This window comes from Stenotrophomonas sp. ISL-67 (genome assembly GCF_018612915.1).
Lineage (GTDB): Bacteria > Pseudomonadota > Gammaproteobacteria > Xanthomonadales > Xanthomonadaceae > Stenotrophomonas.
This window is the reverse complement of the sequence record NZ_JAGGRL010000004.1, coordinates 173,015-227,689: the sequence shown is the minus strand read 5'-3', so window position 1 is coordinate 227,689 and position 54,675 is coordinate 173,015. Positions and strand designations below refer to the sequence as shown.

Here is a 54,675-nt window from a genome sequence, read left to right as displayed (position 1 = left end):
TCCGTCAACACCTTCTTTCGAGGGATGTTGCCGCCGCTTTGGCTTGGTGTTCACCGGGGTGAAGACCGCGTCGCAGCGAGGGAGCGAATACTAAAGACTTCTCAAAATTCGTCAAGCGATTTTTTCAACAGCGTACCGACCAACGGTCGGTACCTACCGCTTGTGTAGACACGCCGTGCGCGAATGCGCAGCACGCGCGTTGCGCGTGCTGCGCAGGGCTGCCAACAATGCAGGTTCTTGTCGTCAGGGAAGCATGCGTCATGTCTGCGGTTGCCAAGCGTTCGTTGTTGCGCGATCTGTCGTTGCCTGCGGTGGTGGCAGGCTTCATTACCGTGTTGGTGGGCTTTGCGAGTTCCGCAGTGATCGTGTTCCAGGCCGCACAGGCCGTTGGTGCAACGCAGGCGCAGATCGCGTCGTGGATGTGGGCGCTGGGCCTTGGCATGGGCGTGACCTGCATCGGCCTGTCGTTGCGCTACCGCGTGCCGGTGGTGACCGCATGGTCGACCCCGGGCGCCGCCATGCTGGTGGTGGGTACGGGCGTTGTGACCTACAGCGATGCCATCGGTGCCTTCGTGCTTGCGGCGGTACTGGGCATGCTGGCCGGCTTCTCGGGTGTGTTCGCCAAGGTGATGCGCCGCGTGCCGATGGCATTGGCCGCCGGCATGCTGGCCGGCGTGCTACTGCGCTTCGGGCTGGATGTGTTCGTCTCCATGGGCACGCAGCTGGGCATGGCGCTGGCGATGTTCGCCACGTGGCTGGTGGGACGACGCCTGTTCCCCCGCTATGCGGTGATTGCCACCCTGCTGGTTGGCGTGGGCGTTGCCGCCGCACAGGGCCTGCTGCATGCCGAGCAGCTGCGGCTGGAACTGGCAGCGCCGGTGTTCACTTGGCCCACCCTGTCGTGGCCGGCGGTGTTCGGCATCGCCCTGCCGTTGTTCGTGGTCACCATGGCGTCGCAGAACATTCCCGGGGTGGCGGTGATCCGCGCCTCTGGATACGACACCCCGATTTCCCCGGTGATCGGCTGGATTGGCGTGGCCAACACGCTGCTGGCCCCCTTTGGCGCCTATGGGCTCAACCTGGCGGCGATCACGGCAGCCATCTGCATGGGCCGGGAGGCACACGAGGATCCGGCACGCCGTTACACCGCTGCGGTGGCCGCCGGTGCCTTCTATATCGTGGTGGGGCTGTTCGGTGCCACGGTGGCGGCGGTGTTCGCCGCGTTCCCGAAGGAGCTGGTGGCGTGCGTGGCCGGCATCGCGCTGTTCGGCACCATCGCCAACAGCCTGGCCATGGCCCTGCGCGAGGAAAGCGACCGCGAGGCCGCGCTGGTCACCTTCCTGGTAACCGCCTCGGGCCTGTCGCTGGCCGGGATCGGCTCGGCGTTCTGGGGTTTGGTCGCCGGTGGCATCTGCCTGGTGGCGCTGCGATCCCGGAGCGGGGGGTGATCGGTTGTTGCCGGCTGTACGTGGAGCCGGCCAACGGCCGGCACTACCGGGGCCGAGCGCCCAACCGTGGCCGACCCGATCCGTCGGCCACGCCGCGCCCCCGGCGTTACAGGGGCTTTACTGACAGAGTCTGCTGCAGCACGTGGCGGGCGCCGGGAGCCAGGGTGACTACATCCGGGCCAGCATTGGCCGCTTCCAGGCAGACATAGTCCTTCCAGCCGGCGCCGACGTCGGCCATCCTGGCGGCCCCGGCTTCGCCCGGGTTCCAGGCCACCAGCGAGCGGCTGCCCTGGGTGGTGATCTCGATGCTGCGCTTCAGCCCCGGGTCCTTCAGCACGTAGCGGCCGCCGGCCTGGGTGTAGATGCGGTCGCTGCGGCCGGGGTCGCGCGGGTCGTTGAGCGACCAGTCGCCCTGCTGGGTGCGCGGGGTGGCGTAGTTCTCGAACTTGTCCAGGTAGACCAGGCCATCCAGCCCGGACACGCTGACCTGCATGGCGTCGCTGACCCGGAAGTAGTTGTGCAGGGCCTGGGTGAAGGTGACCGGCTGGCGGCCGGTGTTCTCGGTGACCAGGCGCTGCTCGAGCGTGCGGCCGATCCGCAACTGCATCGTCAGGCGCAGGTCCAGGGTGTCCAGCGCCGGCGGGGCCAGGCTCAGCACCACGGTGCCGTCGGCCTCGCGCTGCGCGCTCTGCAGGGTCCACGCCAGGTTGCGCACGAAACCGTGCGAGGGCACGTCACTGCCCTGCCCCTGCCTGCCGAAGTATGGCCAGCACACCGGGCTGCCGCCCCGGATCGGGGTCGGCAGGGCCTGTGCGGTGGGCGATAGCCACAGGACGTCCTGGCCGCCCTTGGGGATGAAAGAGAGCAGCTGGCCGCCGAACACGGAGATCGCGGCGCTGGCCAGCGGCGTTTCCACCTTCCATGCCGGGAAGCCCTGGATGTCGACGATGCCCAGCCCATCGAGCTTGGGTAGCGCGGCGCCGGGAGCGGCTGGCGACTGTACGAGGCGGGCATGGTTGGGCGGCAGGGAGAACACGGTGCTGTCGGGCATGGCAGTGGTGGGCTTGGGTAGAGGGGGCGCGGTGCGCAGCGCGGTGAGGATGCGTTGGCCGGCACGGCCATCGGCGTCCGGCCAGCCCAGCGCCTGCTGTTCAACCTGGATGGCGCGCCGGGTGGCGGTGCCGACCATGCCGTCGGCGGCACCGATGTCGTGCCCGCGTGCGAGCAGCAGGGTCTGCAGCTCGCGGCGCTCGGTGCGGCCGATGCCGGGGTCATCGGTGGGCCAGGCAGCGACGATGCCGGGGCCGCCGCGCAGGCGATCGGCCAGGGTGGCGATGGCCAGGGCATAGCTCTCGGCGGCGTTGTAGGCGTAGATCGCGTCGTAGTTGCGGAACACCAGCCAGGCCGGGCCCTTGGCGCCGGTAGGCAGCAGCAGCGCGGCGTTGGCATCCTCAGGCAGGCCCGCAGGCGCGAGCGCACCACCACCGATCGGGGCGATGCCCAATGCACGCCAGGCCGCGAGCGGCTTGCGCTGGGTGCGCCCGGCCAGGCTGGCATTGAAGCCGCCGGGGACCTTTACTTCGATGCCCCAAGGCTGGCCGGTGCGCCAGCCGGCCTGCTTGAGATAGTTGGCGGTGGAGGCCAGTGCATCGGGGATGCTGGCCACCAGGTCGCGACGCCCATCGCCATCACCATCCACGGCGATGCGGGCATAGGTGGAAGGCATGAACTGGGTGTGGCCAAAGGCACCAGCCCAGGAGCCGGTCAGGCCATCGGCGCTCAGGTCGCCGGCGTCGAGCAGTTTGAGCAGGGCCAGCAGCTCGCCACGGAAGAACGGCTGGCGGCGTCCGTTGCAGGACAGCGTGGCCAGCGACTGCAGCAGTGGGCGCTTGCCGAACACGCGGCCGTAATCGCTCTCCACGCCCCAGACCGCGACGATGGTGGCCGGATCAACGCCGTACTGCGCCGACACGCTGGCGAGCAGATCGCGGTGCTGGCCCAGGCGTGCCCGGCCGTCTTCGACGCGCTGGGTATCGACCAGTGCGGCCAGGTAATCCCACAGCGGCGTGGTGAACTCCGGCTGCGCATCCAACAGCGGCAGCACGGTGAGATCCGGGGTCAGGCCGGCGGTAAGCCGGGTGAACCCGGTCGCGCTGACGCCCTGCTTGAGCGCCTGCGGCTGCAACGCGGCCAGGCAGCGATCAACATCGTCCCGTGGCGCGGCGGCAACCGTGGCGCTGGCCAGGCACAGCGCACCCAGCAAGCCGACGGGGGTGAACTTCATTGGCGTGAATCCCTGCAGCCAGGTACCACCGCATCATAGCGGCAAGCCACGCCGATCAGGCCCGTTCCAGCAACCGCAGGCCGAATGCGGGGGCTTCCGCATTCCACTGCATGCGCACGCGCAGGCCGGCTTCGGCGATCAGCGCACCGAACGACGCATCGGTGTACTTGTGGCTGTATTCCACCGTCATGGCCTCACCGTCGGCGAAATCGAACGCGCGGCCGGCCACCTGCACGCGCTGCGCGCAGCGGCTGACCAGCTCGGTTTCAATGCGCAGGCGCGGCACGCTGTAACGGGCGCGGTGCTCAAAGCCGTCCAGGTCGAAGTCGCTGCCGATCTCGCGGTTGAGCCGGCGCAGCAGGTTGAGGGTGAACGCCGCAGTGACCCCGGCTGCATCGTTGTAGGCGGCTTCGATCAGCGCCGGGTCCTTGTGCAGGTCGATGCCGATCAGCGCCAATCCGGTGGGACCCATGGTCTGGCGCATGGCATCGAGCAGCGCCACCGCATCGTCGTGGGCGAAATTGCCGAGCGTGGAGCCGGGGAAGAACAGCAGCCTGCGCGCCGGCTCGCGCTGGGGTTCGGGCAGCGCCACCGGGCGCGTGAAGTCCGCGCAGACCGGCAGCATCTCGATCTCCGGCAGCGCCTCGGCCAGCCGTGCCACGCTGTCGAGCAACGCCGCGCGCGAGATCTCGATCGGGGTGTACGCCACCGGATCGGTCAGCGCGTGCAGCAGCAGTCCGGTCTTGCGGCCACTGCCGCTGCCCAGTTCAACCACGTGCAGGTGCGGCCCGACGGCGCGGGCGATATCGGCGCAGACCTGCTGCAGCAGCTGCAGTTCGGTGCGCGTGGGGTAGTACTCGGGCTGGCGGGTGATCTGTTCGAACAGCTGCGAGCCGCGTGCATCGTAGAAGTACTTGGACGGCAACTGGCGCGGGTGCTGCGACAGGCCGTGCAGGATGTCGGCGGTGATCCGCGCGCGGTCGGGCTGCAGGTCGGTCAACGCATCCAAGGCATCACTGACGGTACTCATGCGGCATCCTTGGCCAGGCGCAGGCCGGCGAACTGCCAGCGCGCCGACGGTGCGAAGAAATTGCGGTAACTGGGACGGATGTGGTCGGCCGGCGTGGCGCAGCTGCCGCCGCGCAGCACCCACTGCCCGCACATGAACTTGCCGTTGTATTCGCCGAGGTTGCCCTCGAAGGTGCGGAAACCGGGATAGGCGCCGTATGCGCTGCTGGTCCATTCCCAGACGTCGCCGAACAGCTGCACGTGGCGGTCCTGCGCGCTGTCCAGATCCGCGGCGGAGGGATGCAGGTGGTCGCTGTCGGCGAAGTTGCCGCGTGGCGTCCGCCCGGCGGCGGCGGTTTCCCATTCGAATTCGGTGGGCAGGCGTGCACCGGCCCAGCGGGCGTAGGCATCGGCTTCGAAGTAGCTGAGGTGGCAGACCGGGGCATCCGGGTCGAGCGCGCGCCAGCCAGCCAGGGTGAATTCGCGCGCCAGTGCGTCATCCCAATACAGCGGATGCTGCCAGTGTTCCTGCTGGCACAGGGTCCAGCCCTCGCTCATCCAATGGCCGGGCTCGCGGTAGCCACCGGCCTCGACGAAACTGCGGAACTCGGCATTGCTGACCGGGCGGTTGGCCAGGGCATGGGCGGGCACCAGCACGCGATGCGCCGGCGATTCGTTGTCGTAGGCGAAGGCTGCGTGCCGTGGCCACGCGGGCGCGCCGATCTCGACGATCTGCTCGGGGCTGTGGATCCACGCCAGCGGCGGGGCGGTGCCGGTACTGCGCGGCAGGTCGTCGCGGTAGGCCGGTTGCAGCGGGTTGCTCCACAGCGCGTGCTTGATGTCGGTGAGCAGCAGCTCCTGGTGCTGCTGCTCGTGGTGCAGACCCAGCATCACCTGCCGGCAGGCCTGTTCATCCAGCGTGTCGGCACGCAGCGCGGCGACTACACGTTGGTCGATCAGGCTGCGGAACCGCAGCACTTCGTCCAGCGATGGCCGCGACAGCAGGCCGCGCTGCGGCCGCGCATGGGCCGGCCCGATGCTCTGGTAATAGCTGTTGAACAGGTAGTGCCAGTCGGCGTCGAACGGCACGTAGCCGGGCTGGGTGGCCAGCACGAAGCGCTCAAAGAACCACGTGGTGTGGGCCAGGTGCCATTTGGCCGGACTGGCATCGGGCATGCTCTGCACCATCGCATCTTCGGCGCTGAGCGGTGCGGCCAGTGCCACGCTGCGCGCGCGTACCCGTGCATAACGTTCGGTGAGTGCCGTGGCAGGCGCCGCGACGGCGGACGGGGGTGGGGCGACGACGGTATTCATTGCAGCGAGGATCGGGCAGCCGCGGTGAGCGCCACGTCATGGCGCGGTGCCTATCCGGTTACATGGTTGAAGTTGAATAGGCACCAGCCGTTACCGCAGAAGGCGTTCGCCCATGCGGCGGGGTCAGGGCAGTGCGTCGAGATAGAACCAGCGGCCATCGACACGGACGAAGCGGCTGTGTTCCTGCATCTTGACCGCGCTGCCGCCGCCAATCCTGTAGCGCGCGGTGAAGCGGACCTGGGCATGATCGGGGCCGGTGGTGATGTGTTCGTGCACGGTCAGGCCCAGCCAGCGGGTGCGCTGCCCAGCCGGTTCGTCCAGCGAGAGCGACTCGGGGCGGGTGTCCGGGTGCCAGGATCCCAGCAGGTAATCGGGCAACTGCAGTACGTACGCGCTGTAGCGCGAGCGCATCAAGGCCTCGGCATCGGGCGCGGCTTCGCCGGCATGGAAGCGGGCGCAGCAGGTGGTGTAGGGTTGCGGACGGCCGCAGGGACAGGGATCTGAAATGGCCATGCGGGCATTATGACCCCGGAACGAAGAGCAGCCGACCAACGGTTGGCGCTACCGGCATACGCTGACGTGGCCGGGCGCCGCCTCGAGGCGTATGCTGGCGCGCTTTCCGCTGTGATGCGCTGCCGTGTTCGAGCTGGTTCCCCCTGAGCTGTTGTGGTTGGTGGCGATCGCCTTCATCGCCGGTCTGGTCGATGCCGCCGTGGGGGGTGGCGGGCTGGTGCAGTTGCCCGGGCTGTTCACGGTGCTGCCGCAGCACACCCCGGCGATGCTGTTGGGTACCAACAAGTTCAGTTCGACGTTCGGCACCGCCGCAGCGGCGTTCCGCTACGCGCGCAATGTGCGCTTCCCGTGGCGGCCCGTGCTCTTCGCCGCCGCCACCGCCTTCGTGTTCTCGTTCGCCGGGGCCACGGCGGTCAGCCTGCTGCCCAAGGATGCGGTGCGCCCGCTGGTGCTGGTACTGCTGGTGGCGATGCTGGGCTATACGCTGTGGAAGAAGGACTTCGGCGCGCTGCACCGGCCGCGCGAGATCGGGCGCAGGGAGCTGGCCATCGCATTGGCGATCGGCGCGGTGATCGGCTTCTACGACGGTTTCTTCGGGCCGGGCACCGGCAGTTTCCTGATTTTCCTGTTCGTGCGCTTCTTCGGGCTGGATTTCCTGCGCGCTTCGGCCGCTTCGAAGGTGGTGAACCTGGCCACCAACGTGGCCGCGATCTCGTTCTTCGTGCCCACCGGCAACATCCTGTGGCTGTTCGCGGTGCCGATGGCCGTGGCCAACATCGTCGGCTCGGTGGTGGGCACCCGGCTGGCGCTGCGCGGCGGCACGCCGTTCATCCGCAAGCTGTTCGTAGGCCTGGTGGTGGTGCTGATCGCCCGGATGGCCTGGGATACCTTCAAGGCGTAGTGACACGCCATGCGTGTCCTCGGGGTCTTTGGCGATTCATTGCACTGGACACGCATGGCGTGTCACTACGTGCGTTCGGGCAATTTCAGGCGCTTTCCTTCCTCGTCGTACTCGATCAACAGTACGCCGGAGTCATGGCGGCCGCTGATTTCGACGAAGCAGGCGCCGCCAATGAACGGCTCCAGCGTCATCACCGATTTCAGCGGGGTTGCCACCACCATCTGGAAACCGAAGTTCTCGAAGATGTTCATTGCCAAGGCGGTGAACTCGTTGTCGGCCTTGTCGAACGCTTCGTCAAGCACGACGGCGGCGTAGCTGGGCAGCTGGCTGTCGGCGCCGCCAAGCTGGTAGCGCAGCGCCGCGGCCAGGCAGGTGGTGGCCAGCTTCTGCCGCTGGCCACCGGACTTGCCGGCGCCGCTGCGGTAGATTTCGACCTGCTGGCGGGTAGCGGCGTCCAGCTCGACACCAATGAACTCCACATGCAGGCGCACGTCGAGCACGTTCTCGCGCCAGCGCTTGTCCTCGCCTTCCTGCGAGCCAAGCCGCTTGACCAGCTCACGCAGCACCGCGAACTGGGTCTCGGCGACGTCGCGCTCTTCGGTCTGGTGGTGGGACAGCACCTCGCGCAGGTGCTGGTGGAACTCGAGCACCTCCGGCAGGCGCCGGTCGCTGAGCTCGATGGTCAGCAGCGTGCCGCGGTTGAACGGCACCTGCTCAAGCGATGCATTGACTTCATCAAGGCGCTGGCCAATCGACTTGCGCGCTTCGGCACTGTGCCGCTGCAGGGCCAACAGGTCGTTCTTGCTCTGGTTCTGCAGCAGGTCGAAGAAGCGTTCCTCGTGCTGCGGCAGGCCATCGCGTTCCAGCCGGGCCAGACGGGCCAGGAAATCCTCGGCGGAGGCCACCGATGCGGTGAAGTCGCCGGACTCCTCCGGCCACGCCTGCGCGAAGCGCCGGAAGCAGGCGACCAGCTGGGACTCGACCCGGTGCATGTCCTGCTGGGACGAAGCCAGGCTTTCGTTGATGCCCTTGCTGATCTCGCGCATGTGCGCTTCGAGCGTCTCCAGGCTGAGCCCACCGAAGACGTCCATGCGCTTCTGAAGCCCGGCTTCCTGGGTTGCGCCAAGCGCCGGCAGCACCAGTGCACGGCTTCGCTGGCGCTGGGCATCGAGCTTGTCGCGCTCGCGCGAGAGCTGGATGAGTTCGACGCGGGTGTCTTCGTAGGTGCGCCGAGCCTGCGCGATATCCGCGCGGGCCTGGTCGATCTGCTGCGCCAGGCGCGCCAGATCAGTATTGCCCTCGCGCAGCTCGCGCAGTGCGGTTTCGATGTCCTGCAGGCGCCGGACGGACGTTGCGACGTCCACCTCCTCCCACACCACGTTCACCAGCTGGTGGCAGGCCAGCCGTCGCTCGTTGTCTAGGTCACGCTGACCGCGCATCCGCGCAACGTCCTCGTCGCATGCGGCAATGCGTTGCGCCAGTTCCTGCGCTTCCCTGCGGAACAGGCCCAGCTTTTCCTGGTTGTTGAAGCCCAGCAGCCAGCGACGACGGTCACCAATGGCGTTGCGGTCATCCTTCTCGAACCGGTCGCCAGGATGCTTGACCTGCCCTTCGCGCGAAATGCCGCGCTCGACATCGCGCAGCTGCTTGGCGTCGACACACTCATAGTCAAAGCGCTTGCCCAGTTCGCGGCGCAGCCACGGCTCGAACACGCTGTCGCGAAGCTCCAGCTTGTGCAGCAACGAACGGGCTGACGGCGAGCGTGCAATCGCGTCGTCGTTCCGGCGGACGCGGTAATAGGTCAGGCGCATGCCAAGCTGGGTACGATTCACCCAGGCGTTGACCTCGTTGTAGTGCTTGTCTTCCACCAGCAGCGACTGTGCGAAGCCGAACAGCACGCGCTCTATCGCCCCCTGCCAGGCAGCCTGGTCCGGGTGGACCTGGATCAGCTCGCCAACGAAGGGTAGCGCGGCCTCGGGCACGCCAGTCTCTTCGGACAGACGGCTGCGCAGCTTCTGCAGCGGCGCGGGAATGCTGGAGGGAGTGCGCTCCATGGCCTCCAGCTCCGCGCGGACATCGGCAAAGCGGCGGGTATCGTCCTGCTTGCCGGCCTGGCGCTCGGCGATGGCGTCATCCAGCGCCGCTGCCGCCTGCTGGCGATTGTCCAGCTCCCCCTGCGCACGTCCGATCAGCGCAGCGAAGGCATGCGCGTCGTCGGGAAGTTCGCTCTGCAGTGTGTCGGCCGCCTGGCGGGCCTGCCCGCGCTTTGACTGCCTGCGATCCTGCTCCGCCTGGGCCCGACCCTGTTCGCGTTCGAGTTCTTCGATGCGCTCGCCGCCCTGCTGGCGCCGCTGCAGCTCCAGTTCGGCCAGGTGCTCCTCATGGTTGGCCAGGGCTTGGCGGCGCTGGGTTTCCTCGCCCTGCAGCCCGCGGTTGCGCAGATCGATTTCCTGCAGCCGCTTCTCCAGCAACTGCCGCAGGCGCGATTCGCGGAAACTGTCCAGCCCGAGCTTCAGCGTCTCCTCGTCGGCCCGCTGCAGGTTCATCGCCTTCAGTTCGGCATGCAGCGCACGCGCGGGCAGCAGGGTCTCCACCTGCAGCCGGGCGGTGACTACCGACTTGTGCGCGCCATCCAGTTCGGCGAAATCGCTGACCAGCCGCTCGGCGGCATCGAAGGTCCTGGGCGTATCCAGCATGAAATCGCGCAGGAAGACGTTCAGGTCGCCCAGGTTCTTGGCCGACTGCGTCTTGTGCAACAGGCGCAGCGCCATGTCATTGTCGATGCCCAGCAGGTGGCGGAACCGCTCGGCGTAGCCGGTGAAGCTGTCGAAATGGTGGACATCGCCCAGGCGCTGCTTGAGCCTGCGCAGGTCCAGATCGAAGCCGCCCAGGTCCTTGGCGATATCGAACGGGCGCTCGGCGATGAGGTAATGCTTGCGGACATCGGCGGCGGCCGCACCGTTACCGGCGATCCAGAACAGCCGTACCAGGCTGACCACGCGACCATCGCCGGCGCGGTACTCCAGCACCACGGCGGTCCAGGTGGCGCCCTTGCGCAGGTACTGGGTCGCGATCTCGCCGGTGCCACGGTCCTGCTGGTCGGCCCATGCGCCACGCACGTAGGACACCAGGTTGCGGTCGCGGCCGCTGCGTTCGGCTTCGCGCGCCGCCGCATTGAAATCGACGATCGACGGCGGCACCAGCATCGCCGACATGGCATCGAGCAGGGTCGACTTGCCCGAGCCGGAACGGCCGACGAACAGGAAGCCGCGCTCGGCGATCGGAACTTCGGTCAGGCCGTTGAAGGTGCCCCAGTTGTGCACCTGCAGCCGGCGCATGCGGAACTGCTGCTGGCGCGGATCAGGCAGCCCTTCGGTGAACAGGGCAGGAGTGTTCTTGGAGATGGCCATGCGTTATCGGTCGTTCCGTTCAGGCTTTGGCAGCTGGGGTTTCGCGCAACTGGCGGTAAACCGACGAGAGCGCGGACACGTCTTCGGCGGAGAACAACAGTTTCAGCGCTGGCGACACTTCGTGCCGGTCTTCCTGGCCTGCCAGGCGGGTCAGGATGTGATTCTCTTTCATCTTCTGCACCGCTGCCGCAACACGGCGATTGAAGCCGGCGCGGTCGGTGGACAGGTTCTTCTCGTAGATCGCCAAGGCTTCGGCCATCTCGGTGTCGGCCACGACGGCGCGATTGCCGCGCGCGTCCGCCTCGGCCAGCTGCTGGCGCAGATACAGCAGCAGCACCGAGTCGATGAAGGTCAACGGCGAGCTGCGCAGCAGCACCGGCGCTTCAACGTCTTCGGTGTCGGCCTGGCGGGTGAAGGCCACGCCACTGTCGCGGTCCAGCACCAGTTCCAGGAACAGGTCGGCGAGCGATGAACGGATGGCCGCCTCGCTGCGGATCAGCGCCGGCCACAGCTTGGGGTGGCGCAGCTGGTCGATGCTGGGGCCGATCAGCAGCTGGCACAGCGCGCGGCGCCCGTCGAGCGGCAGGCGGCCGGTGTCGCCCAGGTAGTACACGTCATTATTGCGTCGTGGCAGCGGCGTCACCACCACCGGCTCTGCGTCGAGGTCGTGTGCGGCGGCGTCGACGAGGGCGACGTCGTTGGAATCTTCATGCCAGTTCATGGCGTTTCTCCTGGGTGAACCAAACCAACGGGATGCGGGCCCGCCGCCACTGTCCATCGCCGCCACGCCAATGCGCGGTTTCCTGTTCGCCTTCAACGACCGTGCCATGGCGCGTGCCCAGCGACAGGTAGCCGATCACGCTGCCCAAGCCCTGGGGTGCTTCGCGTTGCGACAGGGCCTGCCCGATGCTCAGTTTCGGTTGAATGGCCAGCAGGTCGTGCAGGTCGCGGCGCAGGGTGCGGAAGTCGATTTCCGACGACGCCACCAGGTCGCCGACGCTTTCCAGTGAAATGCTGGCGGCATCGTTGCGCTGCACGCTGCCGTCGACCTGCGCGCTGCGCGGGTCGTGCAGTTTCCACTGCGACCACGAACGCAGGCGGCTGGTGGTGAGCTGGAGGTCCCGGCCAATGGGCCGCTGGGCGGTGAATTCATCACGCAGCGCCAGTGCCTCGGATTGCGCCTGCTTGAGCAGCTGGTTGAGCCGGCGCTGTTCCAGGTAGCCACGGCTCTGCACGAAGCCGCGCAGGCTGCGGGCGAAGTGCTGCAGCACATCGTGGACCTGGCCGCCGCGGTCGAGCATGGTGCCGGTGAAGCCGCGCAGGAAGGCGCGCTCGTCGCGGTCCAGTTTCCGGGCGAATCCGCGCGCGAGCACGGTCTCCAGCGCCGCATCCAGCTGGGCGCTCTGTTCGGCATCGTTGAGCAACCGCCAGAAGGCCTGGAAGCTGCGCCCGGCGTCACTGTCGCCGATCACGTCCACGCCCTCGAACAGCCGCGACAGCACATCGCCGCGCTCGCTTTCGTCGTCGATGATGCGTTCGCGGAACTCGCGGTTCAGGCGCTCGAAGTCGTCGCGGACGCGGCGGAAGTCTTCAGTGAGGTCGTCGGCCAGGCCGATGATCTGGCGCGCCCGCTCCAGCGCGCGCTTGCCGTCCAGGGTCACCACGCGGCCCACGCCGACGCGTGCGATCTCCGCATCGATGCGATCGCGCTCGTCGCGCAGCGCCGACAGGCGTGCGTCCGGGTCGGATTCGGTCTGCGCGGCCAGCTGCGAGAGCTGTTCGATCACCAGCGCCAAGCGGCTTTCGGTGGCCGCCACGCGGCTCTGTTCCAGGCTGTCGGCGAAACGGATCGCCTGCAGTGCCTGGGTGGACAGCTCGTACTGCTCCTGGTCCGCACCCTCGGGCAGGCGCCGCTCCAGCCAGCCCTGTGCCAGCCAATGGGCGATGTAGGCCTGGGCGGTGCGCGGCAGGTCGCGCGACAGCTCTTCGCCGTTGAGCTGGTCCAGCGCGCGCTGCAGGCGTTCGTGCAGCGCTGCCGCCGGCAGGGTGCGCTCGCCGTCCATCAGCAGGCTCTGCAGCAGGCCGATGATCTCCGGGGCGTTGGCAGCGGCCAGCAGCTTCCATTGGGGCTGTTCGCGCAGGGCGCGGTAACGGGTGATGCGTTCGCGGTGCTTCATGCAGCCAGGACATCCGGATAGACGCTGCGCGGCCAGGCGCCGCGCAGCGGGAGGGGCACCGGCCCGGCACAGGCGTGCCGGGCGCGCGGGGTACTCAGCGCTTGCCGCCCACTTCAATGAAGCGCAGGAACTCGGCACGGGTGCGGGCGTCTTCGCGGAAGCTGCCCAGCATCTTGGAGGTGACCATGCTGACGCCGCGCTTGTGGATGCCGCGGGTGGTCATGCACTCGTGCGCACCTTCCACCACCACGCCCACGCCGATCGGCTGCAGCACGTCCTGGATGCATTGGGCGATCTGCGCGGTCATCTTTTCCTGGACCTGGAAGCGGCGGGCATAGGCCTCCACCACGCGGGCCAGCTTGCTGATGCCCACCACCTTGCCGGCCGGCAGGTAGCCCACGTGCACGCGGCCGATGATCGGCGCCATGTGGTGTTCGCAGTGGCTTTCGTACTCGATGTCGCGCAGCACGATCAGTTCGTCGTAGCCGGCAACTTCTTCGAAGGTGCGTTCCATGTAGGCGCGCGGGTCGTCGCGGTAGCCGCTGAACCAGTCGCCATAGGCTTCGGCGACGCGCCGCGGGGTGTCCAGCAGGCCTTCACGGGTGGGATCTTCGCCGGCCCAGCGCAGCAGGGTGCGCACGGCCGATTCGGCCTCGTCCTGGGTCACCGGGGTTGCGTCGTTGTCTTGTCTGCTCATTACATACAGCACCCGAAGGGGGGCGAGCATCGTACCCGACAGACCCCCCGGGCGTCGCCCGGCGTTGGGCTGCGGTTGGGTCGGGGGTATTGATAGGACGCGAATTAGTAGTATCCTATCTATCTGCCATGAAACGCTCCCTCGACGAACGCACCCTGCTGCAGATGCAGCTCAGCTCCGGCCTGCTCCATTCAGGGCGGCAATGGCAGCGCCTGGCCGATCAGGCCTTGGGCAGCTATGGCATTTCGGCCGCCTGCACCATGCCGCTGCTGCTGATCGGCCGTGCCGGTGGAGGCATCCGCCAGGTCACCCTGGCCCAGCAGCTCGGCATGGAAGGTCCCTCGCTGGTGCGCCTGCTGGACAAGCTGTCGGCCAGCGAGCTGGTCCGTCGCGAGTCCGACGCCAGCGACCGCCGGGCCAACCTGCTGTGGCTGACCGACAAGGGCGAGGCGCTGGTCAGCGAGCTCGAGACCCAGTTGATCGGCCTGCGCCAGGACGTGTTCGGCGAGCTGTCGACCGAGGAACTGCGCACCGTGCTGAAGCTCTGGAAGCTGCTGGCCGATGCGTCCGAACGTGTGACGTAAGCGCTGCCCCTCGTTTCACCTGCCGGTGTTGCGCTGCGACGCCGTGGCATTCCCCTTTCCGCTTTCCTGCGAACTTCCTGCCCCGATGTACGGTGAATTCAGTCTCTATGGTGTGTTCGTCCCGACCCTGCTCGGGCTGATGCTGCTGGCCTACCTGCTCAAGAGCGGGCTGCGCCTGGGCCTGCAGCGCACCGGCGCCTACCGCCACATCTGGCACCCCGCCCTGTTCAACCTGGCCGTGTACGTGATCGTGCTCGGCGGGTTGTTTTCCCTGATGCGTTGGATGCAATCGTGAACAAGATCCTCAAACACACCCTCCCGGTCGTCCTGACCGTGGTTGCCGTCATCGCCGCCCTGCTGGTGCTGCGCCACCTGTGGTCGTACTACATGGATGAGCCGTGGACGCGCGATGCGCATGTCAGCGCGGATGTGGTCCAGGTCGCGCCGGACGTGTCCGGCCTGGTGGAAGCGGTGAAGGTGGCCGACAACCAACCGGTGAAGCGCGGCGAAGTGCTGTTCGTGGTCGACCGTGCGCGCTACCAGATCGCACTGGAACAGGCCCAGGCCACGCTCGGCGAGCGCCGCGCCACGCTGGAGCAGTTGCGCCGCGAGATCGCGCGCGACCACAGCCTGCAGGACCTGGTGGCGGCCGAGGACGCCGAAGTGCGCCGTGCCAAGCTGCAGGCCGCACAGGCCTCCTCCGCCACCGCGCAGGCCGCAGTCGACCTGGCCAAACTCAACCTGGACCGCACCGAAGTGCGCAGCCCCAGCGACGGCCACGTCAACGACCGCACCGTGCGCGCCGGTGACTACGTCACTGCCGGTCGCCCGGTCATCGCGGTGCTGGATACCGGCTCGTTCCGGGTGGACGGCTACTTCGAGGAAACCCGCCTGCGCGGCGTGCATGCCGGGCAGAAGGTCGACATCCGCCTGATGGGCGAGGCCCAGCCGCTGCAGGGCCACGTGCAGAGCATCGCCGCCGGCATCGAGGACCGTTACCGCAGCGAAGGCTCCAGCCTGCTGCCGAACGTGACCCCGGCCTTCGACTGGGTGCGGCTGGCCCAGCGCATCCCGGTGCGCATCCACATCGACAACGTCCCCGACGGCGTGAACCTCATTGCCGGGCGCACCGCCACGGTCACCATCGAGCCGGACACCACGCCGACCACCCCGGCGCACCCGGCACGGGCGGCACTGTGAACCGCCCGGCCCTGCACCGCATCGCCTTCGCGCTGGCACTGACCAGCAGCCTGGCGGCGTGCCGCACGGTCGGCCCCGATTACGCGGTACCGTCCGGTGCGGCGTTCCAGCGCCCGGCCGCCAATGCCGCCTTCATCGACACCGCCAACCCGCAGGTGGCGCCCGGCGCCGAGCTGCCGGCACGCTGGTGGGAGCTGTACCAGGACGCCACGCTCAACGGGCTGGTGGAACAGGCGCTGCGCGACAACGTCGAACTCAGGGTCGCCGACGCCAACCTGCGCCGCGCGGCTGCCGTGTACGAGCAGGCGCTGGATGCCGGTGGCTTCGAATACGAAGCCGAAGCCGGGGTGAGCCGCGCGCAGCTGTCGGCCGAATCGTTCCTGCTCGAGCACGAACTGCCGCCGATCAACCTGGCCGACGGCAAGTTCGCGGTCTCCTACCAGTTCGACCTGTTCGGCAAGCTCAAGCGCGCGGCCGAGGCCGCACGCGCCGATGAACAGTCGGTTGCCGCCGCCATGGACCTGGCGCGGGTCTCGCTGGTGGCCCAGGTGGCCGGCAGTTACGTGGAGATCTGCCACGCCAACCACGAGCTGCACGTGGCCGAACATTCCCTGCAGCTGCAGCAGCGCAGCCGCGAAGTGACCCAACGCCTGATCAGCGCCGGGCGCGGTACGCCGCCGGAACTGGCCCGCGCCAATGCCCAGGTGGCGATGCTGGAAGCGGCGCTGCCGCCGCTGCACGCCCAGCGCCAGGCCTCCGAGTACCAGCTGGCCGCCCTGCTCGGCCGCACCCCGGGCCAGCTACCCGGGGGCGTGGACGCGTGCGAACACGCCCCGACCCTGGCCCAGCCGCTGCCGGTGGGCGATGGCCGCGCACTGCTGCAGCGCCGCCCCGACATCCGCCAGGCCGAACGCCGGCTGGCCGCCGCCACCGCGCGGATCGGCGTGGCCACGGCCGAGCTCTATCCGGATATCCGTCTGGGCGCGTCGCTCGGCGCGGCCGGGCTGCTGGCCGATTTTGGCGAACCGCTGACCCAGCAGTGGTCGATCGGTCCGCTGATCTCGTGGACGCTGCCATCCTCCGGTACCCACGCGCGTATCCACGCCACCGAAGCCGGTGCGGATGCGGCGCTGGCCGAGTTCGACCACAGCGTGCTGCAGGCACTGCGCGAAACCCAGACCGCGCTCAGCCGCTACGCGCACGACCTGCAACGCCTGCAGTCGCTGCAGCAGGCGCAGGCACAGGCTGCACTGGCCGCCGAGCAGAACCGCCGGCTGTACCAGGGCGGACGCACCCCTTACCTGTCCAGCCTGGATGCGGACCGCACCCTGGTCTCGGCCGATGCCACGCTGGCCCAGCAGCAGGCGCAGGTGTCGCGCGACCAGATCCAGCTGTTCCTGGTACTCGGCGGCGGCTGGAACGCCGACGCGGTAGCCCAGGCACCGGTAGTGCCGACTGTTGGTCGGCATGCTGTTGGTTGGCAGGACTAACCCCGATGCTGCTGCTGGACCGCCAGGCGTGGTTGTTTTCGGTCAAGACCTTCCTGGCCGCGCTCGCCGCGCTGTACATCGGCCTCGCCGGCAACCTGTCGCGCCCCTACTGGGCAATGGCCACCGTGTACATCGTCACCCAGCCGATGCTGGGCCCGACCCGGGCCAAGGGCGTGTACCGCATCGTCGGCACGCTCATCGCCGGTGCGGCCACGCTGTGGATGCTGCCGCACCTGGTGGAAACCCCGCTGCTGCTGAGCGCGGCGATGTCGCTGTGGCTGTCGACGTGCCTGTTCATCGCCCTGCTCAACCGTGGCCCGCGCGGCTATGCCTTCCTGCTGGCCGGCTACACCACCGCCTTCATCGGCTTCCCCGCCGTGACCTCGCCCGACACCATCTTCGACACGGTGGTGGCGCGCAGCGAGGAGATCATCCTGGGCACGGTGGTGGCGGTGCTGTTCGCCTCGCTGTTCTTCCCGACCTCGGCGCGGCCGATGCTGCGCGCGCGGATCGGCAACTGGATGGACGATGCCGCGCAATGGTGCCGGCAGATCCTGCTGCGCGGCCAGGCACATGGCCCGCGCAACCGGCTGGCCGCCGACCTGGTGCAGTTCGAGGCGCTGATCGCGTTCCTGCGCCGCGATGACCCGCGCCATGCCGGTGCAGCGGTGTCGATGGAGCGGCTGCGCGAACGCATGCTGCTGATGCTGCCGGTGCTGTCGTCCATTGCCGACCGGCTGGGCGCGCTTCGCGCCGGCGGCCGCGCGCTGCCGCCGGGGCTGGAGCCGCTGGTGAACGACATCGCGCACTGGCTGGAGCGGCCCGGCCGTTCCACCGCCGACGAATACGCCGCCCTGCGCGAGCGCATCCTGGCCCTGAAGCCAGCGGTGGACGGGGAACTGGACCACCTGCTGCTGGTCACCCTGCTGCTGCGCCTGGAAGAGCTGGTGGACCTGTGGCAGGACTGCGCGACACTCCAGGACGCGATTGAACACGGCAGCGCCCCGCGCGATACCGCCCACTACCGCGTCCACGCCAAGCGCGTGGGCGCCGCGCGCCACGTGGACTACGGCATGGCGCTGTTCTCGGCGGCCAGTGCCGGCGTCGCGCTGATGACGTACTGCGCGCTGTGGATCGGGCTGGGCTGGGAAGGCGGTGGCAACGGCGCGATGATGGCTGCGGTGGCAGCCGCGTTCTTCGCCGCGCAGGACGACCCGGCGCCGAGCATGCTGCAGTTCCTGCTGTGGGCGATCGTGGCCAGCCTGGTGGCCGGCGTGTACCTGTTCGGGGTGTTCCCGGCGGTGCATGACTTCGGCAGCCTGGCGCTGGTACTGGCGGTGATCTTCCTGCCGCTGGGGCTGCTGCTGCACCAGCCCAAGACCGCGCTGATCGGGTTGCCGCTGACGGTCAACCTGGTGGCGCTGCTGAACGTGCAGAACACCTACAGCGCCAACATCCAGAGCTTCATCAATTCGTCGGTGGCGATGTTCATCGGCATTGGCTTTGCCGTGGTGATGACCCGCCTGTTCCGCTCGGTGGGCGCTGAATGGACCGCCCGCCGCCTGGTGCGCCAGGGCTGGACCACGCTGGCCGAAGCCGCCGAAGGCCGTGGCCAGCAGGACCGCCAGCAGTTCGCCGCGCGCATGCTGGACCTGCTGGGCCTGCTGGCCCCGCGCCTGGCGGCCACCCCCGAGGGCAGCGACATCGCCTCGGTGGACATGCTCACCGAGGCCCGCATCGGCCTGAACATTCTGCAACTGCGCCGGGCACGGCATGGGCTGCCGGCGGCGAGCATGCAGGCGATCGAGGCGATCCTGGACGACGTGGCCGTGCATTATCGCGCCCAGGTGGCGTTGCACCGGCCGCAGCCTGCCCCGCTGGCGCTCAAGGCCAAGCTGGAGGCCTCGCTGAAGCGGGTGCAGACGGTGGAGGCCGGCAAGGCGCGTGATGAAGCGCTGATGGGCGTGTTGGGACTGCGCTACGCGCTGTTCCCGGAGCAGCCGGCGGTCACACAGGGCGGAGTATCCTGACGCCCTGCATTCCTGCATGGAACAAGGTGATCCCCAATGAGTTACGACGTGATGGTATTCGACCCGGGCGTGGCGCCACGCGACGCCGAGGCGTTCCTGCAGTGGTACGACGCGCAGACCGAATGGAACGAGAAGCACGAGTACGACGACGCGGCCGTCTCGGTGCCGGCGCTGCAGGCCTTCTTCGCCGAACTCGCCGAAGACTTCCCGCCGATGGACGGCCCGCTGTCCGATGACGAGGATGACCGCCCGCAGGTGACCGACTACAGCATCGGCACCCATGTGATCTATGCCTCGTTCGACGACGACGTGGCCGAAGACGCCCATGGCCAGGTGCAGATCCTGGCCAACAAGCACCAGGTCGGCTTCTTCGATGTCAGCGGCGACGGTGCGATCGTGTACCCAGACGGCACCGTGCTGATCCCCGGGGAAGAAGAAGAAGAAGAAGGCGACGCCTGATTCTGTAAGGGGCGGTAGCGCCTTTCTCTACCAGAGTTCGCCTTGGGCGGGCGCTTCAGGTGCAGCCGGGCAAAGCCCGGCTCTACCATCCAGTCGCTGCGCCAGCCCGGACAACCGGCTGGCGTGCCGCGCCAACGCGGCCTGCAACACGTCCGCGCTGCCCAGTACATGCAGCGCCTGCCGCGCGCGGGTCATGCCGGTATACACCAGCTCGCGCGACAGCACCCGGTTGTCGCGCCGTGGCAGCTGCAACCAGACCTCATCGAACTCCGACCCCTGCGCCTTGTGCACCGTCATGGCGAACGCGCTTTCGTGCGCGGGCAACGCCGCCGGGTGGAACGCGCGCGGCTGCTCCGGGCTGTCGCCGGGGAACCAGGCCAGCACCGCGCCTTCGCGGTTGCGCAGGCACAGGCCGATATCGCCATTGAACAGGCGGTGCCGGTAGCTGTTCTCGGTGATCAGCAGCAGCCGGCCATGGAAGTAGCGCGGGCCACCGCCTGGACGCGCGCTGCCAGCCAGTGCCGCCTCGATCCGCTCGTTGAGACCGCGCGCGCCCTGCGGGCCTTCGCGCAGGGCCGTGAGCAGGCGCAGCCGGCCCGCCTGCGCCAGCGCCTGCACCGGATCGTCGGCCTCGCCCAATCCGCGCCAGTGCGCCAGCAGGGTCTGGCGATGCTGCAGCAGCGGATCAACCTGGTCTTCGTGGAAGGCCACGCCGGCCAACGTACCCGCACGCAGCAGCTGCAGCGCGGTGGCGCTGTCGCCCTCGCGCACGGCGCGCGCCAGCGGAGACAGATCCAGCGCATCGCTCTGCCGGTAGCCACGCTGCAGCTGTACGCGGCGACCGGCGAAGGCCTGCGCGGGGGCCAGCGGCAGCAGTGCGGGCGCGGCCAGCAGCGGGCCCAGCGCGGCCGCATCGTCGGCCTGGGTGCCCAGGCCATCGCCGCTGGCCTGCAGGATCGCGCTGAGCACGTCGCCGGCTTCCACTGACGGCAGCTGGTCCGGGTCGCCCAGCAGCACCAGCCGGGTGCCGCCGGCCACCGCTTCGACCAGCTTGGTCATCAGCGGCAGGTCGATCATCGAGGCCTCGTCCACTACCACGATGTCGTACGGCAGCGGGTTGTCGGCGTGGTGGCGGAAGCGTGGCGAATCGGGAATGACGCCCAGCAACCGGTGCAGGGTCGCCCCGGTGGTCGGCATGGCCTCGGCCAGTTCGGACGCGACACCCACCAGGCGCAGCCGCTGCAGCGCCTGGCGCAGGCTGTCGGCCATGCGCTCGGCGGCGCGGCCGGTGGGGGCGGCCAGTGCCACCCGTGGCAGGGCCGCACCGGCCTGCTGCGCCTGCGCGGCCAGCAGCACCAGCAGGCGCGCGATGGTGGTGGTCTTGCCGGTACCGGGGCCACCGGTGACCAGCACCAGCGGATGGCGCAGCGCCACTGCAGCCGCGCGCGCCTGGTGGTCGATGCCCTCCAGCGCCTGCGGGAACAGCTGGGCGAACAGCGTGGCGAGCCCGCCCGGATCGTGCGCGGGCAAGGAATGCGCGGCAATGCGCTGCAGGCCGAGTGCCAAACGGCGTTCGTATTCGCGGTAACGGCGCAGGTACAACAGGCCGTGTTCGAGCACCAGCGGTGCATCGGCGGCCAACACGTCGTCGCTGGCGGGCGATGCCACCCACGGCGATGCACGCAGCTGCGCCAGCCATGTGTCCGGCGAAGGCCAGTCCAGCTCGGCATCCACCAACCGTCTGGGCGCTGCCGGGTCGACTCCGGCGTGGCCCTGCGCCACCGCGAGCGAGGCCAGTGCGGCGGCGGCCAGCACCGCATCCGGCGTATCCGGGCGCAGCCGGCGCAGGCTCTGCGCCAGCGCATGGTCGAGCGTGCGCAGGGTGCCCTGCTTCAGCAGTGCGTCGAGCAGGCTCATGCCTCACCCCGCGCGCGTGCCACCAGTTCGGCGTGCTTCTCGGGGCCGCCTGCGAACAGTGCATCCATCGCCTCGACCAGGGCCGGGGCAAAGCGCTGCGCGTGCACGCCCGGTGCGTCCGCGCGTCCCGCTTCCAGGCCGCGGCAGAACAGATAGCGGATGCCGCCCAGGTCGCGCTCCTGTGTGTAGTGGCTGCCCAGCCGGAAACGCAGCCAGCGGTGCAGTGCCACGGTGTAGATCAAGGCCTGCAGGTCGTACTCGCTGCCTTGCATGGCGGCCGCCAGGCGCGCGGCGTCGTAGCCGGGCAAGCGGTTGGATTTGTAGTCGAGCACATACCAGCGTCCGTCGCGCACGTAAGTCAGGTCGATCTTGCCGGTCATCAGCCCCTCGAGCTGGCGTCGCGTGCCAAAGCCGCGGCGGTCCGGCACCAGCCCGTGGTGGTGCAGCAGCTGCAGCAGCGCCGGCACCGCGGTGGGCTGCATGGCGAAGTGGAACTCGATTTCGGCCCGCCTGTCGTGCAGCGGCAAGCTGTGCAGCGCGCCGCCTTCGGGCAGCTGCACCGTCAGGGTCTGGCCGACCAGCGGCACCAGCACCGCCACGCCGTCATCCAGGTCGGCATCGGCGTAGCCTTCGCTGCGCAGCGATTCGCGCAGCACCTCGGCCTCATCGCCCGGTGCCGGGTCGCCCGCGCGCCAGTGGGCCCAGCGCGCGAAATCGGTGTTCTCCAGTGCATCGTGCAGCACGTTGCCGAAGCGGCTGCCCATGAAGCGCGGGTCGATCTCCGGCTGCGGCTCACCGGGCGCGGGCGGTTCCACTTCCAGCGGCAGTTCCAGGCCGGCCGGTTCGTCGGCAGCCGGAGCTGGCGCTTCGGTAGCCACCGCGTCGGTGTCGTGGCCGGCATCGGCGTGGGCCAGCTGGGTGAAGCTGTACACCCACCAGTCGTGCGGCACCCGCCGGGTGACCGCGCGCACCGGCGGCAGCTCGCCTTCGCGCTGCACGGGCAGCTGCGCCGGGCGTGGCTCCGCCGGGCCTTCGATCACCGCGATGTCCGGGTGCGCGCGCAGCGCTTCCAGGTCGGACAGCATCGGCGCCAGCCGCGTCTTCGCCAGCCCGGCCAGGTCGCCGGCAGCGATCCACAACGCGTGCTCAGCGCGGGTCAGGCCCACATACAGCAGGCGCGCGTCTTCAGCGCGTTGCTCCTGTGCGCTGCGCTCGCTGGCCGCGCTCCAGGCTTCGTCCTTGTCCAGCTTCCAGTGCAGCTCGCGGCGACCGTCGGCGTACACGGTGCAGTTGGAATCGGTGTTGCCGCCACCGCTGTCGATGCCCACGAACGGCAGGAACACCAGCGGGTATTCCAGGCCCTTGCTCTTGTGCAGGGTGATGATCTGCACCCGGCGCGCATCCGATTCCAGCCGCAGCAGCTGTTGTTCGTCGTCCTGGTCGGCGTGTGCCATCTGCACCTGCAGCCAGTCCAGCAGGCCGTGCATGCCCAGCGCCTGGCCCGCGGCCTGCTGCAGCAGCTCGCCCAGCTGCAGGTAGTTGGTGAGCCGGCGCTCGCCATCCAGCAGGCCCAGCAGGCGCTCGGCGTGTTCGGCGCACAGGTCGGCGATGACCGCGAACGGTCCGCCGCGCAGCCAGCGTTCCCGCCACAGCAGCAGCCGGGTCTGGAACGCGCGCTGCGGGTCGCCGTCGCGCTCCATCGCGTCGATGGAGGCGGCGTTTTCGCCCAGCAGCACGGTCGACAGCGCCGCGCGCAAGCGGCCTTCATCGGCCGGCTGCAGCAGGGCCAGCAGCAGCACACGCAGCTCGCGGGCTTCGGCGGTCGCATACAGGCTCTGCTTGCCGGCAGCCACCGCCGGAATGCCCACCGCGCTCAGCGCGCGCTGGATGCGGGTGGCTTCGTGGTGGCGCCGCACCAGCACCGCGATGTCGCCTGGCTGCACCGGCTGCCCGCGCAGCAGCGCGCGGCCTTCGCGACCCTCCAGCAGCACCTGGTGAATCGCGGCCACGCAGGCTTCGGTGGCCTGCTGGCGCGAGGGGTCTGCCTTGAAGTCAGCACCGTCGTCACTGCGCAGCAGGCGCAGGGTCAACCCGGGTGCGGGCTGGCCATCGCGCAGGAAATCGGTATCGGTGCGGGTGCTGCCCGGCAGCACCGGTTCAAAGGCGATGTCCGCTTCCAGGAACGCGCGCTCGCCTGCGGCTTCGTACAACGCCTGCAGCGCGCGCAGCACGCCGGGGCGCGAGCGGAAGTTGCGGTTCAACGCGGGTGCGGCCACCGCTTCGCGCTTGGCCTTGAGGTAAGTGTGGATATCGCCGCCGCGGAAACCGTAGATGGCCTGCTTGGGGTCGCCGATCAGGAACAGCGCTGGCGCCAGCCCGGCCTCGCGGGTCTCGGCCGAATCGCCGAACACGCGCTGGAAAATGCCCCACTGGCGGTCGTCGGTGTCCTGGAACTCATCCACCAGTGCAATGCGGTACTGCGCGCGCAGCTGCTGCACCAGCGCCGCGCGGTGCGGGCCTTCCAGTGCGGCGGCTACCCCGTCGATCAGGTCGTCATAGGTCTGCACGCGGCCGACCCGCTTGAGCGCGTCCAGCCGCTCGCGCGCCTGTTCCCGCAGCTGGTGCAGCAGCAGCAGCGCCTGCTGGCGCAGCCACTGCTCGCGTGCATCGGCGGCGTGCCACCAGGTCTGCAGCGCATCGAACAATGGCGACACCGGGCACTGGCCCTGCTGGTCCTCTCTGCAGAAATCGAGCAGCGCCACCGGCAGCAGCTTGCCCAGGTGCGATTTCTCGCCGCGTGGCCAGCTGCGTGCCGCACGACCGGCCAGCAGGTCGGCAAAGGCCTTGTCGAAACTGGGGCGGCGCGCACGCCGGCCGTCGAAGATCTTCCGGTCGAAGGCGGTGGCGATGCTTGCCTGCGCGTCTTCGATGTGGCGGTCGACCGCCATGGCTAGGGCGTCGGCGGCCGCCTGCAGCGTGGCACTGGGGTCGTCGAGGCGGTGGCGCGGCAGGGCGGGCAGCAGCGGCAGCGGTTTGATCAGTAACGACAGGTCGCGCGCCAATGCGTCGGGCGCCGACCACAGCCGGGTCAGCGCATCCACCGTGGCTGGGTCGTTGGCATGCACGCGCCACAGGTCGGCGGCAAGCTGGTCATGCAGTTCGCGTTCGCTGGGCAGCAGCGTGGGCGGGTCGAAGGTGTGCCCGCTTTCCAGTGCGTGCTCGCGCAGCACGCGGGTGCAGAAACCATGGATGGTGAAGATCGATGCGAGGTCGATCTCATCGGCGGCGGTCTGCAGGCGCCGCGCCAGCGCGGCGGGCGTTTCCCGGCCCTGTGCCAGTTCGCGTTGCAGCAGGTAGCGGGTCAGCAGCACCTCGGGGGCTTCGTCGATTGCGGGCGCGCGCGCCAGCAACTGCGCAGCCAGCGCCAGCCGCTCGCGGATGCGCTTGCGCAGCTCCTGGGTGGCCGCGTCGGTGAAGGTCACCGCCAGGATCTGGCCGATCCGGTAGCCCTGCTCCACCACCAACCGGGTGAACAGCGTGGCCAGGGTGAAGGTCTTGCCAGTACCGGCGCTGGCCTCGATCAGGCGCACGCCCTCCAGCGGCAGCGCCAGGTACGGGTCGTCGTGCAGCATCACCTCGCTCATGCCACGGCTCCTTCGTCGCTGAAGCCCTGGAACACCCGGCCCTCGCGGACCGCGCTGAACACCACGAAGCTGGTGTGCAGCAGTTGTTGATAGCTGTCGGGGTCGGCGAAGGGATCGCGGCCGCGCAATGCCAACTGCACGGCATCACCACTGGCCTCGCCCCACCGGCGGTCGCCGCCATGCCATTGCGCCCACCCTTCGCCCTCGCGCTTGGCGGCTGGCGCGCGGTAAAGCGTCCACGCGGTGTACGGCCCGTACAGCAACGGCGCGCGCATGCCGTCGCGGCGCAGCTGCAGCAGCGCCTGCAAGGCCGCCGTGGCGGTGGGTGCAGGCAGTGCCGGCAGCACGTGCGGCCCTACCCCGTCGTCGCCCCCGTCGTGGAACTCGACCAGCGGCAAGGCGTCACCGGCGGCGTTGGCCAGCAGCCAGTCCAGCCCGTGCCGGATCGCGGCCGGGCCGTTCAGGCCGCCGGCGCGCAGGCGCGCGATGCCCTGCGGGTGGATATCGTCCACCCGCCCATGCAGGCGCACCCCGTCGATCTCCACCTCATAGCGGCGGCTGTCGGCATCGCGGTCGCCGCGCCATTGCGCCAACGCCAGGGCATAGGGGCGAGTCTGCTCCTGCAGGGCCTGGAACTGGCGTTCGCCCAGTGCGCCGGACGGCAGCAGCGCGCGGGCGCGCAGGCGGGCATACAGGGGGGTGTCATCGCCCTGCAGGGTCGCTTCGATGACCGCCTGCTGCAGCAGGCGTTGTTCCAGCCCCCGGCCAGCCAGCACCAGGGGCTCCAGGTCATCTGCGCTGGTCAGGTCCTCCGGCAGGCGCAGGCCCAGCCGCTGCGACAGGAACTGCCCTGCCGGATCGGTCAGGAAGCGTCGCAGCGCATCCAGCGACAGTTCCGGGGCGCCCTCCTGCTCCAGCGGCGCCAACGCCTGCTCGAACCAGGCCGGCGGCGCGCGGCGCACGCTGCCCAGTGAACCCGCCGCCGGGTGCCACTGCTGGCGGTAGCTGAAACGGCGTGGCTCATCGCCCCCGCCGAACGCGGCCGGCGAGAACGGCTGCAGCGAATGGCGCACGGTCAGCTGCTTTGCAGCGGCCGGGGGATCCTGGTGGTACTCGGCGGCGGCATCGATCAGCTCGCTGACCAGCACCGAGGGCTCGCGCACGCTGCCATCGCGCGGGTCGGCGCCCAGGTAGCTGAGGTAGAACACATCCTGTGCCGAGGCGAACAACTGCAGGAACAGGAAGCGGTCATCCTCGCGCAGTGAACGGTCGCCGTGGCGGCGCTTTTCGGTGCCGAGCTCGGCGGTGAGCTGGTTGAGCCCGGCGGCCGGGTCGCGGCGCGGGAAGTCGCCATCGTTCAGGCCCAGCACGCAGATCACCCGGAACGGCAGCAGCCGCATCGGCACCATCCGCCCGAAGCTGATGCCGCCGGTAAGCAGCGGCGCACGCGTATCGGCCTCGCTCAGCGCACCGGAGAAATGCGCGCGCACCACATCCGGCGGCACTGTGCCGGCGAACCCGGCCCGTTCGGCATCGCGGGCGAACTCATTGATCAGTTTGCGCAGCCGCTCCAGCGCGCGCTGGCTGCTGGCTGCTTCCGGCGCTTCGGGCAGCAGCGCATCGAGCATCGCCAGCAGCCGCTGGCGCCACTGTGCCGGGGTCAGCGCATCGCCCAGCGCGCGCTGGTAACGGGCCAGCACCCGCATCACGCCAAGCAGGCGGTCCAGCGCATCCAGCGCGCTGCCTTCCAGCTCCGGCCACGGCGCCACCCCGGCAATGTCGCCGTCGCTGCCGCTGGCATGGCCAAGCAGCAGGCGGTCCAGCGCGAACTGCCAGGTGTAGGCGTCATCGTCCGGTGCCTGGTGCTGCGCGCGGTGCGCCGCATTCAAGCCCCAACGTACGCCAGCGGCCTGCAGCCAGTCGTGCAGGCGGTCGAACGCGGCCGCATCCAGTCCTGCCGCTTCGGCCAGCGGCGCGCTGGCCAGCAGGTCCAGCACTTCGTTGAGGCCAAAGCGCGACACCGGCAGGCCGAGCAGGTGCACGAACACATCGGCCAGCGGCTCGCCGGTCAGCGGGCTGGTATCGGCCAGGGCATAGGGAATGTGGTCTTCGCCACCGCTGCGGCCACCGAACACCGCTTCCAGGTACGGCACGTACGGATCGATGTCCGGTGCCAGCACCGCGATATCGCGTGCCTGCAGCGGCGGGTCGAAGCGCGGGTCCTGCAGCAGCGCGCGCAGCTGGTCGTGCAGCACCTGCAGTTCGCGCAGTCGGGTGTGACAGGCATGCACCTGCAGGCTGGGGTCGTTGCGCAGCAACACCGGGCGCAGCGCACCGGCCGGCTGCGCGCGGCGGTGGAACAGGTCGCGCTGCAGTCGATGCAGCAGACTGTCGGCCAGGCCGCCATGCGCCATGTCCGGGCGCGCGTCGTCCTCGGGATCGTCGTAGGCCGCGATCTCACCGGTGGGATGCACCACTTCATAACTGCCCAGCACCGCCATGAAGTCGCGGCCGGCCGCGCCCCAGGCCTGCAGCAGGCGGTTCTCATCACTGCCAGTGCCGAACGGATCGGCCGCGCCCGAGCGCAATCGCCCACCGAGGGTCTGCAGGTCGCCCCAGTACGAACGGGTCGGGGTGGGCAGGTAGAAATGCAGGGTGCCGACCCGCGCCTGCGTGGCGACCACGCGCAGCACATCTGGTGAGACGTTCAAGGTGGCAAAGGCGAACAGCCGCGGCGGCAGCCCCGCCGGCAGCGGGCGGTCGGCGCCTTCGAAGCCCTCCAGATAAGCGTGGATGCGCCGCGCGCGGTACTGGTGGCCGCGGCCGATGTGGCGCCACAGGATCGCCTGCGGATCCAGCGGGTCGGCGCCGGCCTCCCAGCGCAGCAGCCAGTCGCGGCGCCAGGCCTGGTACTTCTCGAACACCGCGGCCAGCTCGCCGGCCAGTGCCCACGGCTTGAGCGGGTCCGGCTGGGACAGGTAGGCCTGCAACGCGCGCAGCGGTGGCGGCGCCATCAGGGCCGGGTCGGTCAGGACGGCGTACAGCTTCCAATGCAGCGCGGCGGCGGTCAGGTCGTCATGCTCGCCCGGCACGTTGGCGTTGAGCGCGCGGGCCACGAACTCGCCCGGGGTCAGGAACGCCAGGTTGGCGGCAATGCCATACTCCGCCGCCAGGGTGGACTGCAGCCAGCGCCGCATGGCCACCTGGGGAATCAGCACGACGTCGGGTTCCAGGATCGACTGCCCCGCCACCGGCTCGCGCAGGGTCCGGGCCAGCAGGGCGGCCAGCACGTCGAGCGAATTGGAGTGGTAGAGGCGGAAGTCTGAAGCGGGATCGGTCATCGCGGCAGTGTGCCGCAGCCCGGCGCCAATCTCGACCCTCGCCGATACGCGGATGAAGACCCCTGTCGTCTGTGACCGCCTGCACAGAACGCGGCGGTACGCAGTGTTGCGGGCTTGCGGCCGTGCCCCAGCGGGGCTGGCGGGGCCGGCATGCGACAATACTGCACGGCCCAGTTCGGTTTTGTTCAGCCGCTCACCACGATCTTACAACGTTGGAATTTTGTTAATGGCGCCCATGACGGCTTCCGCAGAATCGCTGGTGCAGTTGAACAACGTGCGTATCGATCGCGGCGGTCGCGCCATCCTGCGCGACGTTTCGCTGTCGGTGCCGCGCGGCAGCATCACTGCCGTGCTCGGCCCATCGGGCAGCGGCAAGTCGACCCTGCTGGCCGCGCTGACCGGCGAACTGCGCCCGGCCGCCGGCAGCGTGACCCTGTTCGGCAAGCCCATCCCCACCGGCAGCAGCGCCCTGCGCGCGATGCGCCGCAGTGTCGGGGTGCTGTTGCAGGGTAATGGCCTGCTCACCGACCTGACCGTCGCCGAGAACGTGGCGCTGCCGTTGCGCACGCATACCAAGCTGCCGGCACCGGTGCTGCGCCGGCTGGTGGACATGAAGCTGCACGCCGTGGGCCTGCTGGCCGCCGCCGATGCGTGGCCGCGCGAGCTGTCCGGCGGCATGGCACGCCGGGTGGCGCTGGCCCGCGCGCTGGCGCTGGACCCGCCGCTGATGATCTACGACGAACCGCTGACCGGGCTGGACCCGATCGCCAGCGGGGTGATCATGAGCCTGATCCAGCGCCTCAACCACAGCCTGGGCCTGACCAGCATCATCGTCAGCCACCACGTGCACGAGACCCTGCCGATCTGCGACCAGGTGATCGCCATCGCCAATGGCGGGGTGGTCTTCCAGGGCAGCCCGGCCGCGCTGGAGTCCAGCCAGGATCCGCTGCTGCGCCAGTTCCTGCACGGGCAGCCGGACGGCCCGATCCCGTTCGATGCCGCGCCGCGCGCGAAGGTGGCCTGATGCCGTTCGTTGAAAGCACCCGTTCGCTGGGCCGGGCCGGCCTGTTCTCGCTGACCGTGCTGCGCGGTTCGCTGCCCACCGCCGATTTCCTGGCCGAACTGACCCGCGAGATCTACAAGGTCGGCGCGCGTTCGCTGCCGATCATCGCCGTGGGCGGCGCGTTCGTGGGCCTGGTGCTGACCCTGCAGGGCTACCGCACGCTGACCACGTTCGGCGCAGCCGATGCGCTGTCCACCCTGCTCGGCCTGTCGCTGTACCGCGAACTGGCGCCGGTGCTGACCGCGCTGCTGTTCATCGGCCGCGCCGGCAGCTCCATTGCCGCCGAACTGGGGCTGATGCGTGCCACCGACCAGATCAAGGCGCTCGAACTGATGGCGATCGATCCGGTGGCCAAGGTTGTGGCGCCGCGCTTCTGGGCGGCGGTGCTGACCGTGCCGCTGCTGACCGGCATCTTCTGTTCGCTGGCAATCAGCGCCAGCTGGTTCGAGGCCGTGCACGTGCTGGGCCTGGACAACGGCGTGTTCTGGTCGGCGCTGAGCAACAGCGTGGACTTCTGGGACGATTTCGGCGTGGCAATGCTGAAGTCGGCCATTTTCGGCGGTACCGCCGCGCTGGTCGCCTCGTACGTGGGGTTCCACGCCGAGCCGACCATCGAAGGCACTTCGGTGGCCACCACCCGCGCAGTGGTGAACGCTTCGCTGCTGGTGCTGATGTTCAACTTCGTGCTGTCGGCAATGATGTTCCGCTGACGCCATAACGCTCTTCAAAATACGGTGAAATGAACATGGCCATCCGCGGTCCCAGACTCGAATTTTCCGTCGGCGCGTTCCTGCTGCTGGCGCTGGCCTCGCTGCTGGTGCTGGCGATGGCGTCGACCAACCAGCGCTGGGGCTTCGGCAGCGAAGGCTACGAACTCAAAGCGCGCTTCAGCCAGATCGGCCAGCTGCGCAAGCAGGCCCCGGTCAAGATCGGCGGCGTGGTGGTGGGCCAGGTCGGCGATATCGAACTCGACCCCACCCGCTTCGACTCGATCGTCACCCTGAAGCTGGACCCGAAGTTCAAGGACCTGCCGGGTGACACCTCCGCCGGCATATTCACCAGCGGTTTGCTCGGCGAAAGCTATATCGGACTGCAGCCGGGCGGTGACCCGGAGGTGCTCAAGTCCGGCGACGAGATCGTCTTCACCCAGCCGGCCGTGGACCTGATCCAGATGGTCGGCAAGTACATGTTCAGCGGCGCGGGCAATACCGGTGCCGCTTCCCAGGATGCTCCCGGCGCGGACGCGCCGGCAACGGAACCGCAGAAATGAAAAAGACCCTGATTCCGGCGCTGCTCGCTTCGGCCCTGCTCGCCACCGTGCCCTCGCTGTCGTTCGCCCAGGCCGCTCCGGCCACCGCCGCCGCCCCGCAGGGGCAGGCCGGCAAGGTCGTGCTGGATGCCAGCTCGCGCATCCTGGCCACGCTGCAGCAGCGCAAACCCGAGTTCGAGAAGAGCCCGGCCGCGCTGCGCGGCTACATCGACAGCGAACTCAACCGCACCTTCGACCGCGAATACGCGGCGCGGCTGGTGCTGGGCGCAAATGCACGCGGCGCCTCCGACGCCGACGTGACACTGTTCGCCGATGCCATGGCCGACAGCCTGATGCAGCGCTACGGTTCGGTACTGCTGTCCATCCAGGGCAAGCCGACCTTCCGTCTCAAGGGCGAGCAGCCGCTGCCGGGCAACCGCGGCGTCAAGGTTTCCACCGAACTGCTGCGCGCCGGCAGTGAGTCGACCCCGGTCGAATACCTGATGCGCAACGTCGGTGGCCAGTGGAAGATCTTCGACGTGAACATCGAAGGCATCTCCTACGTGCAGACCTTCCGCACCCAGTTCGACGCTCCGCTGCGCCAGAAGGGCATCAAGGCCGTGGCTGCGGATCTGCGCAGTGGCTCCATGCAGGCTGGACCAGCCGGCAATGGCAAGTAACGCCACCGTACAGCTCGACGGTCCGCGCGCCCGCTTCGTGGGCGTGCTCGACCGTGAGGCGGTGGTGGCGCTGTGGCCGACGCTGAAGGCGCTGCCCGACGCGGTGACCCAGCTCGACCTGACCGCCGTGGAGCGTGTCGACAGCGCCGGCCTGGCGCTGTTGGCCGAGCTCTCCGCACACGCCCGCGCCAACGGGCATACGCTGGCCCTCAACGGTACGCCGGCCGGTTTCAACGAACTCAGTGCCGCCTACCGGCTGGCACCGTCCCTGGATTTCAATGCCCCTTCTGCCGCGAGCTGACATGAACGTCGTACGCACCGCTTCCCTTCTCCTGCTGGCCATCGCGCTCAGCGCCTGTGCAGCCAAGCCCGCACGCGACAGCGTGCCGACCGCCGTGGCGGTGACGCCCGCTGCCACGGAACCTGCTGCAGCCCGTGACGCAGGCTCCGACGCGCCCGCCACGGCCGCTGCCGGGGCCACCGACGTCGTTGCCGCGCCCGTTGCTTCCGCTGAAGACGTCGAAGGCGCCGCAGCCACAGCCGCCGCTGCCGAAGCGCCGCCGACCGGGGCCGAGGATGACTTCGCCGCGCTGTACGGCGGTCCGGCCCCGACGGCCGACGGCACCGAACCGGGCCGTTCGCCCTACGATCCGTGGGAAGGCTTCAACCGCCGCGTGCACGCGTTCAACAACGTGGTCGACCGCGCCGTGGCCCGTCCGCTGGCCACCGCCTATACCCATGTGGTGCCGCGCTTCGCACGGACCGGCGTGACCAACTTCTTCAGCAACCTGCGCGCGCCGGTGACCATCACCAACCAGCTGCTACAGGGTCGCCCGGGCGATGCCTGGGACAGCCTCGGCCGGTTCCTGATGAACTCCACGGTGGGTATCGGCGGCCTGTTCGATCCGGCCAGCCGCGCGCTGGTGCCGCGCCGCAGCGAGGACTTCGGCCAGACCCTGGGCGCCTGGGGCTGGCGTAGTTCGCGCTACGTGGAGCTGCCGTTCTTCGGCCCGCGTACCGTGCGCGATGTGTTCGGCCTGGCCGGCGACATTCCGCTGTCGCCGATCCGCACCATCGAGGAAGACAGGGTGCGCATTCCGCTGCAGGGCCTGCAGTTGGTGGACATGCGCTCGCAGCTGCTGGCGCTGGACGATATCCGCGACAACGCGGTGGACGAGTACGCGCTGACCCGCGATGCCTGGCTGCAGCGCCGCAATTACCAGATCCAGAACGACCTGCGCGGCCGCCATGCCCGTGGCAAGGACGCCGACGACACCGCGCCGATCCCGGTCGATGCGATGCCGATGCCCGACTGGGGCAACTGAAAGAAGAAGCCCCGCTCGCGCGGGGCTTTTTCTTTTCAGTTGCCCGCGCATTCCACCTGAACCCCGCGCCGTTGGCGCGCCCCCTTCAACACGAAGGGGGCTCCTCGCCGGAAACATCAACGGCAGCGACGGCGTGTGTCAGGCGGCCAGAGCTCCGTCGATCGCGGCCAGCAGGCGGGCGTCATCCGCCGGTACGTCCGGGGCGAAGCGGGCGATGACCTGGCCGTCGCGGCCAATCAGGAACTTCTCGAAGTTCCACAGCACGCCCGGCGCCGGGTTGACCACCAGATCGGGGTACTTGGCGACCGCGCCCTGCAGTTTTTCGCGCATCGGGCCTTCGCCGGTGGCGGCCGGCTGGGCCTGGGTAAGCTGCTGGTACAGCGGGTGGATGTCAGCGCCGGCCACGCTTACCTTGGCGAACATGGGGAAGGCCACGTTGTATTCCAGCTGGCAGAACTGCTGGATCTCCGCGTCGCTTCCCGGCTCCTGGGCCAGGAAATTGTTGGCCGGGAAACCCAGCACTTCCAGGCCGGCGGCATGCTTGTCGGCGTACAGAGCCTGCAGCCCTTCGTACTGCGGGGTCAGGCCGCACTTGGAGGCAACGTTCACCACCAGCAGCACCTTGCCGCGGTAGTCGGCCAGCGAGCTGGCCTGGCCTTCGATGGTGGTGACGGGAATGTCGTAGACGGTCTGGCTCACGGGTGATCCTGTGCGGGTTGAAATGGGCACATGGGATATGCGCCGCGGAAACGGGAAGTCAATCGACGCAGATCGTGCCCTGCGCCACGCCGTTGTCGATGCGCTGGCGGCAGCCGAAGGTCTGGCTGACATCGCGCTGGCAGACGCCGCGCGCGGTGGCGCCCGCGACCAGCTCGGTCTCGCCATCGGCCAGGCATTGCCCGCTGCAGTCGGCCTTGGCGCTGCAGGCTTTGCCGGCGTCGGCAAAGGGCACCACGCACTGCACGCGCTGCAGGCGGCCGAGCGGCTTCAGTTCACCACCGGCGGCGGCGCAACCGGCGGCATCGGTGGGCGCCGGCGTCGTGGCAGCGGGCGCGGCCGCCGATGCTGCGCCGTCAGTGCCGGCAGGGGTACTGCTGCAGGCGGTCAGCGCGAGCAGCAACGACAACATCAGGGTCAGGCGCATCGATTCAATCCGGCTGGGAACAATTGGGCAGGATAACCGCGCTCGGTCACTCCTGCGCGGTACCGGCCTCGTCCTGCCCGGCGTCCTCATCGTCACCGGTGCTGCTGCCCAGCAGCTGCTCGCCCTGCTCGCCACTCAACGACTCCACCCCGCGCAGGCGACGCTCGATGGTGCGCGTCTTGCGGCTGGCCTCGCCCAGGCTCTTGCCCACGGTGCTGATCTGCTTCTCGGCCTTTTCCAGGATGCCGGCGAACTTGCCGAACTCGCTCTTCACCGCGCCCAGCAGGCTCCAGACTTCGCTGGAGCGCTGTTCGATGGCCAAGGTGCGGAAGCCCATCTGCAGGCTGTTGAGCAGCGCGGTGACCGTGGTCGGCCCGGCCACCACCACGCGATGTTCGCGCTGCAGCAGGTCGACCAGCCCCGGGCGCCGGATTACCTCGGCGTACAGGCCTTCGGTGGGCAGGAACATCACCGCGAAGTCGGTGGTGTGCGGCGGCACGATGTACTTGTCGCAGATCGACTTGGCCTGGATCCGGATCGCGCGTTCCAGCTGCGCGCCCTGCAGGCGTACGCCATCCGCATCGCCCTGCTCCTGTGCGTCGAGCAGGCGCTCGTAATCTTCGCGCGGGAACTTGGAATCGATCGGCAGCCACACCGGGGTGTCCTCATGGCCACGCCCGGGCAGGCGTACCGCGATGTCCACCATCTCGCCACTGTCCGGGTGCACTTTGACCCCGCGCGCGTACTGCTCCTGGGTAAGAGTCTGCTCGAGGATGTTGTCCAGCTGCACTTCGCCCCAGCTGCCGCGGTTCTTGACGTTGGTCAGCACGCGCTTGAGGTCGCCCACGCCGGTGGCCAGCTGCTGCATCTCGCCCAGCCCGCGCTGCACCTGCTCCAGGCGGTCGGACACCAGCTGGAAGGACGCGCTCAGGCGCGTTTCCAGCGTGGTCTGCAGCTTTTCGTCCACCGTGACCCGCATCTGGTCCAGCTTCTGCGCATTGTCGGCCTGCAGGTTCTGCAGTTGTTGTTCGAGCGTGGCGCGCATCTCGCCGATGCGCTGCTCGTTGCGCTGGGTCATCTCCTGCAGGCGCAGGCCCAGCGACTCGGCCAGGCGCTGCTGGGCCTGGCCGGCGTCCTCGCGCGCCTTGCGCGCGTCTTCGCCCAGTGCATCGCGCAGCAGGTCCAGGCGCTGGTCGGTGCGGGTGGAGAGATCGGTCAGCGCGCGCGCAAAGGTTTCCAGCCGCGCGTCCTGTTGCCGGCCCAGCCCTTCAAGCTGCTCGCGCAGTTCACTGCGGCCGATCCGCGCTTCCTCGCGCAGGGTCTGCTCAAGGTCGCCATGGCCGGAACGCCGCAGCAGGGCCACCAGCTGCAGGATGAGGACGGCACACAGCAGGCCGCCAAGGATGAGGAATTCGGGTTGCATGCACGAAGTGTAGGCTGAGCCGGTCTCATCCGCTGCGCCTGCCCCTGTGCAGGCCGCTCCGGCACGTCCGGAGCGGCGACGCCCTGCTTCAGAATCCTTCCAGCACCACCTTGCCCATCGCGCGGTGGCTTTCGACGTGGGCATGCGCGCGGCGCAGGGTGGCCGCATCGATCCGGCCGAAATTCTCGCCGAGCGTGGTGCGCAGCACCCCGCCGTCGACCAGGTCGGCCACCCGGTTGAGCAGCACGTGCTGCTGTTGCAGGTCCGGGGTGGTGAAGCTGGAGCGGGTGAACATCGATTCCCAGTGCAGCGACAGGCTTTTGCGCTTGAGCGCCATCACATCGAGCTGGCCGGGGTCGTCGATCAGCGCCAGCTGCCCCTGCGGCGCCAGCGCGGTGACGATCTGCGCGTAATGCTGGTCGGTATGGGTGAGGCTGGCCACGTGGGTGACCGACTCGATGCCGATCCGCGCCAGGCCTTCGGTCAGCGGCTGGCTGTGATCGATCACGTGGTGGGCGCCCAGCGCGTACACCCAGTCCTGGGTATCCGGGCGCGAAGCGGTGCCGATCACCGTCAGCCGGGTCAGCCGGCGCGCCAGCTGTACCAGGATCGAGCCGACCCCGCCGGCCGCACCGATCACCAGCAGGGTCTGGCCTTCGCCACCGCCTTCGACGATGCGCAGGCGGTCGAACAGCAGCTCCCAGGCGGTGATCGCGGTCAGTGGCAGTGCTGCAGCGGCTGCATCGTCCAGGCTGGCCGGCTTACGGCCCACGATGCGCTCATCCACCAGCTGGTATTCGGCATTGCTGCCCGGCCGGTTGATGTCCCCGGCGTAGAAGACCGCATCGCCGGGCTGGAACAGGGTCACTTCGCTGCCCACCGCATCCACGGTGCCCACCGCGTCCCAGCCCAGCACGCGCGGTTCGGTCACCGGCGCACCCCGGCGCACCTTGGTGTCCACCGGGTTCACCGACACCGCGCGGACCTGCACGCGCAGGTCGCGCGGGCCGGGGCTCGGCACCGGCAGGGTGATGTCGACCAGGGCGGCCGGGTCGGTGATCGGCAGGCCGTGCTGGGTGTAGGCGATGGCTTTCATGAGGGAGATCCTTGGGTGAGGTGCTCAGGTTCGCCTGCCCTGCCTCCCTCGGAAAGGCGCAGAATGCAGCAGCACTTTCACTCCTGGAATGAAAATGGTCCGCTTCGAGGATCTGCAGCTGTTCGTCCGTACCGCCGCGCTGGGCAGCTTCTCCAGCGCAGCGCGCGAAGCCGACCTGCTGCCCGGCCAGGTGGCTGCGGCGGTCGCCCGGCTGGAGCGCGAACTGGACCTGCGCCTGTTCGTGCGCTCCACCCGCAGCCTGCGCCTCACTGCCGAAGGCGTGCTCTACCTGCCCTACGCCCAGGACCTGCTGGACACCCTGCAGGAGGGCCAGGCGCGGGTGCGCGGCGAGGATGCCGAACTGTGCGGCGTGCTGCAGGTGGCCGCGCCGTCTGACCTGGGCCGCAACGTGCTGCTGCCCTGGCTCACGGAGTTCCGAGCCGCGCACCCGAAGCTGCAGCTGCGCCTGCTGCTGTCCGATCAGGTGGCCGACGTGTTCCGCGATCCGGTGGATATCGCGTTCCGGCTCGGCCGCTTTGACACCGCCAGCTACGTGGCGCTGCCGCTGCTGCCCGACAACCGCCGCGTGCTGGTCGCCGCGCCGTCCTATCTGGAACGGCATGGCACCCCCGGCGCGCTGGAGGCACTGAAGGACCATCACTGCCTGGTCTACCAGCTCGCTGGGCGCCCTTACGACCGCTGGAGTTTCGAACAGGAGGAGCGGCGCGTGGTGGTGCCGGTGCGCGGGCAGCTGGTGTGCGACGACGCCGATGTGGTGCGGCGCTGGGCAGTGGCCGGCGAGGGCATCGTGTTCAAATCGTGGCTGGACGTGTGCGCCGACGTGCGTGCCGGGCGGCTGCGGGTGCTGATGGGGGGCATAGGCGACAGCCTGCCGTTGAACCTGGTGTGCGCACATCGCAAACAGTTTTCGCCGGCGATCCGCCAGCTGCATGCGCTGTGCGTGCAGCGCCTGCAGCCGTTGCTGGCCGATCTGCCCGGGCGTACGCCATAGCGCTGTTGGCGCGGGTCCGAGGGTAGCCGACAATAGCGTTCCCCCGTATTCGAGTCGCCGCCATGCCGTGGATGGGCATCCAGGACCTGTGGACCTTTGTCGTTGCCGTGCTGGTGTTCCTGGCACTGCCCGGCCCGGGGACCTTCACCCTGCTCACCGCCACCGGGCGCGGTGGCGTGCGCGGAGGCTACACCGCGTTGTTCGGGCTGCTGCTGGGCGACCAGATCCTGATGTGGCTGGCGGTGGCCGGCGTAGCCGCCCTGCTCAGGGCCAACCCGCTGGTGTTCCACGCCGTGCAGTATCTCGGCGCGGCGTATCTGGTGTGGGTGGGCATCGGCCTGTTGCGGCCGGCACCCCCGAGCGGTGAAACCGGTGGCATCCGCCTGCAGCCCGGCCATTACTTCCGCCAGGCCGTGCTGATCAGCCTGCTCAACCCCAAAGCGATCATCTTCTACATGGCGTTCCTGCCGTTGTTCATCGACCCGGCGCGGCACCAGGGCGTGGTGACGTTTGCGACCATGGCGACGCTGATCTTTGTGCTGAGCCTGGCGTATTGCTCGGTGCTGATCGGGGTGGGCAACCTGTTGCGGCGTCGGATCATCCAGCACCCGCGCGTGGGGGTTCTACTGAAACGCGTGGCAGGTGTTTTTCTGATCGGCTTTGGCGTACGCCTGGGGCTGAGTGGCTGAGCCCTTGCGCCGTGGGCGCTGCTGTTGCGGCGGCGGCCTCCGTGGATAGGCCGTCTCTTCGTTTGGTGGCTCAGCGATTGAAAGCGTGAAGTTCTCTTCGGCCGCTGCCAGGTGTCCAATCGCCCCATCGCGGGCCCGGCCCCGCGGCAAGGCGAGAATGCGATGGCAACGTCCGTTTACTTCGTACAACACCTGAGCGGCCACGATGAGCGGTTGCTGGTATTGAGCATCGACCGTGTCGACCTGGCACATGCAGCAGTGCAGCGCATCGTGGCGGGTCTGCAGCCACTGGATCGGATCGAACTCCGGGGCTGTCGCTTCGATTGCGCCGCCAGCCTGCTGTTGGGGCTGCGCCGACGCATCTGCGAGGCCGAGGCCGATGCGTGCGGCTGGCGGGTGTTCGATGAGCGTGGCGTCCTGCGCTGCAAGAAGCTTCCCGACGACGTCGGCGTGATCTATCCACAGGGTGCCGGCGATGTCGCGCGCTGGGGACCGTTGATTGCCGCGAGCCGGGTTGTGCCAAATTCGTCAAACCAGGCAATTTGAAATGATCGTCAAGGGATTCACGACGTCCGGCAGTAGTAATGCTGCGCCGCGTTCGGTCACACTCGGAAAATTGTCGATACCAGTCACTCTGTGAGGTCCCATGTCATCGCTGCTACGGCGCAAGCCGCTCGATTCCGTCACTGTCCATGAGGCCGGCAGAAGCCTGTTGCGCACCCTGAGTTGGCCGCACCTGATCGCCATGGGCATCGGCGCCATCGTCGGTACCGGCATCTACACCCTGATCGGCGTGGGCGCCAACCTGGCCGGCCCGGCGGTGCTGATCTCCTTCGCCATTGCCGGTGCGGTCTGCGCCTGCGCGGCGCTCTCCTACGCCGAGCTCTCCACCATGATGCCGGCCGCGGGCAGCGCGTACACCTACAGCTACACGGCCCTGGGCGAGATCTTCGCCTGGGTGGTGGGGTGGAGCCTGATCCTGGAGTACTCGCTGGTGGTCAGTACCGTGGCGGTGGGATGGTCCGGCTACTTCGTCGGCTTCCTGGAGTGGCTGCATGGCAACTTCGGCATCGACATCCGGCTGCCGCTGGCATTGTCTGCCGGGCCCCATGTGGAAGGCGGCGTGTTCAACCTTCCTGCCGTGGTCATCACCTGGGTGGTGGCAGGCGGCCTGATGCTGGGCACCAAGGAAAGTGCCACGCTCAACGCCATCCTGGTGGTGCTGAAGATCATCGCGCTGGGCGTATTCGTCGCCGTGGCGCTGCCCGCGTTCGATTCGGCGAACCTGCACCCGTTCATGCCGCACGGTTTCGCCAAGACGCTGGGGCCCGATGGCGTGGAGCGTGGCGTGATGGCGGCGGCCGCCATCATCTTCTTCGCCTTCTACGGCTTCGATGCCATCTCCACCGCTGCCGAAGAAACCAAGAATCCCGGCCGTGACCTGTCGATCGGCATCATCGGCTCGATGGTCGGCTGCACCATCATCTACATGCTGGTGGCGTTGGCCGCCATCGGTGCGATGAGCTACGCGGTGTTCGGCCACAGCGCCGAGCCGCTGGCCCTGATCATGCGCGAACTGGGCCAGCCCAAGGCGGCGGCGGTGATCGGCGTGGTGGCCATCATCGCCCTGCCCACGGTGCTGCTGGCCTTCCTGTTCGGCCAGAGCCGCGTGTTCTTCGTCATGGGCCGCGATGGCCTGCTGCCGCGCGGTCTGTCAGCGGTGAACAAACGCACCGGCACCCCGGTGGCCACTACGCTGTTCAGTGCCGCCGTGGTCTCGGCGCTGGCTGGGGTGGCGCGTCTGGACGAGATTGCCGCGCTGGCCAACGCCGGCACGCTGGCGGCCTTCACCGCCGTGGGCATCTGCCTGGTGGTGATGCGTCGTCGTGCACCGGATGCCAAGCGCACCTTCCGCACCCCCATCGCGTGGTTCATCGGCCCGGCCGCAGCGCTGGGCTGCATCTACCTGTTCATCAGCCTGCCGAGCAGCACCCAGCTGTACTTCCTGATCTGGAACGTGATCGGCCTGGCGGTGTATTTCCTCTACAGCCGCCGCAACGCGCTGATCGGCCGCTGAGGTGGCAGGGGTTACCGACCCACGGTCGGTAACCCCCTCGGTAGCGCCGGCCGTTGGCCGGCCTACGCGGTGCGTGTAACGTTCATGAGGGCCGGCCAACGGCCGGCGCTGCCACGGCATGATCCTGCGCCTGCTGCAGCACACGCAGCAGATTGCCCCCCCAGATCCCTGCGATCTGCTTCTCGGTGTAACCCTGGCGCAGCAGCCACGCGGTGATCTTCGGCAGGTCGCTCACGTCCTGCAGGTCAGCCAGGCCACCGCCGCCGTCCCAATCCAGGCCAATGCCCACGTGCTCGGGTCCGACCACGGCCAGGATGTGCTCGAAATGGGCAAAGAAGTCGTCCAGGGTCGCCTTGCGCAGCGGCAGGCGCTGATCGATCTCCGCCAAGCCCTCCTTCAACACCAGGCCCTGGGCCATGCTCAGGTCATCGTATCCGGCGCCGATCCGCTTCATCAGCGCCTCTTCGGCCTGCGTACGCGCCTCATTCTTGCCTGTGTCGATCAGGTAGCCGCCATAGGCGTTCACCTGGATCACGCCACCCGCCTTGGCCAACTGCTTCAGCCGCACATCGTCCAGGTTGCGCGGGTGGTTGTAGATCGCCTTGGCCGAGCTGTGCGACAGCACGAACGGCACCGGCATGCGCTGGATCAGGTCGTCGAACACCGCATCGGAGGCGTGCGACTGGTCGATCACGATGCCAAGCCGAACCGCCTCATCCACCAGCGCCTTGCCGGCAGGGCGGAGCCCCTTCCACTCGGGGCCCTTGCTGTCGGTGGCCGAATCGGCGAACTCGTTGTTGGCGAAGTGCACCGTGCTGAGCAGACGCAACCCGGCCTGGTGGTAGAAGCTGAGCAGCGTGGGGTCGTCGACCAGCGGGCTGGCGTTTTCCATGCTGATGTAGACCACGCGCTTGCCGGCGGCCTTGATCCGCGCCGCATCGGCGGCGGTCAATGCCAGCGCGAAGGTGTCCGGATGCGCGGCGAGCATCTCGCGGATTTCCATCAGGCGCAGCAGGCCGGCATCGCGGTCATGCTGGTGCGCAGCCGGGCTGCGGTCGCCCTGGTCGGTGTAGATGGCCCAGAAGCCGCCGTCGAGTGCACCTTCCTGCATGCGCGGCAGATCCACCTGCGACAGCGCGTTGTGGTCGTGACGCTGCTCGATGTTGAAGCCTTCGCGGTGGAAGTTGGCGGGCGTATCGAGGTGGCTGTCGAGCGTGAGCAGCTGCTTCTGCAGCGTGGCAGCGCGTGCCAGTTCCGGCGCGCTGAACTCGATGGCCTGGGCGGAAAGCGGCGCGGTGAGCGCCAGCGACACCAGCAGGGACAGAACACGCATGGTCATGGCGCCTCACCTTGAGTTGGAAGCGTCAGACCATAACGTATGGGTGTAGGGACACGCCATGCGTGTCCGGTTTTGGGCCGCGCCATTCCACGCCCACGGTAGTGCCGACCGTTGGTCGGCACGTTCGGGTCAATCCAACACGCGGCAGAACACGGCCTTGAGATAACGCGATTCCTGCACGTGGGCCATGAACGGGTGGTCCGGGCCAGCGCCGGACACCTTCAGGATCTGGATGGTGCGGCCGGAGTAGAACGCCGCGCGGCGCAGCATGTCCAGGAACTGGTCCTCGGCCACCAGGCCGGTGCACGAGAACGTGGCGAACAGCCCACCCGGCTTGACCACGCCCAAGGCCAGCTTGTTCATGTCCAGGTACTTCTTCAGCGCGGTGATCACCTGGTCGCGGTCGCGGGTCATCTTGGCCGGGTCCAGAATCACCACGTCGAACTGCTCCCCGCGGTTGGCCGCATCGCGCAGCCAGGGGAAGACGTCGGACTGGATGAACCTGGGGCGCACGTTGTTGAGGCGCGAGTTGCCCTTGGCGATCTCGATCACGTCTTCGTCGATGTCGATACCGACCACCTCCGACGCGCCGCGCACCGCGGCATACACCGCAAAGCCACCGGTGTTGCAGCACAGGTCGAGCACGCTCTTGCCTTCCACTTCCTGGCTCAGCCACTGGCGGTTTTCGCGCTGGTCGGCGAAGAAGCCGGTCTTGTGCGCGCCGGCCGGGTCGGCGCGGAACTTCACGCCGTACTCGGTGATGACCGAGGCTTCGGTGGTGGTGTTGCCGTGGAAGTCGAAGCTCTCCTGCTTCTGCACGTGCTCGTCGGCGAAGCTGTGGAAACGGCACCCCGGGAACTGCTCGCGCAGCGCCTCGTAGACCCACTCGCGGTGGCGGAACATGCCGGCGGCGAAGAACTCCACCACCACCAGGTCGCCGTAGCGGTCCACCACCAGGCCGGACAGGCCATCGCCTTCGCTGTGCACCACGCGCCAGGCATCGGAAATCGCGTCCAGCTTCAGGACGTCACGGCGCAGCGACACCGCCTGCGCGATCTTCCGCGAGAACCAGCCGGCATCGACGGGGACGCGCTGGTCGGTTTCGAGGATACGCACGGCGATGCGCGAATGACCGTTGTAGAAGCCACGCCCGATCCACTCCCCGTCCACGCCGACCACATCGACGATGGCACCGGGCTTGGGCCGCGCAGCGGGCTTTTCGACCAGTTTCTGGAAGATCCAAGGGTGGCTGGAGCGCCAGGCGTTCTTGAGGCGGACTACGGGGGCAGGGGTATTCATGTACGCATTGTATGACGCCCACACCCAGCCCCCCAACGCCTGCGGCGTGACCCCGTGACTCAGGGGACTCCCGCTCCGTTCAGCCATGCAGATCAAAGGAGGATTTGACGCCACCCCGTTCAGCCCGCAGAATCGGCGCCAGAAGGGGAGTAGCTCCCAGACGTTGTCGCCGTCAATTCGAGCCCGCAGGCTCCGGTGCAACGGCAGTCCCACCCGGTGGGACTGCGAGCGAGACCTTCGCCGTATGGCGAAGCTCTGTCCCCGGATCCCCTCTGGTCCTCCGTTGCAGATCCTCGCCGTCCGGCTTGAGGCATTTCATTCATTCAACGGAAAAACCCATGCAGACGATCGGTAATTTATGGTTGTGGGGCGGCTTCGGCGCGGTGGTGATCATCGCGCTGCTGGTCGACCTGGTATTGATGCGCCACGGCGGTCCACACAAGGTGACCTTCAAGGAGGCCCTGTGGTGGTCGATCGGTTGGGTCGCACTGGCGCTGGCCTTCAACGGTGGCCTCTGGTACTACCTGAACGAGACCGCCGGCCAGGTGGTGGCCAACAAGGTCGGCCTGGAGTTCCTGACCGGTTACCTGGTCGAAAAGGCCCTGGCGGTGGACAACATCTTCGTGTTCCTGATGGTCATGGGCTACTTCGCGGTGCCTGAGGAACAGCGTCAGAAGGTACTCATCATCGGCATCCTGGGCGCGATCGTGCTGCGTACGATCATGATCTTTGCTGGCAGCGTGCTGCTGACCAAGTTCCATTGGCTGCTCTACGTGTTCGGCGCCTTCCTGCTCTTCACCGGCTGGAAGATGTGGTTCTCCGCCGGCCAGGAGCCGGACCTGGAGGCCAACCCCGCCCTGCGCTGGATGCGCAGGCACCTGCGCCTGCTGCCCGATTACGCCGGCAATGCCCTGAGCGTCATGCGCGACGGCAAGCGCTGGTACACCCCATTGTTCGTGGTGCTGATCCTGATCGCGGTCACCGACGTGATCTTCGCCGTGGACAGCATCCCGGCCATCTTCGCCATCACCACCGACCCGTTCATCGTGCTCACCTCCAACGTGTTCGCGGTGCTCGGCCTGCGCGCCATGTTCTTCCTGCTGACCGGCATGGCCGATCGCTTCCACCTGCTGCCGTATGGCCTGGCCCTGGTGCTGGCCTTCATCGGCGCCAAGATGATGCTGATCGACATCTTCAAGATCCCCACCCCGATTTCGCTGGGCGTGGTTGCACTGATCATTGCCGCCACCGTGGTGCTGAGCCTGAAGAACCCGCCGAAGATCGGCGACGCGTAACCGTGTGTTCGCCGCCGGCGGGATTGTCCCGTCGGTGGCACTTCTCTCTCCCGCTGCGTTGCCCTTGTGTTCAGGCGGATGCGGCGCAATTCCTATGGGTATGAACGCCAACCTGCCCCTGCCTGCCGGCGAGCCGCCGGTCACTCCCCGTAACGACCGCGGCCGCGTGGTGCGGGCGTTCAACCTGAGCCTGGCCTTCGTGCTGGTGCTGGTGGCGGTGTTCACCGCGCAGGGCCACTTCGACTGGCGTCCCTGGGCCGTAGCCCCGCTGGATAGCGCGGGCCTGCTGGGCATCCTGGGTGCTCCGCTGCTGCATGGTTCGGTCCAGCATCTGGCGGCCAATAGCTTCGCTCTATTAATTCTTGGCACTTTGGCTGGCAGCGTCTATCCCAAGGCCACCCTGCGCGCGTTCCCGCTGCTGTGGATCGGTTCCGGGCTCGGCGCCTGGCTGCTGGGCGACATCGGCAGCCGCCACCTGGGTGCCAGCGGCATTACCCACGGCCTGATGTTCCTGGTGTTCGTGCTTGGCCTGCTGCGTCGCGACCGCCCGGCCATTGCCGCCGGCCTGATCGCCTTCCTGTTCTACGGCAGCATGCTGATCACCATCCTCCCACACGAGCCAGGCGTGTCCTGGCAGTCGCATATGGGCGGTGCGTTCGCCGGCATCATCAGCGCACTGCTGTTCCGCCTGTCCGATCCGATGACCCCGCGCAAGCGGTACAGCTGGGAGGAGGAAGACGAGGACGAGCTGGACGCACCGCGCGACAGCGATCTGGAACCACCCTCCCCGCACCGGGTGCCGGTGTTGTGGCAGCCGCGCGAAGGACGCGATTTCGTCGTATTGCCGTTCCGCCGGCCTGATGAACGTTGACATACCCTCTGGGCCGGCCAACGGCCCGCGCTACCGTGGTTCAGTCTTCCCGTGGAAGGGCCGCGCACGCGTTGTCCGCGCGTAGCGACACGCCACGCGTGTCCCACGTAAACCCAGCCACCGCAAAAAACGTAACCGCCACGTCAGCCCCGTAGCGCCGGCCGTTGGCCGGCCCACGCATCACCGTGCCGCGTTCGACTCCCCATCCACCGCGCGCCGGCCCAATGCCGGGTCATCGGTGAAGAACGCATCGATACCGGTCGCCAGGTAGGCGCGCATTTCCGCTACCGACCCCTCGGGATTGCGTGCATGGGGCTCGCCCTGGCGGAATTCGGCGGCCATGAAGGAGTTTTCCGGCCGGAACGTATACGGCACCACCAGCAACCCCGCCGCATGCGCGTCGCGCACCAAGGTGGTCGGCGTACCCAGCCTGCCAGTGGCGTCCAGCGGAATGACCAGGCGCAGGCTCGGCCCGATCCCATCGGCATAGCCGGCAACCTGCTCCAGGCCGGCCGAGGTGATCATGTCCGCGTACTGCTGGGTGCCCTTGGCGGCCAACACGTCGCCCGGCTGCTGCTTGGGGTCGCCCAGCAGCTGCAGCAGGCGGATGTTGCTGTCGCGGCCGAGCTTGCTGCGCAGGTAACGCAGGTTGCCCACTTCGAACGACTGGATCGTTACCGGCGCCACGCGGGTGTACGGGTTGGCCTGCAGGGTCTTCACCAGCTGGTCCTCCATCGGCAGGCCGATGCCCTTGAAGTAGGTGCCGTGCTTGATCTCCGGCACCAGCCCGATCCCGCGCCCGGCACGGCCGGCCTGCTGCACCAGGAAAGTGACGATCTCGTCCAGCGTGGCGATGCGGAACTGGCCGTCAAAGGCGGTGCTGCGCAGCTGCGGCAAGCGCTCACGGGCATACAGCGTCTTCAGCTCGGCCAGGGTGAAGTCTTCGGTGAACCAGCCTTCGATGCGCTCGCCGTCGATGGTCTTGGTGGTCTTTCGGCTGGCGAACTCGGGGCGGGTGACCACGTCGGTGGTGCCGCTGATCTCGTTCTCGTGCCGCGACACCAGCACCCCGTCCCTGGTCATCACCAGGTCCGGCTCGATGTAGTCAGCGCCATCGGCAATGGCCTGCGCATACGCGGCCAGGGTGTGCTCGGGCAGCAGCGCGCTGGCGCCGCGGTGGCCATAGACCGCCGCCTTGGACGCGGGAGGGGAAGATTCAGCGCTCATGGCCACCGATGGTGCCACGGCCAGCGAGAACAGCAACGCACAACCCCACAACGACTTCGACACTGCAGACCCCTGTTGGTACGGCGGCCCGCGCCGACGCGGCGGGGGCGTGGAATAGATGGGCTACATCCTGCCACTGCGTTGTTACAACGGGAAGAAGAGGGCATATCCGCCAGCTTCGGCAGAAACCGGGTCAAGGACGTCCGCGTGGGTGCCGACTTTGAGCGCTGGTTCTCAGACCCCCATGTACCGCGTTCCGTACATTTTGTGGAACGCATCTTTCAGGAGTGTTTGTACATGGAATTGACCAAGCCCCTTTCCCGCAACCTCAGCCGCCTTCGAGAGGAGCGCGGCCTGACGATTTCAGGACTGTCGGAGCGCTGTGGAATTGCCAGATCAGCACTTGTTTCTCTCGAAGCAAGCGCGTCTCATGAAGCGTCCTGACTTCGATGCCTTGTCAGCGGGCCTGGGGAACAGCCTTTCGGTGGGTGTCGGCTATCTCCCAATCGCTTTTTCATTCGGCGTAGCCGCCGTCTAGGCTGGCTTGTCGCCAGCCGTGGCCATGCTCGTGTCGCTGGTCGTCTACGCAGGCGCGAGCCAGTTCCTTTTGATCTCGCTGCTGACCTCGGGCGCGGGCCTCGTGACAGCCGTTCCCGCCGTCCTGCTGATGAATGCCCGCCATGCGCTGTACGGGCCTGCGCTGGTCGCCCGAGGGTCGCAGCGAAGTTCGAGGCTTTCTTCGCCTTGGCTTGCATTCGGTTTGACGGATGAGGTCTTCGCGACAGCATTGAGCAGGATCTCGAGTATTCCTCCGCAACATCGGGACCATTGGCTGTTGGGTCTCCAGGTCGGTGCCTACGTCGCCTGGGTCGCGGGTACTGCCATAGGCGTTGTGTTCGTGCGTGACGTCGAGAACTGGCCGGCTGCGGTGCGAGAGGGACTGGCATTCGTTCTGCCGGCATTGTTCTTCTCACTGCTATTGGACACGGGACTTCGCCGCTGGCGTTTTTGCCGGTCGTCGTGGCTGCGGGAGTTTCAGCGTTGCTTGGTGTGTTCATGGCAAGCCACCACGCGCTGGCATTGGGCGTGCTGGCGGGCGCACTTTCACACGCTCTGTTCTCGCGTCTTCCCCGATGAGCGAGATGCTTTGGATCATTCTGGTTTGCGCTACCGGCACCTTCCTGCTTCGTTGGGTGCCGCTGTGGCACGCTCGGCGCCACAGGCAGAAGCGTATTGCCGGCTCGACGGCCCAACGATGGCTGGAGGGTGTAGGCCCGTCAGCTATCTCCGCACTGTTCGTCGTCTCCGCCTGGGGACTGCTGCCTACCGATGAGCGGGCAGGCAGAATCGTCATGGTGGTGCTGGCGCTGGCATGCGTCGCGTTGCTGCGGTTGTTGCGCCGCGGAAGTGTTGCATTGCCAACGCTGGCTGGGTCCGTGGCGTACGGGGTGCTCTCCCACTTCCAAGGGTGACTTGAACAGGCTACTTCCCGATACAGAAACTTGAAAATATCCGCCCCAGCAGATCATCCGCGCTCATCCGCCCGGTGATCTCGCCCAGCGCCTCATGGGCCAAGCGCAGCTCTTCGGCGGCCAGCTCCAGGTGCTCATGCACCAGCTGGGCTTCGGCGCGCTCGGCGTGGCCGATGGCCAGGGTGATGGCTTCCACATGGCGGGCACGGGCGGAGAATTCGCCTTCCACGCTGTCGCCGGTGCTGCCGCTGGCCAGTTCACGCAGTCGCGCGTGCAGCCGGTCCAGGCCCTGGCCGGTGGCAGCCGAGACGTGCACTACGTTGGCGTCGATATCGGCCGGCAGGGCCTCGAGCAGGTCGCTCTTGTTGTGGATCCACAGCTGCAGCGGCACCTCGGCTATCGCGTCGGCTACCGCTGCGTAGCCGGCCTGCGGGTCGCGGGCGTCCAGCACGATGATGGCCAGGTCGGTGCGCTGCATTTCGGCCCGCGCACGCCGCATGCCTTCGCGTTCGATCGCGTCGCCGCCCTCGCGCAGGCCGGCTGTGTCGACCAGGGTCAGTTCCAGCCCGTCGATACGGATGGTCTCGCGCAGGGTGTCGCGGGTGGTGCCGGCGATGTCGGTGACGATCGCGCGTTCGCTGCCGGCCAGCGCATTGAGCAGTGAGCTTTTACCGGCGTTCGGCGGGCCGACCAGTACCGCGTGCAGGTCGTCGCGCAGGCGGCGGCCGCGTTCGGCGTCGTCGCGCAGCGTTGCCAGCCCGCGCAGCACTTCACCCAGGCCCAGCCGCACCTGATCGCCGCCCAGCGTATCCAGCGGTTCGTCGGCGAAGTCGATGGCGGCCTCCACGTGGATGCGCAGCCGCACCAGCTGTTCGCCGGTATCGTCCACGCGGCGCGAGAACACGCCATCCAGCGAACGCCGCGCCGCGCGCGCGGCGCGGGTATCGCTGGCCGCGATCAGGTCGGCGATGGCCTCCGCCTGGGCCAGGTCGAGCTTGCCGTTGAGGAAGGCGCGTTCGCTGAACTCACCGGGCCGCGCCTGTCGCGCACCCAGCGCGATGCAGCGGCCGACCAACTGCTGCAGCACTACCGGGCTGCCATGGCCCTGCAGTTCCACCACCTCTTCGCCGGTGAAGCTGCGCGGGCCGGGAAAGTACAGGGCAATGCCGTCATCCAGCACCTCGCCAGCGGCATCGCGGAAGCGTGCGTAGTGCGCATGCCGTGGCTGCAGTGGCGGGCACCCCAGTGCAACCGCAATGGGCAGCGCCTGCGGGCCGGACACCCGCAGCATGCCCACGCCACCGGCACCCGGTGCGGTGGCGATGGCAACGATGGTGTCAGTGGATGCGTTCATGACTCAGAGCTTCTCCAGCTGCGCGCGGGCCTGGGCAGCGCCGCTGCCCTGCGGCTGCAATGCCAGATAGGTGGTGTAAGCCTGCCTGGCCTTGGCCTTGTCGCCGGCGTGGAAGTACGCGTCGCCCAGGTTGAGGTGCGCCACCGCCCGCGACGGGTCGATCTTCAACGTGTTCTCCAGCCAGCGCGCCGCTTCAGCGTAGCGCTGCTGGCGGTAGTAGACGAAGCCAAGATTGTTGGCGGCTTGGGCGAAATCCGGGCGCAGCTTGAGTGCCTCGGTGAACTGGGCCACGGCATCGTCATAACGCTTTTCGCGGTACAGCAGCAGGCCGCGCTCATTGGCCTGCTGCGCGCGTTGGCGGTCGGAGGCCGGTACGGCCGCCGGCACCACCAGCGTGCTCCTGCCACCCTGCAGGTCGGCCACGGTAACGGCCGGGGCCTCACCGTGCGGCTTGGCGTCCTGTGCGGCATCGACGCGGCTGTTGAGCGCGATCGCATCGGCCGAAAGCTGGTGCGTATCGGCATTGAGGTATTCCTGGCTGTCGGGCACCTGGAACACGAACTCGCCCCCCTGTGAGCCCGGCAGGCTGCCGAACGCCGGGGTCTGCCGCGACACCGCCGAGACGGCAGGCGCGACATAGGCAGCCAGTTCGGTACCGGTGATCAGGCCATCGCCATTGAGGTCGCCTTTGCCGGCCAGCGCCTGCAGCAGCACCCAGGTGAACACCGAATGCCCGTTCGGGCCGCTGTCGGCCACTTGCTGGTCGCTGCCGCCGGCGGTGAGCATCTGGCGCGCGCTGCGCTTGGCGTTCTCGCGCAGGAAAGCCGACGAGGACGGCCCGCCGCGGGTCAAGCCAAGACCGCTGTAGCAGGCGTCCATGACGAACATCACGTGCTTGGCCTGCATGCTTTCGGCGATGTTCTGGATGTCGGTCATTGCAATGGCATCGGTGGCGAACTCGTTCGGGTCCGAATCCACCGGGATGATGTAGCCCAGGTCGCGTCCCGACGCCAACCGGCGCGTGGCGCCATGGCCGGCGAAGAATACGAACACCCGGTCGTTGCGGCCGGTGCGCTCATCGGCCAGGCGGTCGTGGAACGCGGCCAGGATGTTGTTGCGGGTCGCCTGCTTGTCCTTGAGCACGATCACCTGCGAGGACGGGAACCTGAACTGCCCGGTGAGCGTATCGGCAATAGCCTGTGCATCGTGGCTGGCGTATTCCAGCCGCGGCCACTTGGCGTACTCGTCGATGCCGATCACGATCGCCCACGACTTCTCATAACCGGTGGTGACCGTGGCTTCGCTGGCAGCGGCGCTGCGCGGGCGGCTTACGGTGAATTCGCGGCCATTCCAGCCGGCGAACTGGTAGCCGTCGGCAATCAGCCGGTCCAGGATCTGCGGCAGCGCCTTCACCGCACGGTCGTGAATGTCATGGAACAGGATGATGCCGCGCTGCTCTTTCTGCACCTGGCCCAGCACACGCTGCACGATCGATTCGGGTACCGGGTCGGCCCAGTCCATCGAATCGATGTTCCACATGATCGACTTCAGGCCCGCTTCGGTGAGCAGCTGCAGGCCTTCGGCGTTGCGCGCGCCATAGGGGAAGCGGAACAGCGGGGCGCGGCGCTTGTCCACGTCCTTGAGCAGGGTGTCGGTGGCCAGCACCTGCTCGCGCAACGCATCGCCGGTGGTACGCGAGAGCTGCGCGTGGGTCAGGCTGTGGTTACCCACCGCATAGCCCTGCTCCATCAGGTTGCGGCTGATGCTGGCCATGGGGCCCAGCGTGACGCCGCCATCGGCATGCACCTGGCCCAGGTTGCGGCCCACTTCGAAGAACACGCCCGGCACGTCATAATGCTTGAGGATCGCGACCACTTCATCGGTGTAGGCCTTGTGCGGGCCGTCGTCGAAGGTCAGCACCACGGTCTTGGGTGGCAGGTCACGACCGAAGATCTCGCGGTCGCTGTCCTTCATCGACATCGGGTACGGCTCGATCACGCCGTAGTCGCGCAGGATCGCTTCGCGGCTGTACTGTTTGTGCAGGTGTGCGATGTAGTCGTCCCATTTCTCGCGCTTGAGGGTGATCGCACGGGTGCGGTCGAAGCGGCTGAAGATGTTGGTGATTTCCTGGTTGTAGTTGCGCTCGATCTCATCGAGCGCGTCCAGGTCTTCGCCTATGCGCTGGTGCAGCTTTACCGCCGGCAGCGAGGAGTCCGCGCCGACGCGCTCATGCAGGTCGCGCAGGATCTCGCGGAACGCCAGGCGGTCGGCGTCGTACAGCTCGGGTGCCGATTCGATGTAATCCAGCACCGTGCCCAGCGTGCTGAAGCGTTGTGGGCTGGTCCCGCGCAGGAGCGTGTCGAACTGCGCGGCGATGGCCTGGCGTTGTTCCAGCCCGTCGTGGAACAACTGCTGGCCGATGCGGCTGGAAGTATCGCGGTCGCGCGCCGACTGCTGCGCCTCATCGGCGAGCAACACGATGATGCGGCGGTGGCCATCGAGCTGTTTCTGCAGGGCGGCCAGCAACGGCGCGGTGGCCGGGTCTGCGGATGCGGCGGCTTCGGTACTGGCCTGGGTCTGCGTGGGCGTCGTGGCTGCGGCGGGGTCGTTGCTGCCGCAGCTGGCGATGGCCAGGGTCAGCAGCAGGGTGGACGACAGGCGGAACAACGACGACGCACAGGACATGGCGAACCCGGTGGGGTGAGGCGTGGGAGGGATGACGCGGGGTTGATTGTATCGCTGGCAAAGAAAAACCCGCCGGGCGGCGGGTTTTTCTATTTTTTGCAGGCCAGACGACCAAACGGTCGTCTGCTACCGGGTTGTACCGGGTGGTCGTCGTTATTTTTTCTTGACCGGGGCGGTGGTGGCCGGGACCGGGTCGCCGCCGTGGCGCTTGGTCATCCACCACTGCTGCAGCAGGCCCAGGCCGCCGTTGACCACCCAGTACAGGACCAGGCCGGACGGCATGAAGGCCATCATGACGCCGAAGATCAGCGGCATCATCTGCATCATCTTGGCCTGCATCGGGTCCATGCCCGGTGCCGGGGTCAGCTTCTGCGTGGCCCACATCACCGCCACGTTGATCACCGGCAGGATGAAGTACGGGTCGCGTGCGGTCAGGTCCTGGATCCAGCCCAGCCACGGGGCCTGGCGCAGTTCCACCGATTCCACCAGCACCCAGTAAAGGGCGAAGAAGATCGGCATCTGGATGAGGATCGGCAGGCAGCCGCCCATCGGATTGATCTTTTCCTTCTTGTACAGCTCCATCATCGCGGTCTGGAACTTCTGGCGGTCATCGCCATAGCGCTCCTTGAGCTGCGCGATGCGCGGCTGGAAGCGACGCATCTTCGCGCCGCTCTTGTACTGCACCGCCGACAGCGGGTAGAGCACCAGCTTCAGCAGCACCACCAGGCCCACGATGGCCCAGCCCCAGTTGTTGACGACCTTGTGGACCTGGTTCAACACCCAGAACAGACCCTGGCCGATGACGGCCATGATCGAGAAGCGGCTGTAATCGACGACGCGATCGAGGCCTGGCACATCTTCCTTGGCGATCTGGTTGACCAGCTTCGGACCCACCCACAGGCGCGCTTCGCTGCTCACCTGCTGGCCCGGAGCCACGGTGAACGCCGGGCCGGTGGCCTGGATCTGGTCGCGGCCGTCATGCTGGCTCAGCTGGTAGTTCGCGGCCTGGTCCTTCTGCGGCACCCAGGCGGTGAAGAAGTGGTGCTGCAGCATCGCCACCCAACCACCGGTGACCTGCTGGTTGAGCGGACCATCGTCCAGGTAATCCTTGAACGCGCGGCGCTGGTACTTGCCGTCCTTGTCGAACCAGGTCGCGCCGTTGAAGCTGAACGAGTCCGGGTTGGTCATGCTGCGCGACAGGATGGTCGGCGTGCGGTCCAGGATGCGGTACACATAGCCGCTCCACGGGGTGGTGCCGGCGTTGATCACTTCATCCTTGACCTTGACCGCGTATTCATTGCGGTTGACGGTGAAGGTACGACGGATGCTCACGCCGTTCGGGCCATTCCACACAAATGGGATCTGCAGTTCGTCCTGACCCTTGGCCAGCACGAAGTCCTTGGCATCGCCCACCAGCGCAAAGCCATTGGCTTCCGGCACCGGCATGCTCTTGTCCTGGCTGGTCCAGCCGGTCACCGCGCGGTACGGGTGGGCCGGGTCTTCGGTCAGCAGGCGCACCGGCGGGCTGCCGTCGTCCTTGGTCTGCGGGAACTGCAGCAGCTCCGCATCCAGCACGGTGCCGCCATCAAGCACCAGGCGCAGCACATCGGTGGTCACGGTCACGCGCGGGGCACCGGCCTGGGCCTGTGCGGTGGGCTGGGCCGGGGCACTGCCCGGGGCCTGCGGCACGTTGGCACCGGGCACGGAGCCCGTTGCGCCCGGCACCGGCGCCTGGGTCTGGGCGGCCACCGGTGCGCTCGGCGCCGGCTGGGCCTTGTCGCTACCCCACTGCATCCACAGCAGGATGGCCACCATCAGCCAGGCAACAATCAGGAAAACGCGGGTCTGGTTCATCAGCGTGCAGGCTCGACGGGGCCGGCAGCAGGTGCCGGCTCGGACTGGGAAAGGGGTGCAACCCCGGGCGGCGGCATTGTGCCGTCCGCGCCCGGCATGGGCAATGCGCCCAGCCGGCGCAACAGGCGCTCAAAGGCCTGGCGGATCTCGGAATTGCTTGCGGTACGGGCGGAACTGCGGGCTACGACGACATAATCACCGGCAGTCATCCACGGCCGTAGGTGGCGTGTGGCATCGCGCAGCACACGCTTGATACGGTTGCGACCCACGGCTCGGGGATCGACTTTGCGCGAAACGGCAAGACCCAGCCTGGCCGGCGTGTCGCTCTTCAGCCAGTGCAAGGTCATCAGCGGTTCGGACACACGGCGGGCGCCGTTGAAGACCGTTGTATATTCGGCACGCGTACGAACCCGCGCAGAGCGAGGAAATCGCTTGCGCGGGTCGGAACTGCTCACAGTCAGGATTGCGTCTGCCGCAGGAAGCGGCATTGCAATCAAGCGCTCAGGACTTTACGGCCCTTGGCGCGGCGACGCGACAGGATCTTGCGGCCGTCAGCGGTCTTCATACGGGCACGGAAGCCATGGTCGCGCTTACGCTTGAGGTTGCTGGGTTGGAAAGTGCGCTTGGTGGCCATGCGGGCCTCTATATGAAGGGGACGGAAAGAACCGGAAATTCTATAGACCTACCCCGTGGCGCGTCAAGCCCATGTCACTACGGGATTTCACTGGCCTGTGCAATAGCTGTGGATCATTTTGTGAATAACTTCGGGACAACCATTCCCGGCACCCCGCGTCGGTGGTAGTCTGCGCCATCCATTCTTTCCCCTTCCGGCCTGCGGCACGGCGGCTTTCTGCGCCCTACTGCCGGCCCCAGACGATTATTGCCGATGGATGCCTGGTCCCGTTGTCTCGAACGCCTTGAGGCGGAGTTCCCGCCCGAAGATGTTCACACCTGGTTGAAGCCGCTGCAGGCCGATCTGCGCGCGGACAGCCTGGTGCTTTATGCGCCAAACGCCTTCATCGTCGACCAGGTCCGCGAGCTGTACCTGCCGCGGATCAAGGAACTGCTGGCGCACTTCGCCGGTTTTGGCGACGTTTTTCTTGA

Annotated in this window: 46 protein-coding genes (1 of these 46 running past the window's edge); 23 read left to right on the top strand and 23 right to left on the bottom strand. The window is 68.0% G+C overall.

Annotated elements, in window-relative coordinates; genetic code table 11:
- Positions 1–260 precede the first annotated feature (260 nt).
- Positions 261–1,448: a benzoate/H(+) symporter BenE family transporter gene (locus tag J7J08_RS06885; protein WP_214903064.1), complete on the top strand. Its 1,188-nt coding sequence runs from the start codon at positions 261–263 to the stop codon at positions 1,446–1,448.
- Positions 1,449–1,554: 106 nt separating this feature from the next.
- Here J7J08_RS06885 and J7J08_RS06880 read toward each other — a convergent pair whose 3' ends face one another.
- From J7J08_RS06880 to J7J08_RS06865, 4 genes are all read right to left on the bottom strand, one after another.
- On the bottom strand, positions 1,555–3,732 hold the full coding sequence (locus J7J08_RS06880) for a lytic murein transglycosylase (protein WP_214903061.1): 2,178 nt from the start codon (positions 3,730–3,732) through the stop codon (positions 1,555–1,557).
- A gap of 55 nt (positions 3,733–3,787) precedes the next feature.
- Positions 3,788–4,762 carry an L-histidine N(alpha)-methyltransferase gene (gene egtD, locus J7J08_RS06875; protein WP_214903058.1) on the bottom strand — a complete coding sequence of 325 codons (975 nt, stop codon included), beginning with the start codon at positions 4,760–4,762 and terminating at the stop codon, positions 3,788–3,790.
- Complete coding sequence (egtB, locus tag J7J08_RS06870) at positions 4,759–6,054, bottom strand: ergothioneine biosynthesis protein EgtB (RefSeq protein WP_214903055.1); 1,296 nt, start codon at positions 6,052–6,054, stop codon at positions 4,759–4,761. The genes egtD and egtB overlap by 4 nt, the downstream gene beginning before the upstream one ends.
- A gap of 123 nt (positions 6,055–6,177) precedes the next feature.
- On the bottom strand, positions 6,178–6,567 hold the full coding sequence (locus J7J08_RS06865; RefSeq protein WP_214903052.1) for a YchJ family metal-binding protein: 390 nt from the start codon (positions 6,565–6,567) through the stop codon (positions 6,178–6,180).
- A 124-nt stretch (positions 6,568–6,691) separates the two neighbouring features.
- Between J7J08_RS06865 and J7J08_RS06860 the strand changes: the two genes are divergently transcribed.
- On the top strand, positions 6,692–7,468 hold the full coding sequence (locus J7J08_RS06860) for a TSUP family transporter (RefSeq protein WP_214903049.1): 777 nt from the start codon (positions 6,692–6,694) through the stop codon (positions 7,466–7,468).
- A gap of 65 nt (positions 7,469–7,533) precedes the next feature.
- Here the strand turns inward: J7J08_RS06860 and J7J08_RS06855 are convergent, their stop codons facing one another.
- The 4 genes from J7J08_RS06855 to folE all read right to left on the bottom strand — a co-directional run bounded on the left by J7J08_RS06855 (position 7,534) and on the right by folE (position 13,752).
- Positions 7,534–10,878, bottom strand: coding sequence for an SbcC/MukB-like Walker B domain-containing protein (locus J7J08_RS06855; protein ID WP_214903046.1), 3,345 nt, complete (start codon positions 10,876–10,878; stop codon positions 7,534–7,536).
- A 19-nt stretch (positions 10,879–10,897) separates the two neighbouring features.
- On the bottom strand, positions 10,898–11,599 hold the full coding sequence (locus tag J7J08_RS06850) for a DUF4194 domain-containing protein (RefSeq protein WP_214903043.1): 702 nt from the start codon (positions 11,597–11,599) through the stop codon (positions 10,898–10,900).
- Positions 11,586–13,055 (bottom strand): DUF3375 domain-containing protein, encoded by a 1,470-nt coding sequence (locus tag J7J08_RS06845; protein ID WP_214903040.1) that lies wholly within the window; start codon positions 13,053–13,055, stop codon positions 11,586–11,588. The genes J7J08_RS06850 and J7J08_RS06845 overlap by 14 nt, the downstream gene beginning before the upstream one ends.
- A gap of 94 nt (positions 13,056–13,149) precedes the next feature.
- Positions 13,150–13,752 (bottom strand): GTP cyclohydrolase I FolE, encoded by a 603-nt coding sequence (gene folE, locus J7J08_RS06840; RefSeq protein WP_214903037.1) that lies wholly within the window; start codon positions 13,750–13,752, stop codon positions 13,150–13,152.
- Positions 13,753–13,880: 128 nt separating this feature from the next.
- Here folE and J7J08_RS06835 point away from each other — a divergent pair, with 128 nt between their 5' ends.
- From J7J08_RS06835 to J7J08_RS06810, 6 genes are all read left to right on the top strand, one after another.
- A complete protein-coding gene (locus J7J08_RS06835) occupies positions 13,881–14,336 on the top strand; it encodes a MarR family transcriptional regulator (protein ID WP_214903035.1) in 456 nt (151 codons plus the stop codon).
- Positions 14,337–14,421: 85 nt separating this feature from the next.
- Positions 14,422–14,631, top strand: a complete 210-nt coding sequence (locus J7J08_RS06830; RefSeq protein ID WP_214903121.1) for a DUF1656 domain-containing protein — start codon at positions 14,422–14,424, stop codon at positions 14,629–14,631.
- A complete protein-coding gene (locus tag J7J08_RS06825; protein WP_214903033.1) occupies positions 14,628–15,536 on the top strand; it encodes an HlyD family secretion protein in 909 nt (302 codons plus the stop codon). Before J7J08_RS06830 ends, J7J08_RS06825 begins: the two co-directional genes overlap by 4 nt.
- Entirely contained in the window at positions 15,533–17,026 is a 1,494-nt protein-coding gene (locus tag J7J08_RS06820) for an efflux transporter outer membrane subunit (protein WP_214903031.1), read from the top strand. The genes J7J08_RS06825 and J7J08_RS06820 overlap by 4 nt, the downstream gene beginning before the upstream one ends.
- A gap of 5 nt (positions 17,027–17,031) precedes the next feature.
- Positions 17,032–19,056 (top strand): FUSC family protein, encoded by a 2,025-nt coding sequence (locus J7J08_RS06815; RefSeq protein WP_214903029.1) that lies wholly within the window; start codon positions 17,032–17,034, stop codon positions 19,054–19,056.
- Between the two features lie 36 nt (positions 19,057–19,092).
- Positions 19,093–19,515 (top strand): hypothetical protein, encoded by a 423-nt coding sequence (locus J7J08_RS06810; protein WP_214903027.1) that lies wholly within the window; start codon positions 19,093–19,095, stop codon positions 19,513–19,515.
- Between the two features lie 27 nt (positions 19,516–19,542).
- Here J7J08_RS06810 and recD read toward each other — a convergent pair whose 3' ends face one another.
- Genes recD through recC form a run of 3 tightly spaced genes read right to left on the bottom strand, consistent with a single transcriptional unit; the run spans position 19,543 to position 28,417 of the window.
- Entirely contained in the window at positions 19,543–21,432 is a 1,890-nt protein-coding gene (gene recD / locus J7J08_RS06805) for an exodeoxyribonuclease V subunit alpha (protein WP_214903025.1), read from the bottom strand.
- On the bottom strand, positions 21,429–25,076 hold the full coding sequence (recB, locus tag J7J08_RS06800; RefSeq protein WP_214903023.1) for an exodeoxyribonuclease V subunit beta: 3,648 nt from the start codon (positions 25,074–25,076) through the stop codon (positions 21,429–21,431). The genes recD and recB overlap by 4 nt, the downstream gene beginning before the upstream one ends.
- Positions 25,073–28,417, bottom strand: a complete 3,345-nt coding sequence (recC, locus tag J7J08_RS06795) for an exodeoxyribonuclease V subunit gamma (protein WP_214903020.1) — start codon at positions 28,415–28,417, stop codon at positions 25,073–25,075. Before recC ends, recB begins: the two co-directional genes overlap by 4 nt.
- A 235-nt stretch (positions 28,418–28,652) precedes the next feature.
- On the opposite strand from recC, the gene J7J08_RS06790 reads away from it, so the two are divergent.
- Genes J7J08_RS06790 through J7J08_RS06765 form a run of 6 tightly spaced genes read left to right on the top strand, consistent with a single transcriptional unit; the run spans position 28,653 to position 32,734 of the window.
- Positions 28,653–29,441 carry an ATP-binding cassette domain-containing protein gene (locus tag J7J08_RS06790; protein ID WP_214903017.1) on the top strand — a complete coding sequence of 263 codons (789 nt, stop codon included), beginning with the start codon at positions 28,653–28,655 and terminating at the stop codon, positions 29,439–29,441.
- The gene (locus J7J08_RS06785; protein ID WP_214903014.1) at positions 29,441–30,190 is read left to right on the top strand and encodes an MlaE family lipid ABC transporter permease subunit; all 750 of its coding nucleotides are present in this window, start codon (positions 29,441–29,443) and stop codon (positions 30,188–30,190) included. The genes J7J08_RS06790 and J7J08_RS06785 overlap by 1 nt, the downstream gene beginning before the upstream one ends.
- Positions 30,191–30,225: 35 nt before the next feature.
- On the top strand, positions 30,226–30,750 hold the full coding sequence (mlaD, locus tag J7J08_RS06780; protein WP_214903118.1) for an outer membrane lipid asymmetry maintenance protein MlaD: 525 nt from the start codon (positions 30,226–30,228) through the stop codon (positions 30,748–30,750).
- Entirely contained in the window at positions 30,747–31,409 is a 663-nt protein-coding gene (locus tag J7J08_RS06775; protein WP_214903011.1) for an ABC transporter substrate-binding protein, read from the top strand. The genes mlaD and J7J08_RS06775 overlap by 4 nt, the downstream gene beginning before the upstream one ends.
- On the top strand, positions 31,399–31,710 hold the full coding sequence (locus tag J7J08_RS06770; RefSeq protein ID WP_214903008.1) for an STAS domain-containing protein: 312 nt from the start codon (positions 31,399–31,401) through the stop codon (positions 31,708–31,710). The genes J7J08_RS06775 and J7J08_RS06770 overlap by 11 nt, the downstream gene beginning before the upstream one ends.
- Before the next feature lies 1 nt (position 31,711).
- Complete coding sequence (locus tag J7J08_RS06765; RefSeq protein ID WP_214903005.1) at positions 31,712–32,734, top strand: VacJ family lipoprotein; 1,023 nt, start codon at positions 31,712–31,714, stop codon at positions 32,732–32,734.
- Between the two features lie 138 nt (positions 32,735–32,872).
- Here J7J08_RS06765 and J7J08_RS06760 read toward each other — a convergent pair whose 3' ends face one another.
- From J7J08_RS06760 to J7J08_RS06745, 4 genes are all read right to left on the bottom strand, one after another.
- Positions 32,873–33,433, bottom strand: coding sequence for a glutathione peroxidase (locus J7J08_RS06760; protein ID WP_214903002.1), 561 nt, complete (start codon positions 33,431–33,433; stop codon positions 32,873–32,875).
- 58 nt (positions 33,434–33,491) lie between these two features.
- The gene (locus J7J08_RS06755) at positions 33,492–33,878 is read right to left on the bottom strand and encodes a hypothetical protein (RefSeq protein ID WP_214902999.1); all 387 of its coding nucleotides are present in this window, start codon (positions 33,876–33,878) and stop codon (positions 33,492–33,494) included.
- Positions 33,879–33,924: 46 nt separating this feature from the next.
- Complete coding sequence (locus J7J08_RS06750; RefSeq protein WP_214902996.1) at positions 33,925–35,301, bottom strand: DNA recombination protein RmuC; 1,377 nt, start codon at positions 35,299–35,301, stop codon at positions 33,925–33,927.
- An 88-nt stretch (positions 35,302–35,389) separates the two neighbouring features.
- Entirely contained in the window at positions 35,390–36,397 is a 1,008-nt protein-coding gene (locus tag J7J08_RS06745) for a zinc-binding alcohol dehydrogenase family protein (protein ID WP_214902994.1), read from the bottom strand.
- A gap of 88 nt (positions 36,398–36,485) precedes the next feature.
- Between J7J08_RS06745 and J7J08_RS06740 the strand changes: the two genes are divergently transcribed.
- The 4 genes from J7J08_RS06740 (at position 36,486) to J7J08_RS06725 (ending at position 40,175) form a co-directional block, all read left to right on the top strand.
- Positions 36,486–37,409 carry a LysR family transcriptional regulator gene (locus J7J08_RS06740; RefSeq protein ID WP_214902991.1) on the top strand — a complete coding sequence of 308 codons (924 nt, stop codon included), beginning with the start codon at positions 36,486–36,488 and terminating at the stop codon, positions 37,407–37,409.
- A 62-nt stretch (positions 37,410–37,471) separates the two neighbouring features.
- Positions 37,472–38,098 carry a leucine efflux protein LeuE gene (gene leuE / locus J7J08_RS06735; RefSeq protein WP_214902988.1) on the top strand — a complete coding sequence of 209 codons (627 nt, stop codon included), beginning with the start codon at positions 37,472–37,474 and terminating at the stop codon, positions 38,096–38,098.
- A 162-nt stretch (positions 38,099–38,260) separates the two neighbouring features.
- Positions 38,261–38,644, top strand: a complete 384-nt coding sequence (locus J7J08_RS06730; protein ID WP_214902986.1) for a hypothetical protein — start codon at positions 38,261–38,263, stop codon at positions 38,642–38,644.
- 100 nt (positions 38,645–38,744) lie between these two features.
- Positions 38,745–40,175, top strand: coding sequence for an amino acid permease (locus J7J08_RS06725; protein WP_214902984.1), 1,431 nt, complete (start codon positions 38,745–38,747; stop codon positions 40,173–40,175).
- 82 nt (positions 40,176–40,257) lie between these two features.
- Here J7J08_RS06725 and J7J08_RS06720 read toward each other — a convergent pair whose 3' ends face one another.
- The gene (locus J7J08_RS06720) at positions 40,258–41,514 is read right to left on the bottom strand and encodes a dipeptidase (RefSeq protein ID WP_214902982.1); all 1,257 of its coding nucleotides are present in this window, start codon (positions 41,512–41,514) and stop codon (positions 40,258–40,260) included.
- A 129-nt stretch (positions 41,515–41,643) separates the two neighbouring features.
- A complete protein-coding gene (locus J7J08_RS06715; protein ID WP_214902980.1) occupies positions 41,644–42,813 on the bottom strand; it encodes a class I SAM-dependent rRNA methyltransferase in 1,170 nt (389 codons plus the stop codon).
- 338 nt (positions 42,814–43,151) lie between these two features.
- Here J7J08_RS06715 and J7J08_RS06710 point away from each other — a divergent pair, with 338 nt between their 5' ends.
- Entirely contained in the window at positions 43,152–44,108 is a 957-nt protein-coding gene (locus J7J08_RS06710; protein WP_214902978.1) for a TerC family protein, read from the top strand.
- 100 nt (positions 44,109–44,208) lie between these two features.
- Positions 44,209–44,979: a rhomboid family intramembrane serine protease gene (locus tag J7J08_RS06705; protein WP_214902976.1), complete on the top strand. Its 771-nt coding sequence runs from the start codon at positions 44,209–44,211 to the stop codon at positions 44,977–44,979.
- Positions 44,980–45,159: 180 nt separating this feature from the next.
- Here the strand turns inward: J7J08_RS06705 and J7J08_RS06700 are convergent, their stop codons facing one another.
- Positions 45,160–46,206 (bottom strand): glycerophosphodiester phosphodiesterase, encoded by a 1,047-nt coding sequence (locus J7J08_RS06700; RefSeq protein WP_214903115.1) that lies wholly within the window; start codon positions 46,204–46,206, stop codon positions 45,160–45,162.
- Between the two features lie 297 nt (positions 46,207–46,503).
- On the opposite strand from J7J08_RS06700, the gene J7J08_RS06695 reads away from it, so the two are divergent.
- Positions 46,504–46,650, top strand: coding sequence for a helix-turn-helix domain-containing protein (locus J7J08_RS06695; RefSeq protein WP_214902973.1), 147 nt, complete (start codon positions 46,504–46,506; stop codon positions 46,648–46,650).
- Between the two features lie 689 nt (positions 46,651–47,339).
- On the top strand, positions 47,340–47,678 hold the full coding sequence (locus J7J08_RS13370; protein WP_251006470.1) for an AzlD domain-containing protein: 339 nt from the start codon (positions 47,340–47,342) through the stop codon (positions 47,676–47,678).
- 10 nt (positions 47,679–47,688) lie between these two features.
- Here J7J08_RS13370 and mnmE read toward each other — a convergent pair whose 3' ends face one another.
- The 5 genes from mnmE to rpmH all read right to left on the bottom strand — a co-directional run bounded on the left by mnmE (position 47,689) and on the right by rpmH (position 54,205).
- Positions 47,689–49,032, bottom strand: a complete 1,344-nt coding sequence (mnmE, locus tag J7J08_RS06685; protein ID WP_214902967.1) for a tRNA uridine-5-carboxymethylaminomethyl(34) synthesis GTPase MnmE — start codon at positions 49,030–49,032, stop codon at positions 47,689–47,691.
- Positions 49,033–49,035: 3 nt separating this feature from the next.
- Positions 49,036–51,717 (bottom strand): polysaccharide deacetylase family protein, encoded by a 2,682-nt coding sequence (locus J7J08_RS06680; protein WP_214902964.1) that lies wholly within the window; start codon positions 51,715–51,717, stop codon positions 49,036–49,038.
- A gap of 153 nt (positions 51,718–51,870) precedes the next feature.
- Positions 51,871–53,571 carry a membrane protein insertase YidC gene (yidC, locus tag J7J08_RS06675; protein ID WP_214902961.1) on the bottom strand — a complete coding sequence of 567 codons (1,701 nt, stop codon included), beginning with the start codon at positions 53,569–53,571 and terminating at the stop codon, positions 51,871–51,873.
- Positions 53,571–54,059 (bottom strand): ribonuclease P protein component, encoded by a 489-nt coding sequence (gene rnpA / locus J7J08_RS06670; protein WP_214902958.1) that lies wholly within the window; start codon positions 54,057–54,059, stop codon positions 53,571–53,573. The genes yidC and rnpA overlap by 1 nt, the downstream gene beginning before the upstream one ends.
- Before the next feature lie 5 nt (positions 54,060–54,064).
- Positions 54,065–54,205 carry a 50S ribosomal protein L34 gene (rpmH, locus tag J7J08_RS06665; protein ID WP_006404565.1) on the bottom strand — a complete coding sequence of 47 codons (141 nt, stop codon included), beginning with the start codon at positions 54,203–54,205 and terminating at the stop codon, positions 54,065–54,067.
- A gap of 252 nt (positions 54,206–54,457) precedes the next feature.
- On the opposite strand from rpmH, the gene dnaA reads away from it, so the two are divergent.
- Positions 54,458–54,675 carry the beginning of a chromosomal replication initiator protein DnaA gene (gene dnaA / locus J7J08_RS06660; RefSeq protein WP_214902955.1) on the top strand. It continues 1,117 nt past the right edge of the window, so 218 of the gene's 1,335 nt are visible here — the first part of the coding sequence; its start codon is at positions 54,458–54,460; its stop codon lies off the right edge, out of view.

Excerpts from the sequence above, each read along its gene's own strand:
- J7J08_RS06885 (WP_214903064.1), top strand. The coding sequence starts at position 261 with ATGTCTGCGGTTGCCAAGCGTTCGTTGTTGCGCGATCTGTCGTTGCCT.
- J7J08_RS06880 (WP_214903061.1), bottom strand. The coding sequence starts at position 3,732 with ATGAAGTTCACCCCCGTCGGCTTGCTGGGTGCGCTGTGCCTGGCCAGC.
- egtD (WP_214903058.1), bottom strand. The coding sequence starts at position 4,762 with ATGAGTACCGTCAGTGATGCCTTGGATGCGTTGACCGACCTGCAGCCC.
- egtB (WP_214903055.1), bottom strand. The coding sequence starts at position 6,054 with ATGAATACCGTCGTCGCCCCACCCCCGTCCGCCGTCGCGGCGCCTGCC.
- J7J08_RS06865 (WP_214903052.1), bottom strand. The coding sequence starts at position 6,567 with ATGGCCATTTCAGATCCCTGTCCCTGCGGCCGTCCGCAACCCTACACC.
- J7J08_RS06855 (WP_214903046.1), bottom strand. The coding sequence starts at position 10,878 with ATGGCCATCTCCAAGAACACTCCTGCCCTGTTCACCGAAGGGCTGCCT.
- J7J08_RS06850 (WP_214903043.1), bottom strand. The coding sequence starts at position 11,599 with ATGAACTGGCATGAAGATTCCAACGACGTCGCCCTCGTCGACGCCGCC.
- J7J08_RS06845 (WP_214903040.1), bottom strand. The coding sequence starts at position 13,055 with ATGAAGCACCGCGAACGCATCACCCGTTACCGCGCCCTGCGCGAACAG.
- folE (WP_214903037.1), bottom strand. The coding sequence starts at position 13,752 with ATGAGCAGACAAGACAACGACGCAACCCCGGTGACCCAGGACGAGGCC.
- J7J08_RS06835 (WP_214903035.1), top strand. The coding sequence starts at position 13,881 with ATGAAACGCTCCCTCGACGAACGCACCCTGCTGCAGATGCAGCTCAGC.
- J7J08_RS06830 (WP_214903121.1), top strand. The coding sequence starts at position 14,422 with ATGTACGGTGAATTCAGTCTCTATGGTGTGTTCGTCCCGACCCTGCTC.
- J7J08_RS06815 (WP_214903029.1), top strand. The coding sequence starts at position 17,032 with ATGCTGCTGCTGGACCGCCAGGCGTGGTTGTTTTCGGTCAAGACCTTC.
- J7J08_RS06810 (WP_214903027.1), top strand. The coding sequence starts at position 19,093 with ATGAGTTACGACGTGATGGTATTCGACCCGGGCGTGGCGCCACGCGAC.
- recD (WP_214903025.1), bottom strand. The coding sequence starts at position 21,432 with ATGAGCCTGCTCGACGCACTGCTGAAGCAGGGCACCCTGCGCACGCTC.
- recB (WP_214903023.1), bottom strand. The coding sequence starts at position 25,076 with ATGAGCGAGGTGATGCTGCACGACGACCCGTACCTGGCGCTGCCGCTG.
- recC (WP_214903020.1), bottom strand. The coding sequence starts at position 28,417 with ATGACCGATCCCGCTTCAGACTTCCGCCTCTACCACTCCAATTCGCTC.
- J7J08_RS06790 (WP_214903017.1), top strand. The coding sequence starts at position 28,653 with ATGACGGCTTCCGCAGAATCGCTGGTGCAGTTGAACAACGTGCGTATC.
- J7J08_RS06785 (WP_214903014.1), top strand. The coding sequence starts at position 29,441 with ATGCCGTTCGTTGAAAGCACCCGTTCGCTGGGCCGGGCCGGCCTGTTC.
- mlaD (WP_214903118.1), top strand. The coding sequence starts at position 30,226 with ATGGCCATCCGCGGTCCCAGACTCGAATTTTCCGTCGGCGCGTTCCTG.
- J7J08_RS06775 (WP_214903011.1), top strand. The coding sequence starts at position 30,747 with ATGAAAAAGACCCTGATTCCGGCGCTGCTCGCTTCGGCCCTGCTCGCC.
- J7J08_RS06770 (WP_214903008.1), top strand. The coding sequence starts at position 31,399 with ATGGCAAGTAACGCCACCGTACAGCTCGACGGTCCGCGCGCCCGCTTC.
- J7J08_RS06765 (WP_214903005.1), top strand. The coding sequence starts at position 31,712 with ATGAACGTCGTACGCACCGCTTCCCTTCTCCTGCTGGCCATCGCGCTC.
- J7J08_RS06755 (WP_214902999.1), bottom strand. The coding sequence starts at position 33,878 with ATGCGCCTGACCCTGATGTTGTCGTTGCTGCTCGCGCTGACCGCCTGC.
- J7J08_RS06750 (WP_214902996.1), bottom strand. The coding sequence starts at position 35,301 with ATGCAACCCGAATTCCTCATCCTTGGCGGCCTGCTGTGTGCCGTCCTC.
- J7J08_RS06745 (WP_214902994.1), bottom strand. The coding sequence starts at position 36,397 with ATGAAAGCCATCGCCTACACCCAGCACGGCCTGCCGATCACCGACCCG.
- J7J08_RS06740 (WP_214902991.1), top strand. The coding sequence starts at position 36,486 with ATGAAAATGGTCCGCTTCGAGGATCTGCAGCTGTTCGTCCGTACCGCC.
- leuE (WP_214902988.1), top strand. The coding sequence starts at position 37,472 with ATGCCGTGGATGGGCATCCAGGACCTGTGGACCTTTGTCGTTGCCGTG.
- J7J08_RS06730 (WP_214902986.1), top strand. The coding sequence starts at position 38,261 with ATGGCAACGTCCGTTTACTTCGTACAACACCTGAGCGGCCACGATGAG.
- J7J08_RS06725 (WP_214902984.1), top strand. The coding sequence starts at position 38,745 with ATGTCATCGCTGCTACGGCGCAAGCCGCTCGATTCCGTCACTGTCCAT.
- J7J08_RS06720 (WP_214902982.1), bottom strand. The coding sequence starts at position 41,514 with ATGACCATGCGTGTTCTGTCCCTGCTGGTGTCGCTGGCGCTCACCGCG.
- J7J08_RS06715 (WP_214902980.1), bottom strand. The coding sequence starts at position 42,813 with ATGAATACCCCTGCCCCCGTAGTCCGCCTCAAGAACGCCTGGCGCTCC.
- J7J08_RS06710 (WP_214902978.1), top strand. The coding sequence starts at position 43,152 with ATGCAGACGATCGGTAATTTATGGTTGTGGGGCGGCTTCGGCGCGGTG.
- J7J08_RS06705 (WP_214902976.1), top strand. The coding sequence starts at position 44,209 with ATGAACGCCAACCTGCCCCTGCCTGCCGGCGAGCCGCCGGTCACTCCC.
- J7J08_RS06700 (WP_214903115.1), bottom strand. The coding sequence starts at position 46,206 with ATGAGCGCTGAATCTTCCCCTCCCGCGTCCAAGGCGGCGGTCTATGGC.
- J7J08_RS06695 (WP_214902973.1), top strand. The coding sequence starts at position 46,504 with ATGGAATTGACCAAGCCCCTTTCCCGCAACCTCAGCCGCCTTCGAGAG.
- J7J08_RS13370 (WP_251006470.1), top strand. The coding sequence starts at position 47,340 with ATGAGCGAGATGCTTTGGATCATTCTGGTTTGCGCTACCGGCACCTTC.
- mnmE (WP_214902967.1), bottom strand. The coding sequence starts at position 49,032 with ATGAACGCATCCACTGACACCATCGTTGCCATCGCCACCGCACCGGGT.
- J7J08_RS06680 (WP_214902964.1), bottom strand. The coding sequence starts at position 51,717 with ATGTCCTGTGCGTCGTCGTTGTTCCGCCTGTCGTCCACCCTGCTGCTG.
- yidC (WP_214902961.1), bottom strand. The coding sequence starts at position 53,571 with ATGAACCAGACCCGCGTTTTCCTGATTGTTGCCTGGCTGATGGTGGCC.
- rnpA (WP_214902958.1), bottom strand. The coding sequence starts at position 54,059 with ATGCCGCTTCCTGCGGCAGACGCAATCCTGACTGTGAGCAGTTCCGAC.
- rpmH (WP_006404565.1), bottom strand. The coding sequence starts at position 54,205 with ATGGCCACCAAGCGCACTTTCCAACCCAGCAACCTCAAGCGTAAGCGC.